The 56,894-nt window shown below is 63.8% G+C and carries 53 protein-coding genes and 1 pseudogene (2 of these 54 running past the window's edge); 36 read left to right on the plus strand and 18 right to left on the minus strand.

Translation table 11 applies throughout. The annotated features are described in order from the left end of the window. Positions 1 to 82, minus strand: partial view of a GlxA family transcriptional regulator gene (locus tag NKH54_RS16740; protein ID WP_027050697.1) — the 5' portion only. 866 nt of this gene lie to the left of the window's left edge; the window shows 82 of its 948 coding nt (coding positions 1-82); it begins with the start codon at positions 80 to 82; its stop codon lies beyond the left edge, outside the window. A gap of 88 nt (positions 83 to 170) precedes the next feature. Here NKH54_RS16740 and NKH54_RS16745 point away from each other — a divergent pair, with 88 nt between their 5' ends. From NKH54_RS16745 to NKH54_RS16775, 7 genes are all read left to right on the plus strand, one after another. Further along, positions 171 to 878: a DJ-1/PfpI family protein gene (locus NKH54_RS16745; protein ID WP_023668123.1), complete on the plus strand. Its 708-nt coding sequence runs from the start codon at positions 171 to 173 to the stop codon at positions 876 to 878. 121 nt (positions 879 to 999) lie between these two features. Next, a complete protein-coding gene (locus tag NKH54_RS16750; protein WP_023668124.1) occupies positions 1,000 to 1,734 on the plus strand; it encodes a FadR/GntR family transcriptional regulator in 735 nt (244 codons plus the stop codon). Then, positions 1,731 to 2,927 carry a PLP-dependent transferase gene (locus NKH54_RS16755; protein WP_353028585.1) on the plus strand — a complete coding sequence of 399 codons (1,197 nt, stop codon included), beginning with the start codon at positions 1,731 to 1,733 and terminating at the stop codon, positions 2,925 to 2,927. Before NKH54_RS16750 ends, NKH54_RS16755 begins: the two co-directional genes overlap by 4 nt. Positions 2,928 to 2,953: 26 nt before the next feature. Continuing rightward, the gene (locus tag NKH54_RS16760) at positions 2,954 to 4,231 is read left to right on the plus strand and encodes an ABC transporter substrate-binding protein (RefSeq protein WP_023685297.1); all 1,278 of its coding nucleotides are present in this window, start codon (positions 2,954 to 2,956) and stop codon (positions 4,229 to 4,231) included. Between the two features lie 231 nt (positions 4,232 to 4,462). Next, positions 4,463 to 5,386 carry a carbohydrate ABC transporter permease gene (locus NKH54_RS16765; RefSeq protein WP_023821844.1) on the plus strand — a complete coding sequence of 308 codons (924 nt, stop codon included), beginning with the start codon at positions 4,463 to 4,465 and terminating at the stop codon, positions 5,384 to 5,386. Next, positions 5,386 to 6,234, plus strand: coding sequence for a carbohydrate ABC transporter permease (locus tag NKH54_RS16770; protein ID WP_023691354.1), 849 nt, complete (start codon positions 5,386 to 5,388; stop codon positions 6,232 to 6,234). The genes NKH54_RS16765 and NKH54_RS16770 overlap by 1 nt, the downstream gene beginning before the upstream one ends. 3 nt (positions 6,235 to 6,237) lie before the next feature. Continuing rightward, positions 6,238 to 7,305 (plus strand): ABC transporter ATP-binding protein, encoded by a 1,068-nt coding sequence (locus NKH54_RS16775; RefSeq protein ID WP_023691353.1) that lies wholly within the window; start codon positions 6,238 to 6,240, stop codon positions 7,303 to 7,305. A 2-nt stretch (positions 7,306 to 7,307) separates the two neighbouring features. Here the strand turns inward: NKH54_RS16775 and NKH54_RS16780 are convergent, their stop codons facing one another. Then, positions 7,308 to 8,150 (minus strand): AraC family ligand binding domain-containing protein, encoded by an 843-nt coding sequence (locus tag NKH54_RS16780; RefSeq protein WP_081725414.1) that lies wholly within the window; start codon positions 8,148 to 8,150, stop codon positions 7,308 to 7,310. Between the two features lie 247 nt (positions 8,151 to 8,397). Between NKH54_RS16780 and NKH54_RS16785 the strand changes: the two genes are divergently transcribed. The 6 genes from NKH54_RS16785 to NKH54_RS16810 all read left to right on the plus strand — a co-directional run bounded on the left by NKH54_RS16785 (position 8,398) and on the right by NKH54_RS16810 (position 17,412). Further along, positions 8,398 to 9,864 (plus strand): alpha-glucosidase/alpha-galactosidase, encoded by a 1,467-nt coding sequence (locus tag NKH54_RS16785; RefSeq protein WP_023687911.1) that lies wholly within the window; start codon positions 8,398 to 8,400, stop codon positions 9,862 to 9,864. 98 nt (positions 9,865 to 9,962) lie between these two features. Then, entirely contained in the window at positions 9,963 to 12,098 is a 2,136-nt protein-coding gene (locus NKH54_RS16790; RefSeq protein WP_023696254.1) for an ABC transporter substrate-binding protein, read from the plus strand. 99 nt (positions 12,099 to 12,197) lie between these two features. Continuing rightward, a complete protein-coding gene (locus tag NKH54_RS16795) occupies positions 12,198 to 13,205 on the plus strand; it encodes an ABC transporter permease (protein ID WP_023696253.1) in 1,008 nt (335 codons plus the stop codon). Beyond that, positions 13,206 to 14,342, plus strand: a complete 1,137-nt coding sequence (locus tag NKH54_RS16800) for an ABC transporter permease (protein WP_023687914.1) — start codon at positions 13,206 to 13,208, stop codon at positions 14,340 to 14,342. A 10-nt stretch (positions 14,343 to 14,352) separates the two neighbouring features. Then, positions 14,353 to 16,020: an ABC transporter ATP-binding protein gene (locus NKH54_RS16805; protein WP_353028586.1), complete on the plus strand. Its 1,668-nt coding sequence runs from the start codon at positions 14,353 to 14,355 to the stop codon at positions 16,018 to 16,020. 21 nt (positions 16,021 to 16,041) lie between these two features. After that, positions 16,042 to 17,412: an alpha-glucosidase/alpha-galactosidase gene (locus NKH54_RS16810; RefSeq protein ID WP_023704664.1), complete on the plus strand. Its 1,371-nt coding sequence runs from the start codon at positions 16,042 to 16,044 to the stop codon at positions 17,410 to 17,412. A 29-nt stretch (positions 17,413 to 17,441) separates the two neighbouring features. Here NKH54_RS16810 and NKH54_RS16815 read toward each other — a convergent pair whose 3' ends face one another. After that, the gene (locus NKH54_RS16815; protein WP_353028587.1) at positions 17,442 to 19,088 is read right to left on the minus strand and encodes an acetolactate synthase large subunit; all 1,647 of its coding nucleotides are present in this window, start codon (positions 19,086 to 19,088) and stop codon (positions 17,442 to 17,444) included. A gap of 107 nt (positions 19,089 to 19,195) precedes the next feature. Next, a complete protein-coding gene (locus tag NKH54_RS16820) occupies positions 19,196 to 20,083 on the minus strand; it encodes an AraC family transcriptional regulator (protein WP_023739495.1) in 888 nt (295 codons plus the stop codon). A 147-nt stretch (positions 20,084 to 20,230) separates the two neighbouring features. Here NKH54_RS16820 and NKH54_RS16825 point away from each other — a divergent pair, with 147 nt between their 5' ends. Then, the gene (locus NKH54_RS16825) at positions 20,231 to 20,887 is read left to right on the plus strand and encodes a glutathione S-transferase family protein (RefSeq protein ID WP_023752109.1); all 657 of its coding nucleotides are present in this window, start codon (positions 20,231 to 20,233) and stop codon (positions 20,885 to 20,887) included. A gap of 125 nt (positions 20,888 to 21,012) precedes the next feature. Next, a pseudogene (gene msuE, locus NKH54_RS16830) lies at positions 21,013 to 21,573 on the plus strand (FMN reductase). Positions 21,574 to 21,737: 164 nt separating this feature from the next. Here msuE and NKH54_RS16835 read toward each other — a convergent pair. The 9 genes from NKH54_RS16835 to pcaQ all read right to left on the minus strand — a co-directional run bounded on the left by NKH54_RS16835 (position 21,738) and on the right by pcaQ (position 31,286). Beyond that, on the minus strand, positions 21,738 to 22,769 hold the full coding sequence (locus NKH54_RS16835; protein WP_023739492.1) for a hydroxyacid dehydrogenase: 1,032 nt from the start codon (positions 22,767 to 22,769) through the stop codon (positions 21,738 to 21,740). A gap of 253 nt (positions 22,770 to 23,022) precedes the next feature. Continuing rightward, a complete protein-coding gene (locus NKH54_RS16840; RefSeq protein ID WP_023739491.1) occupies positions 23,023 to 24,468 on the minus strand; it encodes an aldehyde dehydrogenase in 1,446 nt (481 codons plus the stop codon). Positions 24,469 to 24,562: 94 nt separating this feature from the next. Next, a complete protein-coding gene (locus NKH54_RS16845) occupies positions 24,563 to 25,348 on the minus strand; it encodes a coniferyl-alcohol dehydrogenase (RefSeq protein ID WP_023739490.1) in 786 nt (261 codons plus the stop codon). Between the two features lie 2 nt (positions 25,349 to 25,350). After that, on the minus strand, positions 25,351 to 26,415 hold the full coding sequence (locus tag NKH54_RS16850; RefSeq protein ID WP_023739489.1) for a branched-chain amino acid ABC transporter permease: 1,065 nt from the start codon (positions 26,413 to 26,415) through the stop codon (positions 25,351 to 25,353). Then, entirely contained in the window at positions 26,412 to 27,308 is an 897-nt protein-coding gene (locus NKH54_RS16855) for a branched-chain amino acid ABC transporter permease (RefSeq protein ID WP_023729446.1), read from the minus strand. Before NKH54_RS16855 ends, NKH54_RS16850 begins: the two co-directional genes overlap by 4 nt. Further along, entirely contained in the window at positions 27,305 to 28,033 is a 729-nt protein-coding gene (locus NKH54_RS16860; RefSeq protein ID WP_352858439.1) for an ABC transporter ATP-binding protein, read from the minus strand. The genes NKH54_RS16855 and NKH54_RS16860 overlap by 4 nt, the downstream gene beginning before the upstream one ends. Then, positions 28,030 to 28,770 carry an ABC transporter ATP-binding protein gene (locus NKH54_RS16865; RefSeq protein WP_023691339.1) on the minus strand — a complete coding sequence of 247 codons (741 nt, stop codon included), beginning with the start codon at positions 28,768 to 28,770 and terminating at the stop codon, positions 28,030 to 28,032. The genes NKH54_RS16860 and NKH54_RS16865 overlap by 4 nt, the downstream gene beginning before the upstream one ends. A 23-nt stretch (positions 28,771 to 28,793) precedes the next feature. Further along, positions 28,794 to 30,092, minus strand: a complete 1,299-nt coding sequence (locus tag NKH54_RS16870; protein ID WP_023821833.1) for an ABC transporter substrate-binding protein — start codon at positions 30,090 to 30,092, stop codon at positions 28,794 to 28,796. Positions 30,093 to 30,368: 276 nt separating this feature from the next. Then, complete coding sequence (gene pcaQ / locus NKH54_RS16875; protein ID WP_023685275.1) at positions 30,369 to 31,286, minus strand: pca operon transcription factor PcaQ; 918 nt, start codon at positions 31,284 to 31,286, stop codon at positions 30,369 to 30,371. 92 nt (positions 31,287 to 31,378) lie between these two features. On the opposite strand from pcaQ, the gene pcaD reads away from it, so the two are divergent. The 6 genes from pcaD to pobA are packed head-to-tail and all read left to right on the plus strand — an operon-like array spanning position 31,379 to position 36,197. Then, entirely contained in the window at positions 31,379 to 32,191 is an 813-nt protein-coding gene (gene pcaD, locus NKH54_RS16880; RefSeq protein WP_353028588.1) for a 3-oxoadipate enol-lactonase, read from the plus strand. Then, positions 32,184 to 32,597, plus strand: a complete 414-nt coding sequence (gene pcaC, locus NKH54_RS16885) for a 4-carboxymuconolactone decarboxylase (protein ID WP_023668153.1) — start codon at positions 32,184 to 32,186, stop codon at positions 32,595 to 32,597. The genes pcaD and pcaC overlap by 8 nt, the downstream gene beginning before the upstream one ends. Further along, a complete protein-coding gene (gene pcaH, locus NKH54_RS16890) occupies positions 32,587 to 33,342 on the plus strand; it encodes a protocatechuate 3,4-dioxygenase subunit beta (protein ID WP_023704676.1) in 756 nt (251 codons plus the stop codon). The genes pcaC and pcaH overlap by 11 nt, the downstream gene beginning before the upstream one ends. Continuing rightward, positions 33,342 to 33,956, plus strand: a complete 615-nt coding sequence (gene pcaG / locus NKH54_RS16895; RefSeq protein ID WP_023668155.1) for a protocatechuate 3,4-dioxygenase subunit alpha — start codon at positions 33,342 to 33,344, stop codon at positions 33,954 to 33,956. Before pcaH ends, pcaG begins: the two co-directional genes overlap by 1 nt. A 16-nt stretch (positions 33,957 to 33,972) precedes the next feature. Next, the gene (locus tag NKH54_RS16900; protein ID WP_023754410.1) at positions 33,973 to 35,025 is read left to right on the plus strand and encodes a 3-carboxy-cis,cis-muconate cycloisomerase; all 1,053 of its coding nucleotides are present in this window, start codon (positions 33,973 to 33,975) and stop codon (positions 35,023 to 35,025) included. Next, on the plus strand, positions 35,025 to 36,197 hold the full coding sequence (pobA, locus tag NKH54_RS16905; protein ID WP_023712110.1) for a 4-hydroxybenzoate 3-monooxygenase: 1,173 nt from the start codon (positions 35,025 to 35,027) through the stop codon (positions 36,195 to 36,197). Before NKH54_RS16900 ends, pobA begins: the two co-directional genes overlap by 1 nt. Before the next feature lie 13 nt (positions 36,198 to 36,210). On the opposite strand, the gene pcaF is transcribed toward pobA, so the two are convergent. Genes pcaF through NKH54_RS16920 form a run of 3 tightly spaced genes read right to left on the minus strand, consistent with a single transcriptional unit; the run spans position 36,211 to position 39,060 of the window. Continuing rightward, positions 36,211 to 37,416, minus strand: a complete 1,206-nt coding sequence (gene pcaF, locus NKH54_RS16910) for a 3-oxoadipyl-CoA thiolase (protein WP_023712109.1) — start codon at positions 37,414 to 37,416, stop codon at positions 36,211 to 36,213. Between the two features lies 1 nt (position 37,417). Further along, positions 37,418 to 38,206: a CoA-transferase subunit beta gene (locus NKH54_RS16915; RefSeq protein ID WP_353028589.1), complete on the minus strand. Its 789-nt coding sequence runs from the start codon at positions 38,204 to 38,206 to the stop codon at positions 37,418 to 37,420. After that, positions 38,203 to 39,060, minus strand: a complete 858-nt coding sequence (locus NKH54_RS16920) for a CoA transferase subunit A (protein ID WP_023685266.1) — start codon at positions 39,058 to 39,060, stop codon at positions 38,203 to 38,205. The genes NKH54_RS16915 and NKH54_RS16920 overlap by 4 nt, the downstream gene beginning before the upstream one ends. A 116-nt stretch (positions 39,061 to 39,176) precedes the next feature. Between NKH54_RS16920 and NKH54_RS16925 the strand changes: the two genes are divergently transcribed. From NKH54_RS16925 to NKH54_RS16980, 12 genes are all read left to right on the plus strand, one after another. Next, positions 39,177 to 39,947 carry an IclR family transcriptional regulator domain-containing protein gene (locus NKH54_RS16925; RefSeq protein WP_023714833.1) on the plus strand — a complete coding sequence of 257 codons (771 nt, stop codon included), beginning with the start codon at positions 39,177 to 39,179 and terminating at the stop codon, positions 39,945 to 39,947. 206 nt (positions 39,948 to 40,153) lie between these two features. After that, positions 40,154 to 40,879: a GntR family transcriptional regulator gene (locus NKH54_RS16930; protein ID WP_023687928.1), complete on the plus strand. Its 726-nt coding sequence runs from the start codon at positions 40,154 to 40,156 to the stop codon at positions 40,877 to 40,879. A gap of 3 nt (positions 40,880 to 40,882) precedes the next feature. Beyond that, entirely contained in the window at positions 40,883 to 41,917 is a 1,035-nt protein-coding gene (locus NKH54_RS16935; protein WP_023714832.1) for an ADP-ribosylglycohydrolase family protein, read from the plus strand. Beyond that, on the plus strand, positions 41,914 to 42,888 hold the full coding sequence (locus NKH54_RS16940) for a PfkB family carbohydrate kinase (protein ID WP_023714831.1): 975 nt from the start codon (positions 41,914 to 41,916) through the stop codon (positions 42,886 to 42,888). The genes NKH54_RS16935 and NKH54_RS16940 overlap by 4 nt, the downstream gene beginning before the upstream one ends. A 33-nt stretch (positions 42,889 to 42,921) precedes the next feature. Continuing rightward, entirely contained in the window at positions 42,922 to 43,983 is a 1,062-nt protein-coding gene (locus NKH54_RS16945) for an ABC transporter substrate-binding protein (protein WP_023668165.1), read from the plus strand. Positions 43,984 to 44,049: 66 nt separating this feature from the next. Next, complete coding sequence (locus NKH54_RS16950; protein WP_023712105.1) at positions 44,050 to 44,919, plus strand: ABC transporter permease; 870 nt, start codon at positions 44,050 to 44,052, stop codon at positions 44,917 to 44,919. Next, positions 44,919 to 45,707, plus strand: a complete 789-nt coding sequence (locus NKH54_RS16955) for an ABC transporter permease (protein WP_023712104.1) — start codon at positions 44,919 to 44,921, stop codon at positions 45,705 to 45,707. The genes NKH54_RS16950 and NKH54_RS16955 overlap by 1 nt, the downstream gene beginning before the upstream one ends. Further along, entirely contained in the window at positions 45,707 to 46,774 is a 1,068-nt protein-coding gene (locus NKH54_RS16960; protein ID WP_023712103.1) for an ABC transporter ATP-binding protein, read from the plus strand. The genes NKH54_RS16955 and NKH54_RS16960 overlap by 1 nt, the downstream gene beginning before the upstream one ends. Positions 46,775 to 46,877: 103 nt before the next feature. Beyond that, a complete protein-coding gene (locus NKH54_RS16965; RefSeq protein WP_023712102.1) occupies positions 46,878 to 47,966 on the plus strand; it encodes a Gfo/Idh/MocA family protein in 1,089 nt (362 codons plus the stop codon). A gap of 54 nt (positions 47,967 to 48,020) precedes the next feature. Next, entirely contained in the window at positions 48,021 to 48,935 is a 915-nt protein-coding gene (locus NKH54_RS16970) for a sugar phosphate isomerase/epimerase family protein (protein ID WP_023705643.1), read from the plus strand. Between the two features lie 18 nt (positions 48,936 to 48,953). Next, on the plus strand, positions 48,954 to 50,045 hold the full coding sequence (locus NKH54_RS16975) for a fatty acid desaturase family protein (RefSeq protein WP_023712101.1): 1,092 nt from the start codon (positions 48,954 to 48,956) through the stop codon (positions 50,043 to 50,045). 85 nt (positions 50,046 to 50,130) lie between these two features. Then, positions 50,131 to 50,934, plus strand: coding sequence for a 3-methyl-2-oxobutanoate hydroxymethyltransferase (locus NKH54_RS16980; protein WP_023682254.1), 804 nt, complete (start codon positions 50,131 to 50,133; stop codon positions 50,932 to 50,934). Here the strand turns inward: NKH54_RS16980 and NKH54_RS16985 are convergent, their stop codons facing one another. Then, complete coding sequence (locus NKH54_RS16985) at positions 50,935 to 52,443, minus strand: HAL/PAL/TAL family ammonia-lyase (RefSeq protein WP_023712100.1); 1,509 nt, start codon at positions 52,441 to 52,443, stop codon at positions 50,935 to 50,937. Continuing rightward, positions 52,440 to 53,441, minus strand: coding sequence for an ornithine cyclodeaminase family protein (locus NKH54_RS16990; RefSeq protein WP_023712099.1), 1,002 nt, complete (start codon positions 53,439 to 53,441; stop codon positions 52,440 to 52,442). Before NKH54_RS16990 ends, NKH54_RS16985 begins: the two co-directional genes overlap by 4 nt. 109 nt (positions 53,442 to 53,550) lie before the next feature. On the opposite strand from NKH54_RS16990, the gene NKH54_RS16995 reads away from it, so the two are divergent. The 3 genes from NKH54_RS16995 to NKH54_RS17005 all read left to right on the plus strand — a co-directional run. Next, positions 53,551 to 54,984 (plus strand): DHA2 family efflux MFS transporter permease subunit, encoded by a 1,434-nt coding sequence (locus NKH54_RS16995; protein WP_353028590.1) that lies wholly within the window; start codon positions 53,551 to 53,553, stop codon positions 54,982 to 54,984. Positions 54,985 to 55,256: 272 nt separating this feature from the next. Beyond that, entirely contained in the window at positions 55,257 to 56,243 is a 987-nt protein-coding gene (locus NKH54_RS17000) for an ABC transporter permease (RefSeq protein ID WP_023690774.1), read from the plus strand. A gap of 60 nt (positions 56,244 to 56,303) precedes the next feature. Beyond that, positions 56,304 to 56,894, plus strand: the 5' portion of a protein-coding gene (locus tag NKH54_RS17005; protein ID WP_023753584.1) for a sugar ABC transporter substrate-binding protein. 435 nt of this gene lie beyond the right edge of the window; the window shows 591 of its 1,026 coding nt (coding positions 1-591); the start codon lies at positions 56,304 to 56,306; its stop codon lies beyond the right edge, outside the window.

Below are 56,894 nucleotides of genomic sequence, written 5' to 3' on the forward strand. Positions count from 1 at the left end.
TGGCGCTGGCAAAGACCTGGAGCGGTCCGCTGACGTCGAGGAGCTGGATGTCGGGATAGGCAAGCACTTCGATACGGCGCATCGGGTTTTGGCCTGAAACGAGGGGTGAATGGCAATCGTGCCAAACCATGATGCCTTAGATTGCCCGAAGTCAACCCACGGAGATTTCCATGCCCCTTCGTTTCGGCATCCTCGTATTCCCCGACGTCCAACAACTCGACCTCACCGGCCCATACGAAGTCCTGGCATCGGCCAAGGATGCCGAGGTGGAACTGATCTGGAAGGATCGCAACCCGGTGATGTCGTCGACGCACCTCTCCCTCACCCCGACGGCGACCTTTGACGATTGCCGGCCCCTCGACGTGCTGTGCATTCCTGGCGGGGGCGGGGTCAACGCGCTGCTGGAGGACCAGACAGTCCTCGATTTCGTGTGGGAGCGCGCGGGGCAGGTGCGCTACATCACCTCCGTTTGCAGCGGTGCCCTGGTGCTTGGGGCGGCCGGACTGCTGAGGGGCAAGCGCGCGACCACGCACTGGTATGCGCATGATTTCCTTGAGGAGTTCGGAGCGATCCCGGTCGACGAGCGTATCGTCGAAGACGGCAAGCTCATCACCGCCGGCGGCGTCACTTCGGGGATCGACTTCGGCCTGGCGCTGGTTGCGAGGCTGCTTGGACAGGAGGAGGCCGAGATCGTGCAGCTCTCGCTCGAATACGCCCCGGCTCCTCCCTTTCGGTCCGGCACGCCCGCCGAGGCGTCGCCTGCGGTGCTGGCGCAGGCAAAAAAGCGCCTCTCTGGTTCGAGGCGGGTTCGCGAGGCAATCTTCGCTCGCTGGCGCGAGGCTCGCGCCGCCGCTGCGCCGGCGCGCATCCACGGCTGAAGCAGCAAGGCCGAAGGTGCATCCCCTGGCCCTTCGGCCTCGCTGCGTTTCCACTGTTGACAGGTCCCTTCGTCTGTGCAGAAATTGGTTGGACCATTGAACCACTTCGGTAATAGCCCCGGTGACCGAATTCAGCCTTCCGCCGATCCAGACGACGGCCCGCGACGACGCGGTGCTGAAGGCGTTGGCCGGCTTCGTCATGCGCGAGAAGCTGGAACCCGGTGAGAGGCTGCCGACCGAACGCATCCTCGCTGAGCGTCTGAAGGTCAGCCGCAACACGGTGCGCGAGGCGCTGACGCGCTGGGAAGGGCTTGGCCTGGTCGAGCGCCGGCAGGGCTCGGGCACCTATCTCAAGGCCGCCGTCTCGCTTGACATGCTGCACATGCCGCTGACGCTTGCCGGCGGCAATGATTTCACCGGCCTGATGCGCACGCTGGAAATCCGCCGCGCGCTGGAAGCGGAAGCCGCCGCCCTTTGCGCCATTCGTGCCGACAAGGACGACCTCGCCGAGATCGAGCGCAAGCTCGACATCATGGAGGAAGAGTTTCTCAGCCGCGCCGGCATGTCGTCGGAAGAGGACTGGGAATTCCATCAGGCGATCTACCGCGCCTGCGGCAATCCGCTGTTCGAGCAGATTATCGCCGCCATGCACGAACTGTTCCACCGCTTCTGGGAACATCCGCTCGGCGTGCGCGATTTCGGCCACGCAAGCTTTCCCTACCACCGCACCATGTTCGACTGCATCGCCGCGCACGATCCGGAAGGCGCCCGGGCCGAAGCGCTGAAGCTGATCGCCACGGTCGAGGACGATTTGAAGCGCGGCGCCGCCAACCTCAAACTTTCGGTCCGCACATGAACGAGCACAGCTTCGACCCAGGCATTTCCGGCAGCGACTATCTCGCCGAGGCGGCGACGCTTCTGGCGCATGACGACCCGTTCCCCGGCAATGCGGTGGTGCCGCCGATCTACCAGACCTCGCTGTTCACCTTCGCCAGCTATGCCGACATGGCCGACACCTTTGCCGGGCGCAGGAAACAGCCGATCTATTCGCGCGGCGACAATCCGACGGTGATGGAATTCGAGTCGCGCGTCGCAGCGCTTGAAGGTGCTGAAGCCGCACGTGGTTTTTCGAGCGGCATGGCTGCGATCAGCGCGACGTTGCTGGCTTTCGTCGGCGCAGGCGAACGCATCCTTGCGGTGCGCAATTGCTATGGCGACGCCTACCGACTGTTCGAGCGGCTGTTTCCGCGCCTGCATATCAAGGTCGACTATGTCGACGGCTCTGATCCGGATGCGGTGGCGGCGGCACTTCCCGGTGCGAAATTGCTCTATCTGGAAAGCCCGACCTCGATGATGTTCGAGCTGCAGGATCTCGAGCATCTGACGCGGCTGGCGAAAGAGCAGGGCGTCGTCACCACCATCGACAATTCCTGGGCGACGCCGGTGTTCCAGAAGCCAATCCTGCACGGCGTCGATCTGGTGCTGCATTCCGCCTCGAAATATCTCGGCGGTCACAGCGACACCGTCGCCGGCGTGGTGGCCGGCTCGGCCGCTCACATCAAGCATATTAACGACCAGACCTACTCGCAGCTTGGCGCAAAGCTGTCGCCCTTCGAGGGCTGGCTGCTGTTGCGCGGCCTGCGCACGCTGCCGCTGAGACTGCCGCATCACATGAAGAGCGGGCTCACCATCACCGAGCGCTTGAAGGCGCATGACAAGGTCGAGCGGGTCAATCATCCTGCCTATTCCAATCATCCCGGCAAGAAGACGCTTGCCGGCTATGCCGGGCTGTTCTCCTTCGAGGTGACGGAGGATGTCGACATTCCCGCTTTCGTCAATGCGCTGAAATTTTTCCGCATTGGCGTCAGCTGGGGTGGTCATGAAAGCCTGGTCGTGCCGGCAAAGGCGTCGCTCGAGCAGACGCCGGGTCTCAATTCGATGGCGCGCTTCGGCGTCAGCCCCCGAACCATCCGCTTCAATGTCGGATTGGAAAGCGTCGAGGACCTCTGGGCCGACATCGGCCAGGCCTTCGACAAAGCAAAAAAATGACTGGGTTCAAAATGGGAGTTCTGAACATGAAAAGACTGAGCATCATGCTTGCCACCGCTGCCGGCCTGGCGATGTCCGCCAGTGGCGCATTGGCCGACACCACCCTCAAGCTGGTCGAGGTCATCACCAGCCCGCAGCGCACCGAATTCCTGAAGAAGCAGATCGCCGAGTTCGAGGCCGCCAATGCCGGCGTCAAGGTCGAGGTGGTCTCGCTGCCTTGGGGTCAGGCCTTCGAGAAATTCCTGACCATGGTGCAGGCCGGCGATACGCCCGACATCGTCGAGATGCCGGAGCGCTGGATGGGCCTCTACGCCACCAACGGCCAGCTCGAGGATCTCGGTCCCTACATGGCCAAATGGGATGATGCCAAAACGCTCGGCGACCGCGCCAAGCAGTTCGGCTCGACCGTCAACAACACCCAGTTCATGATCCCGTACGGCTACTATGTGAATGCGCTGTTCTGGAACAAGAAGCTGTTCAAGGAAGCCGGTCTCGACGGTCCGCCGGCGACGCTCGACGACTTCATCGCCGACTCCAAGAAGATCTCGGCCATTCCAGGCAAGTACGGCTATTGCTTGCGCGGTGGGCCGGGCGCCTTCAACGGCATGCACATGTTCATGAACATCGCCGCCGGCAAGGGCGGCTACTTCAACGAGGACGGCACCTCGACAATCAACGAGGAGGGCTCGGTCAAGGGCCTGCAGATGCTGGCCGACATGTACAAGGACGGGCTGGCGCCCAAGGATGCGGTGAGCTGGGGCTTTAACGAGACCGTCACCGGCTTCTATTCCGGCACCTGCGCCATGCTCAACCAGGATCCGGATGCGCTGATCGGCATTGCCGACAAGATGAGTGCCGACGATTTTGCCGTGGCGCCGCTGCCTGTGGGGCCAAGCGGCAAATCCTATCCGACGCTGGGCTATGCCGGCTGGGCGATGTTCGCCAATTCGCAGCACAAGGACGATGCCTGGAAGCTGATGGCGACGCTGTTGTCGCCCAAGGACAATCTCGAATGGGCCAAGGAAGTCGGCGTCGTGCCGATCCACAATGGCGCCGACCAGGATGCCCACTTCAAGACCGAGCAGTTCAAAGGCTGGTTCACCGAACTCAGCGACACTTCCAAATATGAAATGGTGACGCCGCCGACACATCTGGAGAACCTCGGCAATTTCGTCGACCAGGTGGCGATCAAGAATTTCCAGGAAGTGCTGCTCGGCCAGAAGTCGGCCAAGGACGTTGCCGATCAATGGGCCGCGTTCCTGACCAAGGAACAGCAGGACTGGCTGGCCAAGAACAAGAAGTAGTTCTTCCACCTTCTCCCCGTTTACGGGGAGAAGGTGGCCCGAATGCATGTCGCCCAAAAGTGCGTAGCGGTTTTGGGACAACGACATGCATAGACAGGCCCGGATGAGGGGCAGCGCGAGCACCCCAAGGCTGGCGCCGCCCCTCATCTGCCTGCCGGCATCTTCTCCCCGTGAACGGGGAGAAGGGTGCTGTTGCCGCTGTCGGCACCCACCCATGATTGTTGAGCGCTAATGACTTATGCCGTGTCCGAAATACGATCCGCCGGCCGGCCGCGAAAGAAGCGGCTGACGCATGCGGCCATCGAGCCGTGGCTTTATCTTTCGCCGGCGATCGTTCTGCTGGTCGTGGTGCTGTTGGTGCCGTTGATCATCGGCATCAGCTATTCCTTCCGCAAATTCTCCGCCTTCAAATCCGAATATGTCGGCCTTGGCCAATATCAGGCGATGCTGACCGACCAGGTGCTCGGGCAGGCGCTGGTCAACACGATGTGGTGGACCGTCGCCAGCCTGTTCTTCCAGTTCTTCCTCGGCCTGGGCCTGGCGCTGCTGCTCGACAAACCGTTTGTCGGGCGCAAGTTCGTGCAGGCGGTGGTGTTCCTGCCCTGGGCGGTGCCATCTTTCCTGTCGGGCCTGACCTGGGCGTGGCTGTTCAATCCGATCATCGGACCACTGCCGCATTGGCTCTTCACGCTCGGGCTGAAGGCCGAGCCGACCAATGTGCTGTCCGATCCGGCGACCGCCATGTGGGGGCCGATCATCGCCAACATCTGGTTCGGCATTCCGTTCTTCGCCATCACGCTGCTGGCGGCGCTGAAGTCGATCCCGTCGGAACTGCATGAGGCGGCCGCAATCGACGGCGCTTCGCCTTGGCAGCGCTTCACCAAGGTGACGCTGCCGTTCCTGGCGCCGACCATCGTCATCACCGTCATGCTGCGTACGATCTGGATCGCGACCTTCGCCGATCTGATCTTCGTCATGACCGAGGGCGGGCCGGCCGGCTCGACCAGCACGGTGCCGGTCTACATCTATGTCAGCGCCTTCAAGTCGCTGGACAAGGGCTATGCCTCCGCGGTGGCGGTGCTGCTACTGGTACTGCTCATCGCCTATGCGATCGCGCTGATCGCCATCCGCCGGTTGCTGGTGAGGCACGTCTGATGATTGCCGGACGCTCTACCTCCTCGCGCATCTTCAGCGGCGTCGGCCTCTACGCGGCGATTGCCGCCTATATGATCTTCGCCCTGTTCCCGATCTTCTGGACGCTGAAGATTTCGGTGACGCCGGAGCGGCTGCTCTATTCCGAGGGCATCACGCTGTGGCCGTCGCAGACGACCTTCCGCAACTTCATCACTGTCCTGGAAGCCTCTGACTTCCCTCGCTATTTCCTCAACAGCGTTATCGTCTCGGTGTCGACGGCGGCCCTGGTGACAGTCATCGCCACGCTCGCCGGCTACGCCATGTCGCGCTTCACCTTTCGCGGCAAGGCGACACTGGCGATCATGCTTTTGCTCACGCAAACCTTTCCGCTGGTGATGGTCATTCCGCCGATCTACCGCGTCATGGGCGAGCTTGGCCTGACCAACAGCCTGGTCGGTCTGATCATCATCTACACGGCCTTCAACACCGCCTTCGCCACCTTCCTGATGCAGTCCTTCTTCGACGGCATTCCGAAGGATCTGGAGGAAGCGGCGATGATCGACGGCTGCACGCGGGCGCAGGCGATGCGCAAGGTGATCGTGCCGCTGACCTTGCCCGGCATGGGCGCCACGCTTGGCTTCGTCTTCACCGCCGCCTGGAGCGAATTGCTGTTCGCGCTGATGCTCATTTCCAGCGACGACCAGAAGACGTTTGCCGTCGGCCTGCTCACCTATATCGGCAAGTTCGCCGTCGACTGGGGGCAGATGATGGCGGCGTCGATCCTGGCGCTGATCCCGGTCTGCATCTTCTTCGCCTTCCTGCAACGCTATCTCGTCACCGGCCTCACCGCCGGCGCGGTCAAAGGATAATCGATGGCTTCCGTCACGCTGCAAAACGTCGAGAAGGACTACGGTTCGCTGCGCATCCTGCACGGCGTCGACCTCGAGATCGCCGATGGCGAGTTCGTCGTGCTGGTCGGCCCGTCCGGCTGTGGCAAGTCGACCCTTTTGCGCATGATTGCCGGGCTGGAGGAGGTGTCGGGCGGCGAGATCCACATCGGCGATCGGCTGGTCAACGATGTCGCGCCGAAGGACCGCGATATTGCCATGGTGTTCCAGTCCTACGCGCTCTATCCGCACATGGATGTGTCGTCGAATATGGGCTTCAGCCTGCTGTTGAAGAAGGCGGAGAAGACGAGGATCGACGGCAGGGTAGGGGCGGCGGCAAAGCGGCTCGGCCTCGACAGTTTCCTCGGACGTCTGCCCAGGCAACTGTCCGGCGGCCAACGCCAGCGCGTCGCCATGGGCCGGGCCATCGTGCGTGATCCCAAAGTGTTCCTGTTCGACGAACCGCTCAGCAATCTCGACGCCAAATTGCGCGTGCATATGCGCGCCGAGATCAAGGCGCTGCACCAGCAGCTCAAGACCACATCAGTCTATGTCACCCACGACCAGATCGAAGCCATGACTATGGCCGACCGCATCGTCGTCATGCATGACGGTTACGTCCAGCAGGTCGGCCATCCGCTCGAACTCTACGATCGGCCGATCAACACCTTCGTCGCCGGCTTCATCGGCTCGCCCGGCATGAACTTTTTTCCGGCGACAGTGGCCAAGGGCGGCAAGGTGGACGCGGTGCTGGCCGACGGCCAGAAGCTGAGATTGCCTGATGGCTTGCCATTGAAGGATGGCGATGTGCTCACCGTCGGGCTACGGCCGGAGCACATCCAGCTTGCCGACGATGGTCCGCTCAGGGCAGAGGTCGAGGTGGTCGAGCCGCTCGGCCTGTCGACGCAGTTCTATGTCCGGCTCGCCAACCAGCTGGTTTGTGTCTTCGTCATGGGACGCAGCACTATCCGGCCTGGCGATAAGGTGCGGCTGTCTGCCGATCCGGCGGCGCTGCATCTGTTCGATCCCGCAAGCGGCAACCGCATCGGGTAATCCTATCGAAGGCTGCCCAGGCTGGCATACATGCCGGTGGTGCGGAACTGCGTCGGGTTGATGCCGTAGAGCCGGCGGAAGACTTTCGAGAAATAGTTGGCGTCCTCGAAGCCGCACAGGATGGCGACCTCCTTGACCGGCAGGAAATCGGCTTTGGTTAGCAGCTTCGCCGCCCGCTGCAGCCGCTGCTGCAGCACGAACTCGGCCGGCGGAACGCCTTCGCTCTCGGCGAAGCAGCGCGAGAAATGGGCGCGGCTGAGGCCGCTGATCTGGACGAGCTCGGCCACGGGCAAGGGCTTGTCGAGATTGGCGTTGATATGATCGATGACCGGCTGCATGACGCTCTGTTTCTCAGTGAAGGCGTGCGAGCCGAAGACATCGTCGTAAAGCGCCATCGCCGCCTCATAGGCGATTGCCGAAGCAGCGCCAGGCGAAGCGCCGCCCTTGATCAGGCGCAGGCTGCAATCGGCGAGATGATCGATCGTCTCCGGCTGCAGCCGAAACACCGGGCCGGAGACGCTGAGTATGGATTTGTGGACGCGCAGCGCCTCCTCGCCATTCATCGAGATCCAGAAATATTCCCAGCGGTCGCCCTTCTCCAGCCAGTAGCGATGGTTGTGTGGCACCAGCACCAGCAGCGTGTCGTTGGCCTGCAGGCGGTAGTTGCGGTTCTCGTAGCGCAGCTGGCCGGTGCCGCTGATCGTGTGCTGCAGCACGGTGAACGGCGTCTGGCCGCGCTTGCGCCCATCCCAGTCGTAAGTCACGCCCTCGCGTACTTCATAGCCGGTGCTGGTCGGCATGGCATGCAGGCGCTGGCGGCCGCGCGGCAGCGAAATGGTGCGCATCAACTGTCCGTTGGCGATCAGATCATGCAGCACAAAATTACCCTCGAAAGCATAATCGTTCTCTGGCCGCGCCCTGGAATAACGGCATAATCCAAATCCTGAGAACGCGAAAGACCCGCGGTCGAGGAGCGGGCGGGGAGGAGAACGAGCCGGAATTCCGGCTCGAATGGCATGCGCGCCAAGGCGGGCCGCCATTCCCTTTCCTGTTGCTCCTTACCCGGCATTCGAATGGATCGAGGTGAAGGTGATGAGTTTCAAAATCGCTATTATCGGCGCGGGCAGCGTCGGCTTCACCAAGAAGCTGTTCACCGACATTTTGTGCGTCCCGGAATTCAGCGACATCGAATTCGCGCTGACCGATCTCAGCGAACACAATCTGCAAATGATCAAGGCGATCCTCGACCGCATCGTCGAGGCCAACAAGCTGCCGACCAGGGTGACGGCGACGACCGACCGCCGCAAGGCGCTCGAAGGCGCGCGCTACGTCATCAGCTGCGTGCGGGTGGGCGGGCTCGAAGCCTATGCCGACGATATCCGCATTCCCTTGAAATACGGCATCGACCAGTGCGTCGGTGACACGATTTGCGCCGGGGGCATCCTCTACGGCCAGCGCAACATCCCGGTCATCCTCGACTTCTGCAAGGACATATTGGAGGTCGCCGAGCCAGGCGCCAAATTCCTCAACTATGCCAACCCGATGGCGATGAACACCTGGGCGGCGATCGAATATGGCAAGGTCGATACGGTCGGCCTCTGCCACGGTGTCCAGCACGGCGCCGAACAGATCGCCGAAGTGCTCGGCGCCAAGTCGCACAGCGAACTCGATTATGTCTGCTCCGGTATCAACCACCAGACCTGGTTCATCGATTTGCGGCTCAACGGCCGCAAGATCGGCAAGGACGAACTGGTGGCTGCCTTCGAGGCGCATCCGGTCTATTCGCAGCAGGAAAAGCTGCGCATCGACGTGCTGAAGCGCTTCGGCGTCTACTCCACCGAAAGCAACGGTCATCTCTCCGAATATCTGCCCTGGTATCGCAAGCGGCCGGACGAAATCACCCGCTGGATCGACATGTCCGACTGGATCCATGGCGAGACCGGCGGCTATCTTCGCTACTCCACGGAAACCCGCAACTGGTTCGAGACGGAATATCCGCAATTCCTCGAAGCGGCGTCGAAGCCGCTCGACGTATCGAAGCGCTCGAACGAGCATGCCAGCCATATTCTCGAAGCGCTGGAGACGAACCGCGTCTATCGCGGCCACTTCAACGTCAAGAACACCGGCATCATCACCAATCTGCCGCAGGACGCGATCATCGAATCACCCGGTTTCGTCGATCGCTTCGGCATCAACATGGCGTCAGGCATCACGCTGCCGGAAGCCTGCGCGGCCACCTGCATGGCTTCGATCAACGTTCAGCGCATGTCGGTGCATGCGGCTGTTACGGGCGACATTGACCTGCTCAAGCTCGCGGTGCTGCACGATCCGCTGGTGGGTGCGGTGTCGACGCCGGAAGAGGTCTGGCAGATGGTCGACGAGATGGTCGTCGCCCAGGCGCGTTGGCTGCCGCAATACGCCGATGCCGTGCCGGCCGCCAAGGAGCGGCTTTCGAAATCGATGGTGAAAACCCGCGACTGGGCGGGTGCGGCGCGGCGCAAAGTGCGCTCGATCGAGGAACTGCGCGCCGAAAAAACGGCTCTGAAACAGGCCGGCTGAGAATGCTGGCAGGCGGACAGCGGGAGGCCGGTTCGCCAATCAGCCGTCATGAATAGATGCGGGCAGCAGCAGACGTCGAAACATCTGGGAGGAACACAATGAGGAACTTTCGTGGAATTGGCATTCTCGCCGGGCGAAGAATTGGCATTCTCGCCGGGCGAAGAATTGGCATTCTCGCCGGGCTGGCGCTGAGCGTCTCGGCATCGGCGCTTGGCAGTGCATACGCGTCCGAGCCGACCACGCCGCCGGCGCCGGCGGCGTTTCCCGCCGAGGGCAAGATCAAATACGTCGCCCGCGATTCCATCCTGGAGTTCAAGGCGCTGCCCGAATATCACGAGCCCGAGTGGGTCACCGAGAAATACGTCAAGACTGGCAAGCTGCCGCCGGTCAAGGATCGCCTGCCGAAGGAGCCGCTGGTGTTCAAGACCGGCAACATGCCGGACGGCATCGGCGTTTATGGCGACACCATGCGCCACGTCATTGGCGGCCGGCCGGAAGGCTGGAATTATGGCGCCGGCCAGACCCAAGGATGGGGCGGCATCGACATCGGCCTTTCGGAATGCCTGACGCGCACCGCGCCTTTGTTCCAGGTCGAGGCCAAGGACACCGAGCCGCTGCCCAACCTCGCCAGGAGCTGGGACTGGTCGAAGGATGGCCACACGCTGACCATGCACCTGGTCGAAGGCGCCAAATGGTCTGACGGCGTTGCCTTCAATGCCGACGATGTCATGTTCTACTGGGACGATGAGGTCGTCGACCCCAATGTCTCGCCGTTGAACGGCGCCACAGCGGAAACCTTCGGTGTCGGCACGACGCTGAAGAAGGTCGACGATTACACCGTCGAGTGGACCTTCAAGGACGCTTTCCCCAAACAGTATCTCTACGCCATGGCCTATGGCACCTTCTGCCCCGGCCCAGCGCATATCCTCAAGCCGCAGCATCCGAAGTACTCGAAGAATACCTACGAGCAGTTCAAGAACGCGTTCCCGCCGGAATATATGAACATTCCGGTGATGGGCGCCTGGGTGCCGGTGGAGTATAGGCCTGACGACATCATCGTCTTGCGCCGCAATCCCTACTACTGGAAGGTCGACGAGAAGGGCAACCAGCTGCCCTATCTCAACGAACTGCACTACAAGCTGTCGACCTGGGCCGACCGCGACGTGCAGGCGGTGGCAGGGGCCGCCGACTTCTCCAACCTCGAGCAGCCGGAGAATTTCGTCGCTTCGCTGAAGCGAGCGGCGGACAAGGACGCGCCGGCCCGGCTCGCCTTTGGCCCGCGCCTGATCGGCTACAATCTGCGCATGAATTTTTCCGCCAATGGCTGGGGCAATCCCGACGAACGCGGCCAGGCGATCCGCGAGCTCAACCGCAATGAGGACTTCCGCAAGGGCATCACCATGGCGCTCGACCGCAAGGCGCTCGGCGACTCGCTGGTCAAGGGGCCGTTCACCGCCATCTACCCCGGTGGCTTTTCCTCGGGCACCAGCTTCTATGACCGCAACTCGACCGTCTACTATCCCTTCGACATCGAGGGCGCCAAGGCGGAACTGGCCAAGGCTGGTCTCAAGGATACGGATGGCGACGGCTTCGTGAACTTCCCGGCCGGGACCGCCGGCGGCAAGAATGTCGAGATCGTGATGCTGGTCAACAATGACTACGGCACTGACAAGAGCCTCGCCGAAGGCGTCGTCGGCCAGATGGAAAAGCTTGGCATCAGGGTCGTGCTCAACGGCCTCAACGGCACCCAGCGTGATGCCTCGCAATATTCCGGCCGCTTCGACTGGCTGATCAGGCGCAACGAGCAGGAGCTGACTTCCGTCGTGCAGAATACCGTGCAACTCGCGCCCGTCGGACCCAAGACCAGCTGGGATCACCGCGCGCCCGAAAGCGGCGTGGTCGACCTGATGCCGTTCGAAAAGGAGCTTGTCGACATCGTCAACAAGTTCGTCTCCTCGTCAGACAATGACGAGCGCGCCAGCCTGATGAAGACGTTCCAGAAGATCTCGACGGAGCATGTCTACAATATCGGACTGACCGAATATCCCGGCGCCCTGATCATCAACAAGCGCTTCTCCAACATCCCGCAGGGAACGCCGATCTTCATGTTCAACTGGGCCGAGGATTCGATCGTGCGCGAACGCGTCTTCGTCGCCGCCGACAAGCAGCAGAAATACGAACTCTTTCCCGACCAGCTTCCCGGCAAGCCCGGCGACAAGGGGCCGACGAACTGAGTTTCCTCCCCTGGCTGACGCCCGGCCGCGCTACGCGCGCGGCCGGGACGGAGTAAGGTCAGCGGCAACAGATTAGATCCAAGGAGGAGAAACGGTCCGATGCTGCGATTCCTGGCCATGCGCATAGCATCGGCGGTGCCGGTCATGGTCATCCTGAGCCTGGTCACCTTTGCCATCATCCAGGCGCCGCCGGGCGACTATGCCGACTATATCCGTTCGCAGCTCATCAACCAGGGCGGGGCGTCTTTTGCCGAAGCCGACGCGCAGGCGCAGGCCTATCGGGTCGAGCACGGCCTCGATAAACCGCTGCCCGTCCAGTACCTGAACTGGGTCGCCGGCATCATCACCCGCGGCGATTTCGGCTACAGCCTCTATTACAACAAGCCGGTCGCCGCCGTGGTCGGCGAGCGGCTGCCGCGCACGCTGCTGCTGGCATTGGTCTGCCATCTGCTGGCGTCGGTGCTCGGCATCACCTTCGGCATCTGGGCGGCGACCAGGCAATACACCTGGATTGACTCGGCGCTGTCGGCAATCTCCTTCCTCGGCATGACGGTGCCGCGCTTCCTGATGGCGCTGATCATCGTCTATCTCCTGGTCTTCCAGTTCAACGTGTCGGAGATCGGCAGCTTCTTCTCGCCGCAATATGGCGGCGCGCCGTGGTCGTGGGCGAAATTCGCCGACCTCGTCAAGCATGTCTGGCCGGTGGTGGCGATCGCCACCTTCGGCGGGCTCGCCTACAATATGCGCGTCATGCGCGGCAATCTGCTCGATACGCTGAACGCGCAATATGTCGAGACGGCCAAGGCCAAGGGCCTGACCGGCAGCGCCGTCGTCATGCGCCATGCCGTGCCCAACGCGCTGCACCCGCTCATCATGTATCAGGGCGTGGTGCTGCCCTACATGCTGACCGGCGAGATCGAGACGGCGATCATCTTTGCGCTGCCGACGGTCGGGCCGGCCATTGTCGGCTCGATGGCGGTCGGCGACGTCTATGTCACGGCGACCTTCATGATGGTGCTGTCGGCAACGCTGATCGTCGGCAACATCATCGCCGACATGCTGCTCGCGCTGCTCGATCCGCGCGTGCGCCAGTTCAGGGAGAGCTAGATGCTGGCGCGCGACCCATCCCCGCCGCCGCCACCGGCTGAAGCAACCGCGATTGCGACCCCGCGCGGCAATGAGAGCTATATGGCGCTGGTCTGGCGCCGGCTGAGGCGCTCCTGGACCGGCATGGCCGGGCTGATCCTGGTGGTGCTTCTGGTGCTGATGGCGCTGTTCGCCGATTTCTTCGCGCCGATGGACCCCAAGGTGACCGATGTCGCTTTCGCCCCGCCGCAAGTGATGAGTTTTCACGACAGAGACGGGAATTTCGTGCTCCAGCCGCGGGTCTATGCGCTGGCGGATTCTGCTGACCTCGACCCGGTCACCTTCCAGCCGGTCGTCGGGCCGGATTACGAGCATCCGCGCCTGCTCGGCTTCTTCGTCAAGGGCGCCGACTACCGGCTGCTTGGACTGATCCCCGCCAACCGGCATTTCTTCGCTTCGGCCGACGGCCAGCCGGTGCATTTTCTCGGCACCGACAAATTCGGCCGGGATGTGTTGTCGCGCGCCATCCAGGGCTCGCGCGTCTCGCTGATGATAGCGCTGACGGTGGTGTTCATCATCACCGTCATCGGCACCACGGTCGGCATGGTCTCGGGCTATTTCGGCGGCCGCTTCGACGTCTGGATGCAGCGCTTTGTCGAGCTGGTGCTCGCCTTCCCGCAATTGCCGCTCTATCTTGCGCTGACGACGCTGATCCCGGTGACCGCGCCGACCAACGTCTTCCTCGCCTTCGTCATCATCGTCATGTCGGCGCTGGGCTGGGCGCAGATGTCGCGCGAGGTGCGCGGCAAGACGCTGGCGCTGGCGCGGATCGACTATGTGCGCGCCGCCATGGCGGTCGGCGCCACCGACATGCGCATCATCATGCAGCACATTTTCCCCAATGTGATGAGCCACGTCATCGTCGCCGTGACGATCGCCATCCCGACGGTGGTGCTGCTCGAAGCCTTTCTCGGCTTCCTCGGCTTCGCGGTGAAGCCGCCGCTGATCTCGTGGGGGCTGATGCTGCAGGACACGGCTACCTATTCGGTCATCGGCACCTATCCGTGGATCCTGTCGCCGGTCGGCTTCGTGCTGATCACCGTCTTTGCCTTCAACGCGCTGGGCGACGGCCTGCGCGATGCCGTCGATCCTTATTGAGGTGGCCGGGATGACTGTAGCGCTCGCAGCCACCTTCGCACCAGCCGTCCGGTTCGACCATGCCGGCCGCCACGACCAACCCATCATCGATGCCCGCAACATCGAGGTCGCCTTCAAGGTCGAGCACGGCGTCGTCGACGCGGTGAAGGATGTCTCGTTCCAGCTCTATCGCGGGGAGACGATCGCCATCGTCGGCGAGTCCGGTTCCGGCAAGTCGGTGACGGCGCGCGCTGTCATGGGGCTCTTGTCGAAGCGGGCCACCGTGTCGCCGAACTCGACCATCGACTATTGCGAGCAGGACATACTGAAATTCCCCGAGAGCGCCCGGCGCAAGCTGCGCGGCAATCGCATCTCGATGATCTTCCAGGAGCCGATGAGCTCGCTCAACCCGATCTATACGGTCGGCAGTCAGATCGTCGAGGCGATCAGAGTGCATCGAAAGGTCAGCCGCAAGCAAGCCTGGGCGCGGGCGCTCGAGCTTTTGCGGCATGTCCAGATCCCCGAGCCGGAAGCGCGCATCAAACAGTATCCGCACCAGATGTCGGGCGGGCAGCGCCAGCGCGTGATGATCGCCATGGCGCTCGCCAACGACCCCGATGTGCTGATCGCCGACGAGCCGACGACGGCGCTCGACGTCACGGTGCAGGCGCAGATCCTCAATTTGATCCGCAATCTGCAAAAAGAACTCAGGATGGCGGTCATCCTGATCACCCACGACCTCACCGTGGTGCGGAAATTCTCGGACTATGTCTATGTCATGCAGCATGGCGAGATGTGCGAGCACAACGTTACCGAGCGGCTGTTCGCCGACCCGCAGCATGCCTATACCAAGCGGCTGCTCGCGTCCGAGCCGCACGGCAAGCCGCAGCCGCTGCCGGAAAACAGCGGCACCATCCTCGAGGCCCGCGATATGCGCGTCTGCTTCATGCTGCGCCATGGCAGCTTCCTGAAGCCGGACTGGCGCGAGCTGGTCGCCGTCGACGATCTTGGCCTGAAGCTTTGCCGCCACGAGACACTGGGGCTGGTCGGCGAATCCGGCTCCGGCAAGACCACCTTCGGTCTCGCCTTGCTCAAGCTCACCGAGGCCAAGCGCGGCGAGGTCAGCTTCGACGGCCAGCCGATCCACGGCCTGTCGCGCGCCGGGATGCGGCCGCTGCGCTCGCGCATGCAGGTCGTCTTCCAGGATCCGTTCTCCTCGCTCAACCCGCGCATGACGATCGGCCAGATCATCGAGGAAGGGCTGGTCGTCAACAGGATCGGCGCGACACGGCGCGAGCGGGTCGATCGGGTTCGCGACGCCCTGGTCAGCGCCGGCATGCCCGGCGATATCCTGTCGCGGTTCCCGCACGAATTTTCCGGCGGCCAGCGGCAGCGCATCGCCATTGCCCGAGCCATCGCGCTGGAGCCCGAATTCATCCTGCTCGATGAACCGACATCGGCGCTCGACCTTTCGGTGCAGGCGCAGATCATCGACTTGTTGCGCAAGCTGCAGGACGAACGCGGCCTTAGCTATCTCTTCATTTCGCACGACCTCAAGGTGGTGCGCGCGCTCTGCCATCGCGTCATCGTCATGCAGAACGGCAAGATCGTCGAACAGGGACCCGTCGACGAGGTCCTCACCCATCCCAAGACCGCCTACACCGAACGGCTCGTCAGGGCCGCCTTCGACGTGGCGTAGCAAAGTGCCGGAGGTTTAATAGTGGCAAGACATCCCAGGATCACCTTCATTGGCGCGGGTTCGACCGTGTTCATGAAGAACATTGTCGGTGACGTGCTGCAGCGGCCATCGCTGTCAGGCGCGACGATCGCGCTGATGGACATCAATCCGCAGCGGCTGGAAGAGAGCGCCATCGTCGTCAACAAGCTGATCGCGACGCTGGGCGTGAAGGCGAAGGCCGAGACCTATTCCGATCAACGCAAGGCGCTCGCCGGTGCCGACTTCGTCGTCGTCGCCTTCCAGATCGGCGGCTTTGAGCCCTGCACCGTCACCGATTTCGAGGTGCCGAAGAAATACGGCCTGCGCCAGACCATTGCCGACACGCTCGGCGTCGGCGGCATCATGCGCGGCCTCCGGACCGTGCCGCATCTGTGGAAGATCTGCGAGGACATGCTGGCCGTCTGCCCCGACGCGATCATGCTGCAATATGTCAACCCGATGGCGATCAACACCTGGGCGATCTCAGAGAAATACCCTGAGATCAAACAGGTAGGCCTCTGCCACTCGGTGCAGGGCACGGCGATGGAACTGGCGCACGATCTCGACATTCCCTACGACGAGATACGCTACCGCTCGGCCGGCATCAACCACATGGCCTTCTACCTGAAGTTCGAGCACCGGCAGCCGGATGGCTCTTACCGCAACCTCTATCCGGACCTGGTCCGCGCCTATCGCGAAGGCAGGGCGCCGAAGCCGGGCTGGAACCCGCGCTGCCCCAACAAGGTGCGCTACGAGATGCTGACGCGGCTCGGCTATTTCGTCACCGAAAGCTCCGAGCATTTCGCCGAATACACGCCCTATTTCATCAAGGAAGGCCGCCCCGACCTGATCGACAAGTTCGGCATTCCGCTCGACGAATATCCCAAGCGCTGCATCGAACAGATCGAGCGCTGGAAGGGCCAGGCCGAGGCCTATCGCTCGGCCGACCGCATCGAGGTCGAGCAATCGAAGGAATACGCGTCCTCGATCATGAACTCGGTGTGGACCGGGGAGCCTTCGGTGATCTACGGCAATGTCCGCAACAATGGCTGCATCACCTCGCTGCCGGACAATTGCGCCGCCGAGGTGCCGTGCCTGGTCGACGGCTCCGGCATCCAGCCGACCTATATTGGCGAGCTGCCGCCGCAACTCACCGCGTTGATACGCACCAACATCAATGTGCAGGAATTGACGGTGCAGGCGCTGATGACCGAAAACCGCGAGCACATCTACCACGCGGCGATGATGGATCCGCATACGGCCGCCGAACTCGATCTCGACCAGATCTGGGCGCTGGTCGATGAGTTGCTGGCGACACATGGCGACTGGCTGCCGGCCTGGGCGCGCGGGAGCGCCAAGGTCCGGGCCGCCTGAGCGCTGCTGCGGCGGTATCTACTCCACCGTCAGGCCTCCGGTGGCGCCGGCAACCGGTGGCGCAGTTCCTCGACCAGCACGCGCTCGTTCTCCGAATAGTCGATCGGAACGGCGACGAGATGGACGCCACCGCCGGCAAAAGCCTGTTCAAGCGTCGATTGTATTTCTGAGACGGCGCCGACCCTGGTTCCCTTGGCGCCATAGGCCTCGGCATATCTGACGAAATCGGGATTGCCGAAGGTCATGCCGAAATCGGGGAACTGGTCGACCGCCTGCTTCCAGCGGATCATGCCGAAAGCATTGTCCTCGATGATCAGCACGACGAGGTTGAGTTTCAGCCTGACGGCGGTTTCCAGTTCCTGGCTGTTCATCATGAAGCCGCCATCGCCGCAGATCGCCATGACGCGGCGGCCGGGATAGAGCATCGCGGCCGTCATCGCCGAGGGCAGGCCGGCGCCCATCGTGGCCAGGGCGTTGTCGAGCAGCAAAGTGTTGGCGACGCGCGTGCGGTAGTTGCGCGCAAACCAGATCTTGTACATGCCGTTGTCGAGCGCCAGGATGCCATCGGCCGGCATCACCGCGCGCACGTCATGCACCAGACGCTGCGGCGTGAAACGGTCTTCGGTGGCGCGGGCGGCAATGCGGCTCAAAATCCCTTCGCGCAGCGGCAGTAGCGCCTGCGCGTTGGGGATCTTGCCCTCGATCCGGTCGGCAAGCAGCCTGAGCGAAGCGCCGATGTCGCCGACCACTTCGGTCTGCGGGAAATAGACCTGCTCGACATTGGCCGGCTGGTAGCCGACATGGATCACCTTCGGTCCCTTGTCGCCCATAATGAAGGGCGGCTTCTCGATCGTGTCGTGGCCGATGGTGATGATGAGGTCGGCCTGCTCTATCGCCTCATGGACATAGTCGCGCTCGGACAGCGCGGCGGTGCCCATATAGAGCTCGGTTCCGCCGGGCACCGTGCCCTTGCCCATCTGCGTGGTGAAATAGGGGATGCCGGTTCTGATAACGAACTGGGCGAGGTCGGAGGTCGAGCGCGGCCGCGACGCGGCGGCGCCCAGCATCGCCAGCGGACGCTGCGCCTTGATGATCATCTCAGCGGCACGGTCGAGCGCCAGCGGGCTGGCCAGCGGAAGCTCGACCGGATGCGGCGGGATCAGCGCGACATCGTCGCACTCCTCGGCCGCGATGTCTTCGGGCAGTTCCAGATGCACCGGCCCCGGACGCTCCTCCTCGGCAATCCGAAACGCTTCGCGCACCACGGCGGGAATGGTCTTCGCCGAGATGATCTGACGTGACAGCTTGGTCAACGGCTTCATCGCGGCGACGATGTCGACGATCTGGAAGCGGGCCTGGCGCGACGAGCGGATGCCCTTCTGCCCGGTGATCATGATCATCGGCATGGCGCCGAGCAGCGCATAGGCGGCACCCGTCGTCAGGTTCAGGGCGCCGGGTCCCAGCGTGGTGATGCACACACCTGGCTTGCCGGTGAGCCTGCCATGGGTGGCGGCCATAAAGGCGGCTGCCTGCTCATGGCGGGTCAAAATCAGCTGGATCGACGATTTGCGGATAGATTCGACGACGTCCAGGTTTTCTTCGCCGGGAATGCCGAAGATGCGATCGACGCCCTCATTCTCGAGGGCGGCAACAAGCAGGTCAGAACCTTTGGGCACGAAGCATCTCCTGGGCAAAGCGGCGGCGAACCGCGTCGGGATATGATCAGACATAGTGCTGGCAAAGCCCTAGCGCGAGGCGCGGCCGCCGCCAATATCGCTCTGCCTTACAGATCCTTCCGTTTCCTGAATTGGCCGGGCGAGACGCCGGCGTGGCGGCTGAAGGCGGTGGAGAAGGCGGCTTCCGAGCTGTAGCCGACCGCCTCGGCGACTTGGCCCAGGCTCTTGCCCTCGTGCAGCAGCCGGCTGGCCTGCCGCATGCGGCAGCCGAAGAGATAGGCCATGGGCGCTTCGCCGACGAGATCGCGAAAGCGGGCGGCAAAGGTTGCCCTGGAGAGCCCGACCGCGCGTGCCAGGGTCTCGATCGTCCAGTCGTGGTCATAGGCTTCATGCAGGGTCGCGAGCGCTCTGGCGATCGCGGGGTCCTGCAATCCCCTCAGCCAACCTGGATTGTCCATGCTTTCCAGACCGGAGCGCAAGGCGCGCGTGACGATGGCCCCAGACAGGCGAGCCATGACTACGTCGCTGCCGGGACCTTCGTCGGTCGCTTCCACCAGCAAGGCCTCGACATAGCCACGCAGCCATTTGGGCAGACGGCCATTCGATCCCCGGATGTGAACGATGCGCGGCAGGCCGGCAAGTGCCGGATGGTCGGCGTCGCGAAAGGCGAAGGCGCCGCACAGGATGACGGTCTTTTCGCCCTCGCCGCCGCTGCGAATACGCCCGGCTGCGGTTTGGGTCGCCAGTTCGGCGGCGGGGACGTTCGCGCTTTTGAGCGCGCCGGGCGACCGCAGCACATGCGGATCGGCGCGCGGTGCAATGATCAGGTCGCCGGCATCGAGAGGCTCGACATCTTCCTCACCGAACACCGCCTCGCATCGCCCCTTGATGACGACGTGAATGCCGCGAAGCCCAGCCTGGCTGAACGAGATCGCCCAGGGCGCGGCCAGTTCGAGGCGCCGGTACCCGGCGGCTGCGAAGTGCAATTCGCGCATGAGGGTAGCCAGGAGGTCCACGCTTCGCTCCAGAAACAGACGATCGATATATCAATCCAGACGCTGTCGAATAGCGCGCCGGCCTTACTGGACCTAGCTATGCCCGACAGGCCGCTTGTCGGCGATAACGAAACTCAGGAGTTATTCATGCCGCCAATCGAGCTTTTTGTCGCGCAGCTTTGTCCCTATGCGCACCGTGTCAGGCTCGCCCTTGCCGAGAAAGGCCTGCAGGCGACGGAAATCGAAATCGATCTGCGCAACAAGCCGGCGTGGTTCCTGAAACTCACGCCGACGGGAAAGGTGCCGCTGCTGCGCCATCAGGGGCAATATGTCAGGGAGTCGTCGATCATCTGCGAATATCTCGATGATGCATTCCCCGAACGGCCGATTTTCCCCAGGGATGCTCAGGCCCGCGCTGAGGCGCGCATCTGGATCAGCTTCGCCGACACGCAGCTTTACGCCCGGACGGCAACCATGATGCACAGTTCCGACGCTATGGTTCATAAGCGGATCAAGGCCCAGCTTGCCGACGATCTGCGCTTTGTGGAACAGCATGCCTTCGCCCTGCGAGGGGCGGACGAACGGTTTTTGCTGGGCTCGGAATTCAGCGCCGCCGACATCGCCTTCTATCCCTGGTTCGAACAGCTGTGCGTGCTTGAGAAATATCTGGGCTTCGTCATGCCGACCGAATGCGAGCGCCTGCTGCGGTGGCAGGAAACGGTTGCCGCCAGGGAGGCGGTGCGGACCTGCGCCAGGTCGCCCGGCTTCTACCTGGAATCCTATGGCCCGCTTCTCGCGGCCTGAGACGAGCGGGCAAACGGAAAAAAATTCCTCACTATGGTGCTGCAAGGTCAGTCATTTGCTTCTTGCGGCAGGCGCAAGCCTGTAAATATGCGGTATGAAACCCCGCCGCGAGAGGTGAGAGAAACATGCCCAATCCAACCGTCGTCGGGTTTTCCGGCAATTTCACCAGGCCGTCCAAGACGCGTGGTTTTGTCGACCAGGTTGTCAGGGATATTGCGCGCCAGCATGGCCTGTCGGCGAGCACCTATGACATCGAAGACCTCGGCCCGTCGCTCGGCGCTGCCAAATGGGCGCGCGATCTCGACGGCCAGTCCCGGGCAGTCTTCGACAGCGTCGTCAATGCCGATGTGCTGGTGGTGGGGTCACCGACCTAAAAGGGCAGCTACACCGGCCTGTTCAAGCACTTCTTCGACCTCTTCGATCCCGCTTCCTTGCGCGGCAAGCCGGTGGTGCTGCTTGCCACCGGCGGCAACGATCGCCACGCGTTGATCGTCGAGCACCAGTTGCGGCCGCTGTTCGGCTTCTTCGAGGCGCTGACGCTGCCGACAGGGGTCTATGCCACGGACAAGGACTTTTCCGACGGCGTGCTGCGGGCCGAACCCATCCTGAAGCGCGTCGATCAGGTTGTCGGCGAGGTCGGGCTGGTGCTGGCCAATCGCTCGGCAGCCGGCGTTGCTGCCGGATAGAGCGAGGCGAGCGGGCCGCCTCCGGCTTTGCTCGGAGTGAATAAAATGGGAGCGATCCGGCTGAAAAACGCCAATGCCGGAAGGTTCCCGGTCATCCTGAGCGGCGATGACAAAGGGGTTTTGGCCAACTGCGAAATCCATCTCAGGCGGATTTCTCGCGACAACTAGTTCCTGTCCGCCGGCTTCGAACGCATCCTTGACACCGTCTCGCGCTCGGCGCGCTTGGAGCGCAGAGGCGGCAGGCCGCGGTCGATCAGGTCCATGTCCTCCAGCACCATGTCGCCCATGCGCTTGAAGGCGATGTCGAGCGCACCGGCGCGGTGGGCGGAGCGCAGGAAGCCGGGGATCGTGCGGACCGGATGGTCCTGCGCTAGCGGTTCTTCTGGGAAGACATCGCTGGCGGCGACGATGTGGCCGCTTTTCACCGCCGCCATCAGGGCAGGGAAGTCGACGACGCCGGCGCGGCTGAGCAGGATGAAGGCGGCGCCCTTGCGCATACTTGCAAAGGCCTCAGCGCCGAGGAAACCCTGGTTCTCCGAGGTCACCGAAGCGACGACGAAGACGAAATCGCTTGATGTCAGCACCTCGTCCAGCGAGGCCGGCTTGACCCCATTGTCGATCAGGATCGACGGCGGCAGCCAAGGGTCGAAGACCTTGGTGCGGGTGCGAAAACCCGACAGCAGCCGGTTCAGCGCACGGCCGAGATCGCCGAAGCCGATGATGCCGACATCGGCGCCGGACAGAAGCCGCGCCGTCAAATTGCCGTCACCGCCCCACAGCTCCTCGCCTTTGCGGAAGGCGAGGTCAGCATCGACGATGTTGCGGGCGAGGTTGAGCGCCATGGCGAGGCCAAGCTCGGCCACCGGCTCGGCGAAGACGAGGCCGGTGGTGACGACATGGATGCCGCGCACAAACAGCGTCTCATAGGGCATGTTGTTGATGAGGTTGGTCTCGACATTGAAGACGCAACGCAGCGCCTGCATCTGGTCCAAAGTCTCGGGCGAGATCGGCGGCTGGCCGATAATATAGCGGGCTTCGGCCAGCACGTCGGCGGGCAAGTTCGCCACGCCCTCGGCCGTCGTCTCGACGACGCGGTAATGCGCCTTGAGGCGCGCCAGCTGCGGTGGGGTGAAGATCAGGTCGAGCGTGCGTGGTTCCGGCGCGCTGATGACCAGCGGCAAGGCCTTGTTTGGCATGACGATTCCTCCCCGGCGCGATCCGCATCGCGTATTTTGCTTTGCACTTGTGGTAGTCCCAAAACCACTTGCCGCTTTCCGGCGGCATGTGCTTGAGGGGTAAAATACCCACCATCAAACGATTTACAACTCCGGGAGGGGCCGCCGATCGCGCGGCTCGAGCCTTGCCGGGTTTTGATGCGGGAATCCGTTGGCTCGCCAGGCAACGGCCCTGAGGGCTCCTTTCCTTCTCCCCCTGTGAGAGAAGGTGCAGTCAAAACGGATAGTGCTGCCCCGGATCCTCGATCGTCAGCCAGCGCAGGTCGGTGAACTCGGCGATCGAGGCCTTGCCGCCGAAGCGGCCGTAGCCTGAACCCTTGACGCCGCCGAACGGCATTTGCGCCTCGTCGCCGACGGTCGGGCCGTTGATGTGGCAGATACCGGCTTCGATGCGCGCGGCAACCGCCATGGCACGGCGGATGTCGCGGCTGAACACGGCCGAGGACAGGCCGTATTCGGTATCGTTGGCGACACATACCGCTTCGTCCTCGCCCTTGACGCGGATCACCGGCTTGACCGGGCCGAAGGATTCTTCCGAATAGACGCGCATCGCCGGCGTCACGTGGTCGAGCAATGTCGCCTCGACCACGGTTCCGGTGCGCTTGCCGCCGGCCACAAGCCTGGCGCCCTTGGCGACGGCGTCGGCAACCAGTTCTTCCATCTTGTCGGCGGCCTGGCTGCTGATCAGCGAACCGAGCACGACATGGCCGCGCGGGTCACCGGCAGGCAGCTGCGCCGCGCGGGCGGCGAGCTTGGCGACGAACTCGTCGGCGACCTTTTCATCGACGACCAGACGCTCGGTCGACATGCAGATCTGGCCCTGATGCATGTAGGCGCCGAAGGTCGCCGCATTGACCGCCGCATCGATGTCGGCATCGTCGAGCACGACCAGCGGCGCCTTGCCGCCGAGTTCGAGCAGCGCCGGCTTCAAGTGACGGCCGGCGAGTTCGGCAATGATTCTGCCGACCTTGGTCGAGCCGGTGAAGTTGACACGCCTGACTGCAGGGTGCGCGACCAGTGCCTCGACGATTGCCGCTGCGTCCTTGGGGTCATTGGTGACGACATTGATGACGCCCTTGGGCAGGCCGGCCTCGACCAGCACCTGGCCGATCAGCCGGTGTGTGCCTGGGCACATTTCCGAAGCTTTCAGCACAACCGTGTTGCCGCAGGCGATCGGCATGGCGATGGCACGGGTTCCGAGGATGACCGGTGCATTCCACGGCGCGATGCCGAGGCAGACGCCGGCCGGCTGGCGGATCGCCATGGCCAGCGTGCCGGGCTTGTCGGAGGGAATGACCTCGCCCGAAATCTGCGTCGTCATGGCGGCTGCCTCGCGCAGCATTTTGGCGGCGAGCATGACGTTGAAGCCGGCCCAGGGGCCGGTGGCGCCGGTTTCTTCCATCATCAATCTGGTGAATTCGCCGACCTTGGAGTCCATGACATCGGCCGCCTTGGACAGAAAAGCGCGGCGCTCGCCCGGTCCGGTCTTCGACCAGCTCTTGAAGGCGAGGGCCGCGGCTTCCACCGCGGCATTGGCGTCGGCGATGCTGGCTGCGGCAGCGCGGGTGGCCAGCTTGCCGGTGAACGGGTCCATGCGCTCGTAAGAGGCGGAGCCTGACGCATCCCTTTTGTCGCCGTCGATCAGAAGTCCGATGTCCATTGTTCTCTCCCTCGCTCGCCGTCGAGCGTCTTTTCTATCTATTATCGACCACGATCTGATCCGAACACCGGCTCCCACTTTTCGGGATCATGGTCTAGAAGCCGAGCACCTCGGCATTGATCGATGCTTCAAGCCCACCGTCAACCGGCACATTGGCGCCGTTGACCCAGCGTGCGCCGTCCGAGCACAGGAACAGCACGACAGGCGCGATGTCGCCCGAGGTTCCGGCGCGCCCGACCCTGGCGATGTCGCTGTCGACGCGGGCGTCACCCAGCACATTGCGGAACTGTTTGAGGATCGGCGTCTCGACCGGGCCGGGGCTCACTGCATTGACGCGGATGCCGCGGCTCCTGAACAGGTCCTGATGTGCGGCGCGCTGCGTCCACAACAGCAGCAGTTCCTTGGAAACGGAATAGCCTTCCTCGTTCTTCACCTGATGGTCGGCGACCACCTCCGCCACATCGGGAAAGCCTTCGATGCCGATCATCGATGCCGCGCGGTTGAGATTGGCGCGCCAGCCATAGCCGGCGATCGAGGCGACGTTGACCACGGCGCCGCCTTCACGAAGTCTTGGTGCGAGGCCTTCCGAGAGCGCGCGCAGGCCGTAGAAGTTGACGGTCAGTGTCGACACCGCACCGGTGTTGCCGGGGAGGCCGGCGACATTGCAGAGCGCATCGATGCGCTCCGGCAGGCGCCCGATGAGATCGACGACGCCGGCCTTGAACGAGATGTCGGCCTTGACGAAGAAGCCGACCGGTGCGGCAGGTTCACGCACGTCGACGCCGATCACGTCAGCGCCCAGTTGGCCGGCAAGTTCCGCGGTGCGGGCGCCGATACCGGACGCGACACCGGTGATGAGGATGGTCTTGCCGAACAGCATGGTCACGCCTTTTCACTATGTGTTGCGGTCTGTTGCGGCGAAGGCGTGGCGTCGCCATCTGCGGCGTTTGGCGGGAGCCTGACACGGTAGCCGACCGGCAGCAGGCGCAGGCCAAAGCGCTCCTCCAGCGTTCCCCACAGGCCGCGCGGCAGGAAGAGCGAGAACAGCACCGCCGTGGCGCCAAGGCCGATCAGATACCAGACGCCGGTGCCGCCGAACCAGGTCTCGATGAGGAAGAACAGCAGCGCACCCAGAATGGCGCCCTCGAAGGTGCCGATGCCGCCGACCAGCACCATGAAGATCATGTAGGCGGTCCACTGGACGTTGAAGTAGGTTTTCGGCTGGAAGGTGATCGACGTGGCCAACCACAGCGCGCCGGCCATGCCGATGCCGAAGGCGGCGAGCACGAAGAGCAGCCGCTTGGTTCCGGTGACGCGCACGCCGACCGATGCCGCGGCCTCCTCATTGTCCCTGATGGCGCGGATGGCCGCACCTGTGCTGCCACGCAGCAGGCTAAACAGGGTGGCGAGCAGCGCCGTCATCGCGGCCAACGCCAGCCAGTAGATCGTCGCCCGCCTGACGCCGGCGTCATAGACGTTGAGCGAGATCAGCGACGTCCCGGTCTCGCCTTGCACCAGCCGGTCGAGATTGACCAGGAGATGGGTGAGCGCCGCGATCACCCACATGCCGATGGCGAACTCGCCGTTCCTGAGCCGCAGCATGAACAGCGACATCGGCCAGGAGATCGCGCCGACAATGATCGCGGAGACGAACAGCGAAGCGAACGGGTTGAGGCCGGCATCGGCCAGGCGGATGGTGAAATAGGCGCCGAGGCCGAAGAACACTTGCTGTCCCACCGAAACCAGCCCGCCGAAGCCGGCCAGCGCGTTCCACATCGCCGCCAGGATCACATAGATGAACAAGGCGGTCACGCGGTCGACGGCGCCGGCCGAAAGGAAATGCGGCGCGACGCCAAGTAGCGCGATGATGACGACGACCGCAATCGCCGAGATGCGCGAGGCGGAGGTGCCGCGCTCGATAACGGGGGCGTTTAAAACCGCGCTCATGATGCTTTCCTCGCGGGCAGGCGCAGCAGGCCGCGCAGGCCGAGGCCGGAGGTGGAGAGCCGGATGAACAGCACGATCAGGAAGGCGACATGGCCGCCGATCAGAAAACCTTGCGGATGGATCTGCGCGCCGAGCGTCTGGGCGAGCGCCAGAACGATGCCGCCGACCAGCGTGCCCCATAGCGAACCGGCGCCGCCGATCACCGCCGCCTCGAAAGCGAACAGCAATTGAGGTGCGCCGGTATAGGGATCGAAGGTGGCGCGCATGCCGAGGAAGGCACCGGCAAGACCGACCGTGACCATGGCGATGGCGGCGGCGAGGGCGTTGGCGCGGCGCGCATCGACGCCGACGAGACCGGCCGTGTCGGGATCTTCCGACGTGGCGCGGATCGAGCGGCCAAGCCTGGTGTTGGTAAGGAACAGCTGCAGTCCGCCAAGCAATATGACGGCGGCGGCGAACATGATCACGGCAAGCTTGCCGACATAGATGCTGCCCGGCCATTCCCAGGAATCGTAGGAGAGGCTGCCGATATAGGGCGCCAGCGAACGTGTGTCGGCGCCGAACTGCTCGAACAGCGCATTGTCGATGACGATGGCGAGGCCGAACGTGGTCAGGATCGGCAGCAGCGCGCCTCCACGGGCGCTGCGCTCGAGCAGGAAGCGTTGCAGCGCCCAGCCGATGGCCGCCATCAGCGGCAGCACGATGAGCAGGCCGACGAAGGGCGAGATATGGAATTGCGAGGCGAGCCACCACAGCGCGTAGGCGGAAAACACGGCCAGGCTGCCATGCGCGAGGTTGATGATGCGCATCACCGAAAACATGAAGGAGAGGCCGCAGGCGATCAGCGCGTAGTAGCCGCCGAGCAGGATGCCCTGGACGATCTGGTTGCTCATGCCGGCACACTCCCGGCGCTTTTTCTGTGCAGGCCGAAATAGGCTTTCGTCACTTCATCGCGGGACATGCCCTTGCTCGGGCCTTCCAGCGCGACGCGTCCTTCGAGCATGCAGATGACCTTGTCCGAGACCGAGAGCGCGCGATTGAGGTCCTGTTCGACCAGGATGATCGTCGTGCCGGAGCTGATCAGCCCTTGCAGCGAAGCGTATACGCGATCGACCACCAGCGGCGACAGGCCGAGCGAGACCTCGTCGAGCAGCAGCAGCTCCGGATTGCTCATCAAAGCGCGGCCGATGGCGGTGGCCTGCTGCTCGCCACCGGAGAGATGCCCGGTCTTGGCGTGGCGGCGCGGCTTCAGATTGGGGAACGTGTCGAGCACTCGTTCCACGCTCCAGTCGCCGGGACGGCCGGCGGTTCTGCCAAGCAGGAGGTTCTCCTCGACCGTCATCTGCACGAACAGTTTTCGACCTTCCGGCACCAGCGCGACGCCCATGCCGACGCGCTTGTGCGAGGGAACGCCGGTGATATCGGCGCCATTCAGCAGCACGCGGCCGGCCGTCGGCTGGTGCGCGCCGGCGATCGCCCGCAGCAGCGTCGTCTTGCCGGCGCCGTTGGCGCCGACCAGCGCCAGCGTTTCGCCGCGCTCGATCGTAAAGCTCACACCGCGCACCGCCTGCAACAGGCCATGTCGGACGACCAGATTCTCGATTGCGAGCAGGCTCATTTCGGGCCTCCGCCGAGATAGGCGCGCACGACTTCCGGGTCGGCCATCACCGCTTGCGGCTCGCCATCGGCGATGATCTTGCCGGCGTCCATACAGATCAGCCGCTCTGCCACCTGCAGCAGGATGTGGACGATGTGCTCGATCCAGACGATGCCGATCTTGCGGCGGCGCAATTCCTTGATGGTATCGACAAGTTCGCTCGCCTCGCCATCGGTCAGTCCGCCGCCGATCTCGTCGAGCAGAAGCAGCGTAGGCCTTGCCGCGAGCGCGCGGGCAAGTTCCAGCCGCTTGCGGTCGAGCAGGCCGAGCGTTTCGGCGCGCCGGTTGGCCACGCCCATCATGCCGCACAGTTTCAGCGACTCCAGCGCCTCTTCATAGGCCTCGTCGCGGGCGAGACCGGCGCCATGCGACGCGGCAACAAAAACGTTCTCGAAGGTGGTCATGCCGCTGAACGGCTTGGGCACCTGGTGCGTGCGCACCAGGCCGAGACGACAGCGCGCTGTAGCCGGCATCGCGGTCACATCGCCACCCTTGAAGGCGACCGTGCCGGCGCTCGGCGGGAAGGCGCCTGATAAGATGCTGAGCAGCGTCGTCTTGCCGGCGCCGTTCGGGCCGACGATGCCGACGGCCTCATCGGCATTCATGGCGAAGTCGACATCGTCGAGCACCACCAGCGCGCCGAAGCGTTTCTGGATGCCGGCAGCGCGGAGGATCGCGGCGTTTGCTGAACCGTTCACGATGCGATCCCCGTAGCCGACCGTCAGCCGTTATACGGCTGGAGCTTGGCCTCGACCGGAACCTTCGGGTCGGTGGCGTTCTCGGTCACGACGTAGTCGAGCGGGAATTTGCCGCCTTCCTTGGCCGCCACCCATTGGGTGCCGATGATCGGGCCGGGAGAGACATTGGCGACCGGGCCGCTGGTGAAGTCGACCTTGCCGATCATGGTCTCGGTGTTGAGCGTGCTCAGCGCCTTGGCGACGGCCGCCTTGTCCTTGGCGTCGGTGCTTGCCTTCAGCGCCTCGAAGCCGGCGTCGAGCAGCGACATCGAGGCGCCGAGCTGCTGCGTCCATTGCTTGCCGCTGGCGGCCTCATAACCGTCGGCCAGTTCGGTCCCCGAAACGCCGGTCAGCGGCGACTTGTAGGGGAAGGCCTTGTGCCAGTACGCGGCGCTCGAAATCTTGTTGCCGAGATCGCCGAGCGCCTCGATGTCGGACGGGAACAGCCCGGTCTTGGCGACCTGGCAGATCTTGATCTGCTTGATCAGGCCTTGCTGCGCGGCCTGGCGCCAGAAGGCGGCGAAGTCCGGCGGGATCGGGAAGGAGTTGAAGATCTCGACGCCTTCCTGTTTGAACAGTGCGATCTGCGAGGAATAGTCGGTGGTGCCGGTCTCGTAGGCGCCGGGATCGACGATGGTGAAACCCTGCTTTGCCAGCAACGGCGCCAGATGGGTGCGGATGGCATTGCCGTCGGCGTCGTTGGGATACATGACGCCGACCTTCTTGTTGGTCTCGATCAGGCTCCATTGCGAGATGTAGGTCCGGAAGAACTCGTCGACGCCGAAGCCGAAATGATAGGTCCATTTGAACGGCGAGGGTTCGCCGGGCTTGGCGCCGCGGCCGAAATACCAGGCCTCCCACGGCATGACGGTGGAGAGGCAAGGCACGCCGGCGGCTTCGCAGGCGTCGGCGACCGGGTTGATCACCTCCGGCGTCGACACCGCCAGCATCAGGTCGACGGCCTGGTTGTTGATGAGGTCCTTGGCGAGCTGGCCGGCGCGCGACGGGTCGGATTGCGTGTCCTGGTCGATGATCTCGACACTGTATTTCTTGCCGCCGATGTCGAGGCCGTTGGCGAGCGCCTTGCGGGCGAGATCGAGCACATAGCCGTCGGTCTGGCCGAAGCCGGCGAGCGGCCCGGTGCGCGGGCTGACAAAGCCGACCTTCAGCGTGTCGGCGGCCTGCGCGAATGCCTGGCCGCGGCTGAGCGCAAGTGCCGCGCCGCCGGCGAGCGATGTGGCGATGAACTGGCGCCGCGAGACGCCGGATTTGCTTGAGGTCATGCTGGTATTCCTCCCTTTCCTGACGGCACCTGGAGGTCACCGCCGGCCTGCTCAAAATCGATGCCGCCCGTTCTTAAGATCGGAGATCGCCCCGGCATGCCTTGAGGCGGCAGCGGAACGCCGCCAATGCCGATAACGGCACGATTTCGATCCTCCCATCGTCACAGTGCCCTAGGTGTTTGGTTTGGTAAAATGATATTTTGCGGTGTTTCGTTAACCAACAGGTTATGGAAATACGGCTGAAGGCCCGCTCTGCGCCAGATTGGCGAAAGGTGCTCAGGCGTTCTGGCTGGCCGCCTCGCGAATGGTCTGCAGCAGGATGGTGAAGGCCGGCGAAGGCGCAGTGTCGGTCCGCATCGTCAGGCCGACGGGCCCTTTGGTTTCCTCGGTGTTGACGGGCAAGGCGACGAAGGCGCCGCTGGAGAGTTCGTTGGCGACGACGCCTGTCGATATGATCCAGACCGCATTGCTTTGGCGCAGGAAGGCACGGCCGAAGGAATCCGAGACGGTCTCGATCTCGGTCGCAGGCGCCGTCATGCCGTTGGTGATGAACAGGCGGTCGACGAACGGGCGGATGACCGACTCCCGCGTCGGCATCAGCACCGGGAATTCATCGAGCCGGGCGAAGATGTCCTGGCCCGGCTGCAGCAGCGGATGGCCGGCCCTCACCACGAACAGCACCGGTTCGGAATAGAGATGCTCGAAGAAGAAGCCGGTCATGTTTTCCGGCGCCGCAAGCCGGCCGACGACGAGATCGAGCGCACCGACGCGCAACTGTTCCAGCAGGACCGCGTTCTCGCCGGTGACGATCTTGATCGCAGCACCGGTATTTTCACTCAGGAACAGGCTTATGGCGCGTGGCATCACCTTGGCCGACACTGTCGGGAGCGCGCCGATGCGGATCGGATGCCGGTTGATGGCGCCGTCCTGGCGGACGGAATCGACGCCGCGCTTCAGTGCCGTGATCGCCGTGCCGGCATGGCCGAGAAAGATTTCGCCAAGCCGCGTCACCCTGATGCCGCGGCCGTCGCGTTCGACGACAGCGATGCCAAGCGCCTCCTCCAATTCGCGCAACGTCTTGGTCACGGCCGGTGGGCTGACATGGAGAAAGTCGGCCGCCCTCGCCACGCTGCCTTGCCGCGCTACCTCAAGGAATGCCTGCAGGTGACGGAACCTTATGCGGCTTTCGGACATGTTCTCATAACCTAGCAGTTAATGAAACGGCGTAAAATATCATTTTACCAAACCAAATGCCTTGTGCAATGTGAACACGGAGGATCGAAATCGTGCCATTCGTCAACATTGGCGGCATCACGCTGCACCATCGCCATATCAAGGCGAAGGGAAATGCGCGGCCGATCGTGTTCATCAATTCGCTGGGCACCGACTTCCGCATCTGGGACGAGGTGTTGTCCGAACTGGGTGGCGAAATGCCTGTGTTGGTCTACGACAAGCGCGGCCATGGCCTGTCCGACATTGGTGGCGTCAGCTCGATCGACGAGCATGTCGATGATCTGTCGGGTCTGATCGATCATTTCGAACTGAACAATGCGGTGTTGCTGTGCGGCCTGTCGGTGGGCGGCCTGATTGCGCAAGGGTTTTATGCCCGGCGCCCCGAAATCGTCGACGGCCTCATCCTGTGCGACACCGCCCACAAGATCGGCACGGCCGACAGCTGGAACACCCGCATCGAAACGGTCGAAAGCAAAGGCATCCAGGCCATCGCCGATGCCGTGCTCAAAATGTGGTTTACGCCTGCCTTCCACGCGGACCGTGTCGCCGAGCTCGACGGCTACTGGAACATGATGACCCGGCAAGCCGTCGCCGGCTATGTCGGCACCTGCGCCGCGGTGCGCGATGCCGATTTTACCGAGGCTGCGCAGGCGATCGCGGTGCCCACGCTTTGCGTCGTTGGCGACCAGGACGGCTCGACGCCGCCGGATCTCGTCCGCTGGCTGGCCGATCTGATCCCAGGCGCACATTTCGAAATCATTCGTGACGCCGCGCACATCCCTTGCGTCGAACAGCCCGAGGCGCTGACCACCCTGATCCGCGATTTCGTCGCGGCGCTTCCCCTGAGAAAGCAGACCCATGGATGAACTGCCCAAAAACGAAACCAGATACCGAACCGGGCTGACCGTCAGGCGCTCGGTGCTCGGCGACCCTCATGTCGATCGCAGCGAGGATGCCGTCACCGATTTCGACCGGCCGTTCCAGGAGCTGATCACCGAGGCAGCATGGGGCACTGTGTGGGCGCGTCCGGGCTTCAGCAGGCGCGAACGCTCGATCGTGACGCTGGCACTGCTGGCCGCCCTTGGCCATGATGAAGAGGTCGCCATGCATGTGCGCGCCACCGCCAACACCGGTGCGTCGCGCGACGATATCTGCGAAGCGTTCCTGCATGTCGCGATCTATGCCGGCGTGCCGGCGGCCAACCGCGCCTTCAGGATCGCCAAGGAGGTGTTTTCGGAAATGGACGGAAGCAGGGCTGGCCATGCCAGCTGATGCCGGCTCGAACCGCAGGCCCGAGACCGGCGCCTTCTTCCAGCGCGACCGCGGCTGGCACCCGCCGGCGCTGACGCCCGACTACAAGACTTCGGTGCTGCGCTCGCCGCAGAAGGCGCTGCTGGCCTTCGACAACACGGCGTCGGAGATCACCGGTCCGGTGTTCGGCCACGCCGTGCTGGGCGAACTCGACAATGACCTGATCCACAATTTTGCAAAGTCCGGCGAGAGCGCCATCGGCGAGCGTATCATCGTCTATGGCCGCGTGCTCGACGAGCGCGGCCAGGGCGTCTCCGGCGCGCTGCTCGAATTCTGGCAGGCCAATGCGGGCGGCCGCTACCGCCACAAGAAGGACGGCTATCTGGCGCCGCTCGATCCGAATTTCGGCGGCTGCGGCCGCACCATCACCGATGCCGATGGCGGCTATGCCTTTCGCACGGTGAAGCCAGGTCCCTATCCCTGGCCGAACGGGCCCAATGACTGGCGGCCGTCGCACATCCATTTCTCGGTGTTCGGCCACGGCTTCGCACAGCGGCTGATCACCCAGATGTATTTCGAGGGCGACCCGCTGATCTGGCGGTGCCCGATCGTGCGCGGTATCCGCGACAAGGCGGCGATTGAGACGCTGGTCGCCGCGCTCGACATGCAGGCGACGATCCCGTTCGACGCGCGCGCCTACAAGTTCGACATCGTGTTGCGCGGACGCCGCGCCTCGCTGTTCGAAAACCGTCCGGAGGGCAATTGATGGCGCAATCGCTGACCCGGCTGAAGGAGAGCCCGTCGCAGACCGCCGGGCCCTACGTGCATATCGGGCTGACGCCGAATTTCGGCGGTATCGGCGGCGTCTACCCGACAGACCTGGGCGCCACGATGCTCAACGACAACGCCAAGGGCGACCGCATCGGTTTGCGCATTCGCGTGCTCGACGGCACCGGCACGCCGCTCAGGGATGCGTTGATCGAGATCTGGCAAGCGGATGCCAATGGCTTCTACAATTCGCCGGCCGAATTGCGCGGCGATGCCGATCCGGATTTTCAGGGCTGGGGCCGTCAGCCGACCGACATGGAAACCGGCCTGTGCAGTTTTCAGACGATCAAGCCGGGACGCGTGCCGTATGGCGACGGCCGGCTGATGGCGCCGCATATCAGCCTGTGGATCGTCGCCCGCGGCATCAATATCGGCCTCCACACGCGGCTCTATTTCTCCGACGAGGCCAAGGCCAATGCCGAGGATCCGATCCTGGCCCGCATCGAGCACAAGGTGCGCGTGCCGACGCTGATCGCCGAGCGGCAAGGCGACGACTATATTTTCGACGTCCATCTCCAGGGGGAGAAGGAAACGGTCTTCTTCGACAGCTGACGGAGGAAACCAGCACATGACCGTATCGCCCTTCGACCATCCGCTGCTTTCCGGCCTGCTCGGCGACGAGGAGGCGGCTCGGCATTTTTCGGTGGATGGGGAAATCGCCGCCATGCTCGATTTCGAGCGCGCGCTGGCGCAAGCGGAAGCCGAAAGCGGGATTATCGGCACGGATGCCGCCGCGGCGATTATACCTGTCCTGTTGTCATACAAGCCGGACACCGCGCGGCTGCGGGCCGGTGTGGCGAAGGATGGCGTGATCGTGCCCGAACTGGTGCGCCAGTTGAAGGCAGCGGTCGGGGCGCCGCACGACGCCGGCGTGCATTTCGGCGCAACCAGCCAGGACGTCATCGACACTGGCCTGGTGCTTCGGCTGCGCCGGCTCATTGAACATCTCGACCTGCTGCTGACTGAAAACATTCTGCGGCTGGTGGGGCTGGAAGAACGTTTTGGCAGCCGTGCATTGACAGCGATGACGCGCATGCAGCCGGCGATCCCAATTCAGGCGTCGGACCGCGTGGCGGTGTGGCGCACGCCGCTGCAACGGCATCAGCAGAGATTGTCGGAGCAATCCAAGCGTCTGATCGTGGTGCAGTTTGGCGGCGCCGCCGGCACGCTGGAGAAGCTGGGCGACAAAGGACCTGCCGTGCGCGCGGCCCTTGCCGCAAAGCTCGGCCTTGGCGACGCGCCGCAATGGCACAGCCAGCGGGATGCGCTGGCCGAATTCGCCGGGCTGCTATCGCTCATCACCGGCAGTCTCGGCAAGTTCGGCCAGGACGTTGCGCTGATGGCGCAAGGTGGAACCGACATCAAGCTGTCCGGCGGCGGCGGCTCGTCGGCCATGCCGCACAAGCAGAACCCGGTGAAGGCGGAAGTGCTGGTGACGCTGGCGCGCTTCAACGCCACCCAGCTTTCCGGCATGCACCAGGCGCTGGTGCATGAGCAGGAGCGCTCCGGTGCTGCCTGGACGCTGGAATGGCTGCTCTTGCCGCAAATGGCGATAGCGACCGCGGCTGCGCTACGGCTCGCCGCCGAACTCGCCGGACAGATCGAAAGCCTGGGACACTGATGCGCACAAAGATCGTCATTGTCGGCTCCGGACCGTCCGGGCTGCTGCTTGGCCAGCTTCTCGGCACCATTGGCGTCGAGACGGTGATCCTCGAACGTTCGAGCCGGCAGCATGTGCTTGGCCGGGTGCGGGCAGGGGTGCTCGAACAAGGCACCGTCGAGTTGCTCGAAGAGGCGGGCGCAGCTGTAAGGCTGCATGCCGAGGGCCTGCTGCATGCCGGCATCTCGCTTGCGTTCGGCGGCGGCCTGCACCGGCTCGACCTCACGGCACTGACCGGCGGCAAGCATGTCACCGTCTATGGTCAGACCGAAGTGACGCACGATCTGATGGACAAGCGCGAGGCGGCCGGGCTGACCACCGTCTATGAGGCGGCCAACGTCGCGCTGCATGGTTTCGATGGCGAAGCGCCCTACGTCACCTACGACAAGGACGGCGTCAGCCATTGCATCGACTGCGACTTCATCGCCGGCTGCGACGGCTATCACGGCGTTAGCCGCAAATCGGCGCCTGGGCGGGCGCTGAAAACCTTCGAGCGGACCTATCCCTTCGGCTGGCTCGGCGTGCTGGCCGAAGTGCCGCCGGCCGATCACGAACTGGTCTACGCCAACCATGAGCGGGGCTTTGCGCTGTGCTCGATGCGGTCGACGCATCGCAGCCGCTACTATGTGCAGGTCCCGGCTGATGAACAGGTCGACGCCTGGAGCGACGGTCGCTTCTGGGACGAATTGCGCAGTCGCCTGCCGGAACAGACCGCAGCCGCGGTCGTTACCGGCCCGTCCTTCGAAAAATCAATCGCGCCGCTGCGCTCCTTCGTCGCCGAGCCGATGCGCTTCGGCCGGCTGTTCCTGGTCGGCGACGCCGCCCATATCGTGCCGCCGACGGGCGCCAAGGGGCTCAACCTCGCCGCCAGCGATGTGCGCTATCTCTTTGCTGGGCTTCGCGAATTCTATCTGGACAAATCACCAAGCGGGCTCGACGCTTATTCAGCCAAGGCGCTGGCCAGAGTGTGGAAGGCGGTGCGCTTCTCCTGGTGGATGACGACGATGCTGCACCGCTTTCCCGATACGGGCGAGTTCGGCCAGCGCATCCAGGAAGCCGAGCTCGACTATCTCGTGCATTCGCAAGCGGCGTCGACCGCGCTGGCTGAAAACTATGTCGGTTTGCCCTATTAAGGGCGGTGCAAACTCAAACCCGTTCGAGCGCCACGGCGATGCCCTGGCCGACGCCGATGCACATGGTGGCCAGCGCATAGCGGGCGCTGCGCTCGCGCAGTTCCAGTGCCGCGGTGCCAGTGATACGCGCGCCCGACATGCCCAAGGGATGACCAAGCGCGATGGCGCCGCCATTCGGATTAACGTGCTCCGCGTCCTCGGAGATGCCGAGTTGGCGGAGCACGGCGATGCCTTGGGAGGCGAAAGCTTCGTTGAGCTCGATGACATCGAATTGCTGCGGTGTCAGGCCGAGGCGGGCGCAGAGCTTTTGTGTCGCCGGGGCAGGGCCGATGCCCATGATGCGTGGCGCCACGCCGGCAGCAGCGCCGCCGAGGACGCGGGCGATCGGCGTCAGGCCGTATTTTTTCACAGCCGCTTCGGAGGCGATGATCAGCGCTGCCGCGCCGTCATTGACGCCGGACGCGTTGCCGGCGGTGACGGTGCCGCCCTGGCGGAACGGCGTCGGCAATTTGGCTAGCGACTCGACCGTGGTGCCGGCGCGGGGATGCTCATCCTTCGATACGATAATCGCATCGCCCTTTTTCTGTGGGATCGTCACCGGGGTAATCTCCTTCGCCAGCCGGCCATTGGCCTGTGCCGCGACGGCCTTGTCCTGGCTGCGCACGGCAAAGGCGTCCTGGTCGGCGCGCGACACTGAAAAATCCTCGGCGACGTTCTCGCCGGTCTCCGGCATGGAATCGACGCCATACTGTTTCTTCATCAGCGGGTTGATGAAACGCCAGCCGATGGTGGTGTCGTGGATCTCGGCATGGCGCGAAAAGGCGGTCTCGGCCTTGGGCATGACGAAGGGGGCGCGGCTCATCGATTCGACGCCGCCGGCGATCATCAACTCGGCTTCGCCCGCCTTGATGGCGCGGGCGGCGATGGTGAGCGCGTCCATGCCGGACCCGCAGAGGCGATTGACGGTCGAGCCTGACACTTCCTGCGGCAATCCGGCGAGCAGGAGCGACATGCGCGCGACATTGCGATTGTCCTCGCCGGCCTGGTTGGCGCAGCCATAGACGACGTCGTCGATGGCCTGCCAGTCGATGCCGGAATTGCGCTCGACCAGCGCCTTCAGCGGAATGGCGCCGAGATCGTCGGCCCGCACCGACGACAGCGAGCCGCCGAAACGGCCGATCGGGGTGCGGATGTAATCGCAGATGAATGCCTCGGTCATGTCATGCAGCCTTTTCTTTTCCGCTTCCCTCATGCGCCGCCTTGGTGCGGGCCTGCAGGTCACGCAATGTCGTCAGCTCGAGTTCCGTCGGCGCCGGCGTTTCGTCAAGCGCCTCGGCGAACTTTACGATCCAGCCGCAGCTGTCCTGCACCTGCTGCCGCGTCACGCCGGGATGCAGCGACACCACGGTGAATTCCTTGCTCATCGGGTCGGGCTTCCAGATGGCGAGGTCGGTGATCAGCAGCGTCGGTCCTGATGTCTCGATGCCTAGGCGCTGGCGGTGATCGCCCCCATCGCCATGGCCGAAGGAGGTGAAGAAGTCGATCTTCTCGACCATGCCGCGCTTGGACTGCGCCATGGTGATGTAGATCTCCTTCGACGAGGTGGCGATCTCCGGCGCGCCGCCGCCGCCGGGCAGGCGGGTCTTGGGATGCGCATAGTCGCCGATGATGGTGGTGTTGATGTTGCCGAACTTGTCGAGCTGGGCGGCACCGAGGAAACCGATCGAAATGCGGCCGCCCTGCAGCCAGTAACGAAACATCTCCGGCACCGAGACGGTCGTGACGGCGGTATCGCAAAGTTCGCCGTCACCGATCGACAGCGGCAAAACATCGGGCGCGGTGCCGATGGTGCCGCTTTCATAGATCAGCGTGATGTCGGGCGCATGCGTCAGTCGCGCGACGTTGCAGGCGGCCGACGGCGCGCCAATGCCGACGAAGCAGACATCGTCGTTTTTCAGGGCTCGGCTGGCGGCAATCGTCATCATCTCATTGGGAGTAAAGCCGCTCATGCCGCGCTCCTCAGATGCTTTACGCGGCCGGCGAAATCGTCCGCCGTGCGCTCAAGGACATTGGCCTGCATCCAGGTCTGGAATTTTTCACGGTCGGCGGCGATGTCGTCCCATTCGAGATAGGCGGCGTTGTCCCTGGCATAGTAGCCGTGCGTGTAGGAGGGATGCGAACCGCCTGATACCACCGAGATCGCAGCGATGGTCCAGCGCGGCAGCACGGTGAGGTTGGGATGCAGGTCGTCGAAATTGTCGACGACTTCCTCTACCGTCACCACGGCGCGCTTGGCCGCGAGCACCGCTTCCTTCTGGATGCCGATAATGCCTTCGACCAGCACATTGCCTTTTTTGTCGGCCTTCTGAGCGTGGATGAAGGTCACGTCCGGTCGGATGGAAGGAACGGCGGCAAGCACCTCGCCGGTGAACGGGCAGGTGACCGAGCGGATGTTGGGATTGACTGCCGCCAGCCCGGCGCCGCGATAGCCGCGGAACACCGCGCAAGGCAGGCCGGCAGCTCCCGCCTCGTAGGCGTTGGCCATGCCGGCATGGCTGTGCTCCTCGATCTCGATCGACCGGGGGAAGCCGTTCTCGATGGCGTCGCGGGCGCGGCGCAGCAGGCCGACGCCGGGATTGCCGACATAGGAGAAGATGATCTTCTTGGCCATGCCCATGCCGATCATCTGGTCGTAGATCAGGTCGGGGGTCATGCGGATGAGCGTCAGGTCGCGAAAGCCCTGGCGGATGGCCTCATGCGCCGCCGCCGTCGGGATCAGATGCGTGAAGCCTTCGAAGGCGACCGTATCGCCATCATGCAGGTTCTCAGCCACGGCCTGTTTGAGCGGCAGGAAATTGACCATCGCCAAGAACTCCGAAGTTCAAAAAGTTCGTATTGCGAACATTTGTTTTGTATGAGATATTTTTACATCGCGCCGCCGAGACGAGTCAAGGCGGCGCATTGTCTTGCGGAGGCCGCATGGAGGACGAGGCAACGACACGCGACCATGTCGGCTCGCTGGAGCGCGGCCTTGCAGTCATGGAGATACTGGCCCGGCATCCGGCCGGGATGACGCTGACCGAAATGGCGGAGGAGGCGGGGCTGACCCGCGCCGGCGCGCGTCGCTTCCTGCTGACGCTAACCGCGACCGGCTATGCCACGCAATCCGGCCGGCAGTTTTCGCTATCGCCGCGCCTGCTCACCATCGTGCGCTCCTGGCTCGGCGGCGCCTCGCTGTGGACATTCGCCGCACCCATCATGCGCGACGTGGCCGCCCAGTTCGACGAGGCCTGTAACGCGGCGGTGCTGTCGGGCGAGGAAGTCGTCTATGTCGCGCGCATTCCTGGCCGCCGCATCCTCAGCGTTTCGCTCGATGTCGGCACCAGGCTGCCGGCGCATTGCACCTCGATGGGGCGCGTCCTGCTTGCGGGGCTGGGCGCGGATGAGCTGAAGGCCTTGCTTGCAGAGGCGAGGATCGAACGGCGCACGCCGAAGACGATCACCAGCCGCGCCGCGCTGGCCAAGGCCATCGACGCGGCGAGGGCGGATGGCTTTGCCGTCGTCGATGAAGAGCTGGAACTTGGCCTGCGCTCGATAGCGGTGCCGATCTATGACCGCGCCGGCAAGACCGTGGCGGCGATCAACGTCTCGACGCAGTCGGCGCGGTTCTCCGTCGAGGCGATGGAGCGGGATATCCTGCCAGCGCTGCGGACGGCCAAGCAACGGATTGAGGAATTTTTCTTCGTGTGAGCGCAAGGCTAATCGCCTGAGGGAAGCGCTGCCCCCGCTCTGTCTCGGAGACGCGACGCCCTGCGCGGTTAGCGTCGCCATGCGAACAAACGATGCCCGGGGCACCTGAGCACAACGCATATGCGTGAATCCAAATATATCGTTGACGCCGCCCTTCAACTCCAATATCGAACAGGACTATACAGGTTTACTGAACAGGTACCCATATGAAGCGGCGCGCGGTTCAACTTTCTCCCGGCACGGGCAAGCCCGAGCAGATCGCCACCGTTCTCGAACATGAGATCCGCTCCGGCGTGCTTGGCTTCGGCGACCGCCTGCAAAGCGAGAACGAACTCGTCCAGCGCTTTTCCGTCAGCCGCAACACGGTCCGCAAGGGCCTCGAGGAGTTGTCCAGCCGTGGGCTGATCACGACCAAGGTCGGCATCGGCTCCTTCGTCACTTTCGACGGCAAGCCGGTCGATGACAGCATTGGCTGGTCGCGGGCGCTGGCCAATGCCGGCGCCAATGCCGAGACGCGGACGCTGCGGCTTGAAGTGATCGAGGATGCCGATCTTGCCGCGCTGCTTGGCATCGAAAGCCCGTTTTTCATCGCCGTCGACCGGGTGCGCACCAATGCCAGCGACGGCCATGCGATCTCCATCGAACGCAGCCGCCTGCCGCTGTCGCCCGAACTGGAGGACGTGCCGCTGCGCGGTCTGCGCGAAGGCTCGCTGCACCAGACGCTGCGCGGCGCCGGCCTCATCCCAGACCATGGCGAGGAATGGGTCGGCATCGAGATGCTGAATGCCGAAGACGCCGCCATTCTCGGCTGCCCGCAAGGCACGCCGTTCCTGCGCGGACGCCGGCTGACGCGTGCGGCTGACGACCGGCCGATCGAATATGTAACCAGCCTGCTCAACCCGGCGCATTTCGCGCTGCATATGAGGTTTTGAGCGATGCCGGACAGAACCAACGACACGCTCGATCGCGCCATGGGCGCGCTTGTCGGTGGGGCGCTCGGTGATGCGCTGGGCATGCCGACGCAGCTTCTGTCGCCGGCGCGGATCGCCGAGCTATACGGCCATGTCGAGGATTTCGTGGCGCCGTTTGCCGATCATCCGGTGTCGAAGGGGCTCGTTGCCGGCACCATCACCGACGATACCGAACAGGCGCTGCTGCTTGGTCGCATTCTCGTCGAGTCCGGCGACCGCTTCGATCATGCGCGCTGGGTGAACGCACTGCTCGACTGGGAGCGCGAGGTCAAGGCGCGCGGCAGCTATGACCTGCTGGGACCATCGACCAAGCGCGCCATCGACGCCATCAATGACGGCGTGCCGGCGGAAGAGGCGGGAAGCCGGGGCGACACCAATGGCGCGGCCATGCGCATCGCGCCGGTCGGCATCATGATGCCGCTGGAACCGCTCGACGCTTTTATCGCCAAGGTGGCGGAGACCTGCCGCGCGACGCACAACACCTCGATCGCCATTGCCACGGCTGCCGCCGTCGCCGCCGCCGTCAGCCGTGGCGTCGCCGGCGGCGACTGGCGTGCCGCTTCCGACAGCGCGGTAGCAGCCGCGCGGCGAGGCGCCAGGCTCGGACATTGGGTGACTGGTGGCGATATCGCCGCGCGTATCGCCTGGGCGCAGGAGCTCGTGCGCGGCAAGACCACGCGGGATGCGATCGGGCTCATCACCGATCTCGTCGGCACCGGTGTGGCCAGCCAGGAGTCCGTGCCGGCAGCTTTCGCCGTGCTTGAAGTCGCGCAGGGCGATCCCTGGCAAGCGGCAATCATCAGCGCCAATCTCGGCGGCGACACCGACACGATCGGCGCGATTGCCTCAGGCATGGCCGGCGCCTGCGTCGGCTTTTCGCAACTGCCGCAACAACACATTGCCGGGCTCGTCGGCATAGATATGGGGGAGGTGCGCTCGCTTGCCGAAGACCTCGTCGCGGCGCGCACGGCAAAGGCCAGCAAGGATGCCGCGGCATGAGTGGGCGTCTGGTCCATATCGGCAGCGCCGTCGTCGACTATGTCTACCGCATCGACGCCTTGCCGGCGCCGGGCTGCGAGAAGACCGCGTCGAGCTTTGCGCAGGTCGCCGGCGGCGGCTTCAACATGATGGTCGCGGCCAGCCGCACCGGCATGACGGTTGTGTTCGGCGGCCAGCTCGGCAGCGGACCGAATGGCGATTTCTTGCGCGCCGCGTTTGCGGCCGAAGGCATCATAACGCTGACGTCGCCATCGCCGGTCATGGACAGCGGCAATTGCGTCGCCATGATCTCCGGGGATGCCGAGCGCACCTTCGTGTCGTGGCCCGGTGCGGAGAGCTTTCTCAGCCTCGAGATGATGAGGCCCGTGGTGGTCGCGCCTGATGATTGGGTGTTCACGTCGGGCTATACGCTGAGCTATTCCGGCAGCCGCGACGCGCTGACCGACTGGATCGAGGCGCTGCCAGAAAACATTCCCTTCGTTTTCGATCCAACGCCGGTCATCGCGGATATCCCACGTCCCATCCTTTCGCGGGTGCTTGCCCGTACGACATGGCTGAGCTGCAACATGACGGAAGCGGTCGAGATCGCTGGGCAAGGCGATGTCGAGGCACTCGCCGCCCGGCTGCTCGCCGACCACTGCCCAAAGGCCGAAGGCGTCGTTATCCGCGCCGGCGCCAAGGGCTGTTTCGTGAGGTTGGTCAATGGCGAGACGCAGACCATTGCCGGCTTCAAGGTCGATGCCATCGACACCAATGGCGCCGGCGACACCCATATCGGCGGTTTCGTCAGTGCACTCTCGCGCGGCGTGCATCCCTTCGAGGCGGCGCGCTATGCCAATGCGGCGGCAGCACTTTCCGTCACCCGCCATGGCGGCTCATCGGCGCCGACCGACAGCGAGATCCAGACTTTCCTGAGCCAGGCCGCCACGGGCGAGCCGGGCCAGAACCAGAAGGCCCATCAGACAGCCTGACCCGCCAAGCGGGCAAACAAGAGAGGAACGAACATGCGCATGCCAAGACTGACTGCCCTGCTGACGGCGACCGCCGTCATCACCTCCGCGCTCACGCTGGCCGCCAGTGCCGCCGAAGTGCATGTGCTCAACTGGAAGGGCTACGGCGCTGACGAGCCGTGGGCGATCGAAGCCTTCGAAAAGGCGACCAGCAACAAGGTCGTCAACGACTTCTTCAATTCCGAACAGGAAATGCTGACCAAGATCCGCACCAATCCGGGCCTCTATGACGTGGTCATGATCAACGCCGCCTTCAACGATCAGGCGATGGCGGAAAAGCTGATCCAGCCGATCGATGTCTCGAAGCTGCCGAACTATGCCGACATCAGCAAGGACAAGGCGCAATCGCCGATGCTCGACCATGACGGCAAGGTCTATGGCGTGCCGTGGGTGTGGGGCCTGACGGCGCTGGCAATCAACGAAAAGTCCTTCGACAAGCCACCGACCTCGATCGCCGAAATGTGGGACCCAGCGCATAAGGGCCGGGTCGTCATTCGCGACGACGCTGTCGAAGCGGTGCAGTTCGGCGCCATCGCCACCGGTCAGAATATCAACGACATCAAGGATATGGAAGCGGTCAAGGCGAAGCTGACCTCGCTGATGCCGCAGATCAAGACGTTCTGGAGTTCGGAGAACGACTGGAACCAGATGGTCGCCTCCAACCAGATCGACATCGGCACCTATTGGAGCGGCTCGGCCGATCGCGCCAAGACCCACTTCAAGCTGCCGGTCTCGCTGGTCGTTCCGCAGGAAGGCGCCGTCGCCTGGCTCGACGCGTTCTCGATCCCGGTGGGCTCGAAGAATGTCGAAGGTGCGCAGGCCTTCATCAACTGGATGATCGATCCGAAATTCTATGTCGAATGGGTCACCAAGGTCGGCGCTCCGGTGTCGGCCAACACCAAGGCGGTGGAAGCGCTGCCTGAAGACTCCTTCAACCGCAAGGTGATGGGCGATCCCGAGGTGGCCAAGCGCATCCAGTTCCAGGCGCCGATCACCGACGCGCAGCGCGAGGCCTATCTGGCGCTGTGGCAGCAGCTCAAAGTCGACGTGAAGTAACGCTCACATCCGGACCAGCCGGCGGTTGGCGCCGGCTGGCCCTTCAATCCTGGGGAGGAGGGTATCATGGCGGTACAGGGTGCGGTCGCGTCGCGCAGCGGGCTGAGATCGGCCCTGCCGCTGCTGGCGCCGGCCTATCTCTGGCTGACGGTGGCGATCTTCCTGCCGCTCTCGGCCATGGTGTTCTTCTCCTTCATGACCGACCTGCCGCTGTCGGGAAAGCCGTGGGCCTTGACCCTTGGCAATTACGCCGCCTTCTTCTCGCAGAGCCTGTACCTGACGCTGCTGCTCGCTTCGCTGCGGCTCGGCCTCGAAGTGACTTTGTGGTGCGTCGTCATCGGTTATCCCGCAGCCTATGTGTTGGCCAAGGTGCTGAAGGGGCGCAGCCGCGAGGCGATCTTCCTGCTGGTCATCCTGCCGTTCTGGTCGAACGGGCTGGTGCGCATCTTCTCCTGGGCGATGGTGCTGCGCGAGGGCGGCATCCTCGACACGGCGCTCAACGCCGTGCTGCCGTTCAATATCAACATCGACCTGATGTATTCCTACCCCGCAGTCATCATCGGCCTGGTGCACTCCTACGTGCCCTACATGGTGCTGACCTGTTACCTCACTTTGCAGGCCATCGACGACTCGCTGATCGAGGCCGGACGTTCGCTGGGCGCCTCGCGGCTGCAGGTGCTGAAGCGGGTGATCATCCCGCTGTCTATGCCCGGCCTGGTGGCAGGTGCGGCACTGATCTTCGTGCCGGTCGTCGGCTCGTTCATGGAGCCGCGCATTCTCGGCGGCCGCACCGGCACGTTCTATGGCACGGTGATCGAGGACCAGTTCGTCGCCGTCTTCAACTGGCCGCTGGGGGCGGCGCTTTCCTTCATCCTGCTGGCGGTGGTGCTGGTGATCCTGGCGGTTGCCTCGCCGGTGCTGCGGAGGGCTGCTTGATGATGACGACCCGCATAATCGAAGGACTAGGCCGCTTCTACATCGGACTGCTGCTCGTCTTCCTCTATCTGCCGATCATCATCATGGCGCTGATGTCGTTCAACGTCTCGCCCTTCTACCAATTGCCGTTCGAATGGACGACGGAATGGTATGCCTCGCTCTGGCAGAACGACCAGCTGATCGCGGCGACCTGGAACAGCCTCGAGATCGCGGTCATCACCACGCTCATCTCAGTGGTGCTTGGCTCGGCCGCTTCGCTGGCGCTCTTCCGCTACGACTTCCGCGGCAAGAAAGTGCTGCAGGCGCTGCTGTTTCCGCCGATCGCCATTCCGTGGCTGATCACCGGCACGGCGATGCTGATCTTCTTCTTCGGCGTCGGCATTGGCCGCGGCCTGTTAGCCATCCTGCTCGGCCATGTGGCGCTGGCGCTGCCCTATGTCATCGTCGTCGTCTCGGCCCGGCTGCAGACTTTTGCACCGGAGCTGGAAGAGGCGGCGCGCTCGCTCGGCGCCAACCAGTGGCAGGTGACCGCGCGTGTGACGCTGCCGTGGATCATGCCCGGCGTCATTGCCGGCGGCTTGTTCGCATTTGCCGTGTCGTTCGACCAGTTTGTCGTCTCCTACTTCCTGGCGACGCCGGGGCAGACGACGCTGCCGGTCGAAATCTACGCCGCGATCCGCAAGGGGTTCACGCCCGAGATCAACGCGGTCTCGACCATCATCATTGTCGTGTCGATGGCGCTGATGCTGTTCACGGCGCGCTTCTTCAAATTCGGCGGAGAGAAATAATGGCCGGCGTGCAGGTATCGAACGTCTCCCGCAGTTTTGGCGCGCACAAGGCGCTGGACCACGTCTCCATCGATTTCGCCGATGGCGGTTTCTATGGGCTGCTTGGCCCCTCGGGCAGCGGCAAGACCACGCTGCTCAGGCAAATCGCCGGCTTCGACTTTCCCGACTCCGGCCGCATCGCCATTGGCGGCGAGAGCGTCGAACGGGTGCCGGTCGAAAAGCGGCGCATCGGCATGGTGTTCCAGAACTATGCGCTGTTTCCCAATATGAGCGTCGCCGATAATGTCGCCTTCGGCCTGTCGGTGCGCGGCGAAACGAAAGCGACGATCGCCACCGAAGTGCAGCGCGCGCTCGATCTGGTTCAGCTCGGCAAGCTCGGCGAGCGCCGGCCGCACCAGCTCTCCGGCGGCCAACGCCAGCGTGTGGCGCTGGCGCGCGCCATCGTCACCAAGCCGCGCGTGCTGTTGCTCGACGAGCCGCTCGGCGCGCTCGACAAGGCGCTGCGCGTCGACATGCAGATCGAGCTGAAGCGCATCCAGCGCGAGATCGGCATCACCACCATCTTCGTCACCCACGACCAGGAAGAGGCGCTGACGATGAGCGACCGCATCGGCATATTGCGGGACGGCAGGCTCGTGCAGGAAGGGCCGCCGGAGGAAATCTACGACCGGCCGAAGAGCGAATTCGCCGCCACCTTCCTTGGCGACGCAAACATTTTTCGCGGCGATGCGACCGGCAACGGCATCCGGCTGCCTGACGGCACGGCGATCGCCGCCGGGGTGGGTGATCGGCTTGCCGCCGGTACGAAGGCCAGCTGCGCCGTGCGTCCCGAACGCATTCGCATCGCCACCGATGCCGGGGTTGCGGATGCGGCCAATGCCAACGCTCTGAAGGGCCAGATCTCCAAGCGCATTTTCGCCGGCAACAACAGCACCTATTTCGTCGAGCGTGCCGGCCAGACGTTGAAAGTCATCGTCCAGAATACCGGCAGTGACCGGCTGGCCGAGGGCCAGAATGTAATGCTCAGCTGGTCGCCGGAAAGCACCGTGCTGATTGCCGCAAACTAGTTCGCACCGTCACCCCGGCATGGTTCTGATGGGAATTGATGGAGCGGACCTTGGCTGATGGGCCGGCCATGGCGTTATATCCTGTCGTCCAAGGGAGGAATGGATGGCAGGCCAGGGTTTCGAGCCGGATGTGAGGGTTCGCACCAGCGAATACCGGATCGGTTGCATCGGCGCCGGCATGATCATGGCCGAATGCCATCTTGCCGCCTATGCGCAGGCCGGTTTCCCAGTCGTCGCCATCGCCTCGCGCACCAAGACCAGCGCCGAGAAGGTGGCGAAGCGCTGGAGCATTGCGACCGTCCACGACACACCGGAACAGCTGATCGAGGATTCTGAGGTCGAGATCGTCGACCTTGCCTTTCCGCCCGACCAGCAGCCGGCGCTGATCCGCCATGCGCTGAAGCAGCCTCACATCAAGGCGATCCTGGCGCAGAAGCCACTGGCGCTGTCGGTCGATGAAGCCGTGAAGCTGCGCGACGAGGCAGCCAAGTCAGGCAAGATCCTCTCGGTCAACCAGAACATGCGCTACGACCAGTCGATGCGCGTCCTGAAGCAGATCATCGACAGCGGCGCGCTGGGCGACATCGTCTTTGCGCAGATCGACATGCATGCGATCCCGCACTGGCAGACTTTCCTTCAGGACTACGACCGGCTGACGCTCGCCAATATGAGCGTGCATCATCTGGACGTGCTGCGCTTCCTGTTCGGCGATCCCTCGGAAATCACCACGCTGACGCGCAAGGATCCGCGCACGACATTCGACCATTCAGACGGCATCACCGTCTCGACGCTGCGCTTTCCCTCCGGCGTGCTCGCCGTGTCGCTGGAGGATGTCTGGTCCGGACCGCGCCAGGAGGGCTATGAGGACGACCAGCACATCAACTGGCGCGTCGACGGCACCAAGGGTGTCGCCAAAGGCACGATCGGCTGGCCGAAAGGCGTGGCCTCGACGCTGACCTATGCGTCGACCAAGACGACCGGCGGCGAATGGGTCAGCCCGAGCTGGGACACGATGTGGTTCCCGCATGCCTTCATCGGCGTGATGGAGCAATTGCAGCATGCGGTGAAGACAGGCGCGCCGCCGGCGCTCTCCGTCGCCGATAACGTCAAGACAATGGCACTGGTCGAGGCGGGCTACCGCTCGATGGCGCAAGGCCGCACCGTCAAACTGTCCGAGATATCGATCGACTGAACATGCCGCCGAATAGTGTGGCGGCTGAATCGCTTACCGGGAGGAGTTCACATCATGATGCAGGCAGGTATCTTCACCGGCTATTTCCCCTATGAGCTGGCGGAGGCCGCCCGCCGCATCCGTGCACTCGGCTTCAACACAGTGCAGCTCGACATGCATTTCAGGGATGTCGATCTCACGGCCGGGCAGATCACCGGGGACAAGGCGAGGACAGTGCGCGACACGTTTCGCGACCACAATCTGCCGGTCTGCTGCATCTCGGGCTACACCAACATCATCCATCCCGACAAATCCGAGCGCGAGAAGCGCGTCGGCTATCTCAAGGAAATCATCCGCAATGCGCGCGACTTCGGCTCGCCCTACGTGATCTCGGAGACCGGCACCTACAACACCGAATCCGACTGGGTGCATCATCCCAAAAACAAGACCGAGGAAGGCTTCGAGGAATGCCGCAAGGTGATCTCGGATCTTGCCCAGACGGCTTACGACCATGGCGCGGTGTTCCTGCTCGAAACCTATGTCAACAATGTCGTCGGTTCGGTCGAGGAGACGGTCAAAATGTTCGCGCAGGTCGACCATCCGGGCCTCGGCCTGCTGATGGATCCGACCAATTATTTCGAGGCGCACAATATCGACCGCATGGACCAGGTGCTGAACCAGGTGTTCGACACGCTGGCCGACAAGATCCGCATCGCGCACGCCAAGGACGTCAAGCGCTCAGGCAGCGACAAGACCGAGAAGCATGCCGATATCGGCGACGCGGACGCGCATGAGGGGCTGACCTTCCGCGGCGTCGGCGAGATCGAGCTGCCGGCGCCCGGGCTGGGATCGCTGAATTACGATCTCTATCTGCAGCGGCTCAGTGAGAAGCACCCGAACATCCCTGTTATCATCGAGCATCTGACCGAGGACGACGTGCCGCGCGCAAAGACATTCCTCGACGGGAAATTCCGCGCCAACGGTCTCTAAGGGCAGGGCGAGACGGTGATGGCGACGGCCAAGACAAAGCGCGATTACGGCCTGGTCGGCGAAAGCACCCGCCGGGCGATCGAGACCGGGCTGGCCTCGGCCGAGTGGTATCACACCGACGTGCCGCGCAAGGCAATGAAGGAAATGATGCAGCGCTCCGACGGGCCGGCGATCCGCGATACGGTGATCTGGATCGCAGCCATCCTGGGCTCGGCCGCCGGCATCGTGTGGTTCTGGGGCACGTGGTGGGTGGTGCCGTTCCTGCTCGTCTATGGCGTGCTCTATGGATCGTCGAGCGATTCGCGCTGGCACGAATGCGGCCATGGCACCGCCTTCCGCACACGCTGGATGAACGATGCGATCTACGAAATCGCCAGCTTCATGGTGGTGCGCAATCCGGTGCAATGGCGCTGGAGCCATGCGCGGCATCACACCGACACGATCATCGTCGGCCGTGACGCCGAGATCGCGGTAATGCGGCCGCCAAATCTGGTCAAGGCGGCGCTTGCCTTCACCGGCATTCTCGATTTCCGTTATTCGCTGCCGATCCTGGCGCGCCAGGCGTTGGGCAAGCTGTCGGACGACGAAAAGAGCTACATTCCTGAGACCGAACAGGGCAAGGCCATCACGGCGGCGCGCTGGCATGTCGCCGTGTACGTTGCGACGATCGCCCTCGCGATCGCGCTGGGTTCATGGCTGCCGCTGGTGCTGATCGGCCTGCCGCGTTTTTATGGCAGCTGGCACATGGTTCTGACCGGCCTGCTGCAGCATATCGGGTTGGCCGACAATGTCGTCGACCACCGGCTGAACACGCGCACCGTCTACATGAACCCGGTCAGCCGCTTCATCTACTGGAACATGAATTACCACGTCGAGCATCACATGTTTCCGATGGTGCCCTACCATGCGCTGCCGAGGCTGCACGAGCTGGTCAAGCACGACCTGCCGGCGGCGAACCCGTCCATGTGGCATGCCTATCGCGAGGTCTGGCCGGTGCTGCTGAAGCAGCTGCGGTACGAGGATTATTTCCTCAAGCGCGAATTGCCGCCGACGGCGCGGCCCTATCGCGGTGAATTTCACGAGCTCGATATGTCGGCGGCGGCCGAGTAGCGAATAAACCACCCGCCTTCTATCCGGCCTGTTACGGGGCCGGTAAGGTGACCGGGAAAAGCAACCAGCCAACAGGGACATCCCGATGAGCCGAAAGAGACCGACCGTCGCCGATCTGCGCGCCATGAAGGGCAAGCGCCAGCTGACCATGCTGCGCGTCCTGACCATGGACGAGGCCGAGGCTGCCGAGCGGGCAGGGGTCGATATCGTCTCGGTGCCGCCCGAGCTGGTGCTCAACCCTGAGTATCGCGATGCGGCGCCCAGCCTGTTCACCATGCCGGGCGAGAATTTTTATGAGATCGGCACGGCGGACGATTTCCTGCGCTGGGCGTTCCGGCTCTACAAGGCCGGCGCCGACGCCGTTTATTGCAGCGCCGGTTTCGCCACCGTGAAGCGGCTCGCCGACGACGCGATCCCCGTCATCGGCCATGTCGGCCTCATTCCGTCCCGCGCCACCTGGACCGGCGGCTTCAAGGCCGTCGGCAAGACCGCCGACACCGCCATGCAGATTTTTGAGGCGGTCAAGCAGTATGAGGCCGTTGGAGCTCTCGGCGCCGAGATCGAAGTGGTGCCGATCGAGGTGGCGAAGGCGATCTCGGAACGGACCTCGCTGATCATGCTGTCGATGGGTGCGGGCACCGGCTGCGACGCGCAATATCTGTTTGCCGACGATATTCTTGGCCAGAACCGGGGCCACATGCCGCGCCATTCCAAGGTCTACCGCAACTTCGCCGCCGAGTACGATCGTCTGCAGGCGGAACGCGTCGCGGCGTTTTCCGAGTACGTTGCCGACGTCGATAGCGGCGCCTATCCGGAAGACAGGCATGTCGTGCGCATGGATCCGGCCGAGCTCAGCCTGTTCATGAAACGGGTGGACGCAAAGGGCTGACTACTCGGCCTCCTTGCCGATCATCGCTGCACCTTGCCATGTTCCGTCGGCGAGCATGGCATGGAGCACCTCGGCATCCGTTCCCAGCGGCCGGTCCTCTCTCAGCATCGCTACATGCGCGCGCACCGCGGTATGGACCGCTGCTGTGCCGGGCGCCAGCTTGAGACCGTCGCGCAGGTCCACGGCTTGCGCGGCGGCCATCAGTTCGAAGGCGATCAGCCGGCGCCACAGCGCGATCATCCCAGCGCATTTCGACACGGCAAGCGGCGTCTGCGTGGCGTGGTCCTCTACGCCTTCGGACACGGCCAGGAAATCCAGCATCACCGGATTGGCCTTGTGGCGGATGCTGGCCAGGATTGCCGTTGCCGTCTTTTGCAGCGGCACGAAACCGGCCGAGGCGCCGCCAACCGGCGACAGATATCTGGGCAGACCGTTGCGGCCGGAGCCGGCGAGCTGGATGAAGCGGGCAACGCTTGCCGCGGCACATTGCGCGATCGCCAGGCCGAGCGTCTCGAAGGCAAGCGCCAGCGATGCGGTGTGGAAATTGCCGGTCGACAGAACCAGCCCGTCATCGCCCAGCACCAGTGGATTGTCGGCGGCGGCATTGAGTTCGATCTCCAGCGCCAGCCGCGCCTGGTCGATCGCCTGGATCAATGCACCATGGATCGACGGCATGCAGCGGATCGACAGCGGGTCCTGCAGGGTGGTCGGCGCCGGCTCTTCGTCGCGGGCAAGCAGGTAGCGCAAGCCCTTGGCCGCGAGTTGCTGGCAGGCTGCCGGCCGCGCCAGATGCAGGCGCGGATCGAGGATGGTGCGGTTGGCGCCAAACCCTTCCATGGTCAGCGCGCCGGCCTGCTGCTGTTGCGCAAAGGCCGACAGCGCGTCGGCCAGTACCAACGCGCCAGTGCCGGCTGATACCGCCGAGGCGTTGATCAGCGACAGGCCGTCTTTCGGCGCCAGGCTGATCGGAGCCAACCGCGCCATCATCAACGCCTTGGCCGCCGGCATGCGCCGACCCTGATAGTCAGCTTCGCCGTCGCCGGTCAGCAGACGGGCGAGCGCCGCCATCAGCACGAGATCGCCGGCGCCGATCGAGCCCAACTGCGGCATTACCGGATGCACGCCTGCATTGAGCGCATCGACAAGGGCGGTGAAAGCCGCCGGCGAAATGCCGGAGCCGCCGACTGCCAGCATCGCTGCGCGCGCAAGCATGGTCGCCCGCACCGCCTCTTGGGGCAACGGTTCGCCGACAGCGCCGCTTCGCCCTTCCAGCAACTGGCGCTGGAAGGCGCTGGCATCGCCCTCGACCGATGTGCCGAGATTGGCGCCGAGCCCGGTGTTGAGCCCATAGATTTGCTGACCGGACGCGGCGACCTGATCGAGCACTTTTCGCGCTTTGTCGAGCCTCTCGATGACTGTCGGTTCAACCTCGACCTTGCGGCCGCCGCGGGCGACCGCCGCAACGTCCTCGACGCTGACGCCGGCGCCGGTGAGGACGAGCGCGCTCATGCGAAGCGCAGCCTCTGGCCGATGCCTTTATCAGCAGCCTTGGCCAGCATCGCCTTGCCCAGCGCAATGTCGGACAGCGACAGGCCGCGATGCCAGAACAGGATCGTCTCGTCGTCGCTCTGGCGTCCCGGCTTGAGACCGGCAGCGATCTGGCCGAGCTCGGCGTGCAGCGTCGCTTCGCTCAGCCGCCCGGTCTCGACATGGGCGCGCAGCGAGCCGAACTTGCCGCCTTTGCACTGGCCCCAGTCGTCGACGACCATTTTCTGCATGATGTCGGTCAATGACAGCTCCACCGCGCTCATCGTACCATAGGGCACGACCAGCGCACCGGGCTTGATCCATTCGGTCTTGAGCAGCGGCTGCGGCTCCGGCAGCCGCGAGGCCTCGACGACGATGTCGGCGCCCTTGATGCAGCTTTCCCAGTCGGCAACCGCGGTAACTTTCTTGCCGAGATCGGCCGAGAGTTTGGCGGCGAAGCCGTCGCGGCTTTCCGGGCGGCGCGAATGGACGCGGATCTCGTCGAAGTCGAAGAGATGGTCGAGCAGGCGCACATTCCAATAGGCGGTGCCGCGCGCGCCGATATGGGCCAGCACCTTGGAGTTCTTGCGCGCCAGATGTTTGGCGCCAATGGCGGTGACGGCGCCGGTGCGCATGTCGGTGATGACGGTGGCGTCGAGAATGGCGCGCGGCGTGCCGGTGCGCGGATCGAACAGATTGAGGATGCCGAATTCCGAGGGCAGGCCGTGCAGATAATTGTCGACATAATCGCCGACGATCTTCACGCCGGCCGTATCGAGCGGCGCGACGTAGCCGCGCAGCACATTGAAGTGGCCGTGGAAGGAGGGATCGGGCTCGAGATGGACGCGGGGCTCTATCACCGTCTGGCCATTGCCTTGCGCGATAAGCCCGGCTTCGACAGCGGCAATGATTTCGCCGTCGGTCATCTCCAGGGCTTCGATATCGAGGCCATTGAGGTAGTCGATATAGATAGGCTTCATGCAATGTCCTTGGCCGCCCGCCCATCCATAACAGGCTGCGAGCCGACACGGAAGTTTGTTGGATAAGCTCTGGACGGGGCCAGCCATATGCTGTTCAACGCGGTTCGCCATGACTGCCGTTCCCGACACCGAGGCCTCCGCCGTAACCGCCAGCAATGCGCGGCGCGTGGCGTTGATCGTTGCCATCGCCTTTTTCATGCAGCTGCTGGATTCGACGATCATCTCGACCTCGCTGCCGCAGATGGGACAATCCTTCGGCGTGCCGGCGGTGGCGATGAGCATCGGCATCACCGCCTATATGCTGACCATGGCAGTGTTCGTGCCGCTGTCGGGCTGGCTTGCCGACCGCTTCGGCGCGCGCAACATCTTCCTGCTGGCGATCGTACTGTTCACGCTGGCCTCGCTGGCCTGCGGCTTCTCGCAAAGTCTGCCTCAGTTCGTTGCCGCTCGCGTCGTGCAAGGCCTTGGCAGCGCGCTGATGACGCCGGTCGGGCGAATTCTGGTGCTGCGCAATGCGTCGAAATCGGAGCTGCTCAACGCCACGGCGCTGATCACCTGGCCGGCGTTGTTTGCGCCCGTGGTCGGGCCGGTGCTTGGCGGCTTCATCACAACCTATCTCTCCTGGCACTGGAATTTCTTCATCAACATCCCGCTTGGGCTCGTCGGGCTGGCGCTGGTCGCGCGCTTCATTCCGGGCGACCGCGCGGCCGATCCCAAGCCGCTGGATTGGCCGGGGTTTTTCCTCACGTCGCTGGGGCTCGCGCTGCTGCTCTACGGCCTTGAGCGCATCGCACATCCGGAAGACGGCGCCTTGCCCGCCGTGCTGCTGGTTGCCGCCGGCATCGTCATCGGCTGGCTGGCGGTGCGGCATCTCCGGCGCGCGCCGCATCCGCTGCTCGATCTCAGCGCGTTCAGGGTGCAGACCTTCGCCATCTCTACGCTTGCCGCCGGCACCATTTTTCGCGTGGCGATCAACGCCACGCCGTTCCTTTTGCCGCTGCTGTTTCAGGTCGGCTTTGGCCTTTCGCCGGTCGATGCCGGCTTGATGATCCTGGCCTACTTCCTCGGCAATCTCGGCATGAAGACGGTGACGACGCCGACGCTGCGACGCTTTGGTTTTCGCACGGTCATGGTCGTCAACGGCCTGATCGCCTCGGCCTCGATCATGGCCTGCGCGGCGATCTCGCCTGAAACGCCGCAGGCGCCAGTAGTGATGCTGATGCTGATCGCCGGCCTGACGCGCTCGATGCAGTTCACAGCGCTGAATACTCTGGCCTTCGCCGACATCGATGCCGCGCAGCGCAACTCGGCGGCGACTTTGTCGTCCATGCTGCAGCAGATATCGATGCTGTTCGGCGTGGCGGTGGCGGCTGCCATCCTCAACCTGTCGCAGATCGTCAGGGACCGGCCGGCGCTCGACCTCGTCGATTTTCGCATCGCCTTCCTGGTCATCGGCGCCATCGGGCTGGTGGCGGCGTTGCGGTTCCTCGTGCTGCCGCCCGGTGCAGGCGCCGAAGTTTCAGGCCACATGACCAGGACCTGAATTCGCGATTTTCGCCGCTCAGGCGGCAATTAATTCCGCCTTGTGCTTTCGCCTCAGAACGGCACCTTCGCGCATACACGCAATGGCGCAACGGAATGCCAAAAGCGCAGCCTTTTCCTAGGATTGCGCCAGTTCTAGCAATCGGTGCGTCCACTGGAAGATTATCACTGCCAACGGGCGTTCCGAGCGCGGATTCATTTGACGAAGCGGCGCCGAGCCGATTAGCTTTCTTCGGAAGGGGTGGCAGAGCTGCCATCGGGGCGAATGCAGACATGAACACGATTGGCTGGCCAAATGTCAGGAGCCTGAATCAGGAAGGCATTGTCTTTGCCATCGCCGTGGTGCTGTTCGTCGCCGCTGCCATTGGGCTGCCTGGTTTCATCGCTGCCAACAATCTCGTTGCCATCGTCCGCTCGGTGTCGGTGCTGGGCATTTTGGCGCTCGGCATGGCGGTCGTCATAATCGGCAGGGGCATCGACCTGTCGGCGGTGGCGATCATGGCGATGTCGGTCGCCTGGTATCTGCAATTGCTCAACGCCGGAACGCCTGATGGGCTCGCCTTCGCCTATGTGCTGGCAGGCGTGCTCGCCATCGGCCTGCTCAACGGTTTTCTCGTCGCCTATGCCGACGTGCCGGCGATCTTCGTGACGCTGGCGACCGGCTCCTTCGTCTTCGGCTATGTCCGCTCGCAACTGATCACACAGGATGCGGTGCCGGTGCCTCAGGGCCATTGGGTGGAGCTGCTCGGCGGCCTGCGTTTCCTCGACATTCCGATCGAAGTGTTCGTCTTCGCCGGGCTCGCCTTCCTGTTCTTCCTGTTCCTGCGCTACACCAAATGGGGCCGCTACATCTATTTCGCCGGCGACAATCCGGTCGCCGCGCGCAACATCGGCATTCCGGTGCGGCCAATGCTGGTGCTGCGTTATGTGGTTTCGGCCTTTGTCGCGCTGATCGCCGGCCTGCTCACGGCGGCAAGCCTGCATTCGATCAACACCCGCGTCGTCAACTCGACGCTGCTCTATGACATCGTGCTGGTGGCGGTGATCGGCGGCATCGGCCTTTCCGGCGGGCGGGGCGGGGTGCGCAATGTGCTGGTGGGCGCTGCACTGATCGGCATCCTGTCGAACGCGATGACCATCATCGACATTCCGCTGCTCTATCAAAACCTGATCAAGGCGGCGATCCTGCTCGGAGCCATCATCGTCGACGGCATCATCAATCCGCGTGACGAACAGACCGCGCAGCAGGGCGACATCTAAGGGGTACCCGACCGGGTCATGCCGACCGGCCGGCAATAAGTGAAAAACAGAGGATGTGACATGAAACTGATCAGAACACTGATGGCGGCCGCCACGGCGCTTGCCGCTACCGCCTTCGTCGCGCCGACCTTCGCCGCCGACGATCCGGGCCCGGCCGCATACGCGCAGGCGCTCAAGGGCAAGCGCGTCATGCTGGTGCCGCTGGCGATGGGCTTCGACCTTGCGCAGGGCTGGTCGCACTATCTGAAGACGGAAGTCGAGGCCTGGGGCGGCACCTTCGAAACACGCGATCCGAACTGGGTCGTCGATGCCGGTGCACAGGCGATCACCGACGCGATCTCGTCCGACACAAGGCCGGACGTGTTGATCATCCATGCGCCGGACCTCAACTCCTATTCCAAGCTGATGAAGAAGGCGCAGGCCGCCGGCACCTACGTCATACTGGTCGACAATCCCGCCAACTTCCCGGCCGACGCCTTTGTCGGCAGCGACTGGGACCGGCTCGGCCAACTCGAGGCCGAAGCGGCGATCAAGGGCTGCGGCGAGAATTCGTCGAAGAAGATCGGCCTTGTGCAGGGTGATCAGGCCAACTCGTCCAGTCTCTACCAGTATGCCGGCATCATGAAGGTGCTGGAGAAGCACCCCGACTTC

The sequence above is a fragment of the Mesorhizobium sp. M1004 genome (genome assembly GCF_040318795.1).
In the GTDB taxonomy this organism is placed as follows: domain Bacteria; phylum Pseudomonadota; class Alphaproteobacteria; order Rhizobiales; family Rhizobiaceae; genus Mesorhizobium.

Excerpts from the sequence above, each read along its gene's own strand:
- pcaG (WP_023668155.1), top strand. The coding sequence starts at position 33,342 with ATGGCGCAATCGCTGACCCGGCTGAAGGAGAGCCCGTCGCAGACCGCC.
- NKH54_RS16850 (WP_023739489.1), bottom strand. The coding sequence starts at position 26,415 with ATGAGCGCGGTTTTAAACGCCCCCGTTATCGAGCGCGGCACCTCCGCC.
- NKH54_RS16960 (WP_023712103.1), top strand. The coding sequence starts at position 45,707 with ATGGCCGGCGTGCAGGTATCGAACGTCTCCCGCAGTTTTGGCGCGCAC.
- NKH54_RS16760 (WP_023685297.1), top strand. The coding sequence starts at position 2,954 with ATGAAAAGACTGAGCATCATGCTTGCCACCGCTGCCGGCCTGGCGATG.
- NKH54_RS16800 (WP_023687914.1), top strand. The coding sequence starts at position 13,206 with ATGCTGGCGCGCGACCCATCCCCGCCGCCGCCACCGGCTGAAGCAACC.
- NKH54_RS16915 (WP_353028589.1), bottom strand. The coding sequence starts at position 38,206 with ATGAGCGGCTTTACTCCCAATGAGATGATGACGATTGCCGCCAGCCGA.
- NKH54_RS16900 (WP_023754410.1), top strand. The coding sequence starts at position 33,973 with ATGACCGTATCGCCCTTCGACCATCCGCTGCTTTCCGGCCTGCTCGGC.
- pcaH (WP_023704676.1), top strand. The coding sequence starts at position 32,587 with ATGCCAGCTGATGCCGGCTCGAACCGCAGGCCCGAGACCGGCGCCTTC.
- NKH54_RS16870 (WP_023821833.1), bottom strand. The coding sequence starts at position 30,092 with ATGACCTCAAGCAAATCCGGCGTCTCGCGGCGCCAGTTCATCGCCACA.
- NKH54_RS16860 (WP_352858439.1), bottom strand. The coding sequence starts at position 28,033 with ATGAGCCTGCTCGCAATCGAGAATCTGGTCGTCCGACATGGCCTGTTG.
- NKH54_RS16780 (WP_081725414.1), bottom strand. The coding sequence starts at position 8,150 with ATGCGCACCATTTCGCTGCCGCGCGGCCGCCAGCGCCTGCATGCCATG.
- pcaF (WP_023712109.1), bottom strand. The coding sequence starts at position 37,416 with ATGACCGAGGCATTCATCTGCGATTACATCCGCACCCCGATCGGCCGT.
- NKH54_RS16975 (WP_023712101.1), top strand. The coding sequence starts at position 48,954 with ATGGCGACGGCCAAGACAAAGCGCGATTACGGCCTGGTCGGCGAAAGC.
- NKH54_RS16980 (WP_023682254.1), top strand. The coding sequence starts at position 50,131 with ATGAGCCGAAAGAGACCGACCGTCGCCGATCTGCGCGCCATGAAGGGC.
- NKH54_RS16770 (WP_023691354.1), top strand. The coding sequence starts at position 5,386 with ATGATTGCCGGACGCTCTACCTCCTCGCGCATCTTCAGCGGCGTCGGC.
- NKH54_RS16835 (WP_023739492.1), bottom strand. The coding sequence starts at position 22,769 with ATGCCAAACAAGGCCTTGCCGCTGGTCATCAGCGCGCCGGAACCACGC.
- NKH54_RS16990 (WP_023712099.1), bottom strand. The coding sequence starts at position 53,441 with ATGAAGCCTATCTATATCGACTACCTCAATGGCCTCGATATCGAAGCC.
- NKH54_RS16855 (WP_023729446.1), bottom strand. The coding sequence starts at position 27,308 with ATGAGCAACCAGATCGTCCAGGGCATCCTGCTCGGCGGCTACTACGCG.
- NKH54_RS17000 (WP_023690774.1), top strand. The coding sequence starts at position 55,257 with ATGAACACGATTGGCTGGCCAAATGTCAGGAGCCTGAATCAGGAAGGC.
- NKH54_RS16845 (WP_023739490.1), bottom strand. The coding sequence starts at position 25,348 with ATGCTGTTCGGCAAGACCATCCTCATCACCGGTGTCGCGTCCGGTATC.
- NKH54_RS16950 (WP_023712105.1), top strand. The coding sequence starts at position 44,050 with ATGGCGGTACAGGGTGCGGTCGCGTCGCGCAGCGGGCTGAGATCGGCC.
- NKH54_RS16775 (WP_023691353.1), top strand. The coding sequence starts at position 6,238 with ATGGCTTCCGTCACGCTGCAAAACGTCGAGAAGGACTACGGTTCGCTG.
- NKH54_RS16755 (WP_353028585.1), top strand. The coding sequence starts at position 1,731 with ATGAACGAGCACAGCTTCGACCCAGGCATTTCCGGCAGCGACTATCTC.
- NKH54_RS16965 (WP_023712102.1), top strand. The coding sequence starts at position 46,878 with ATGGCAGGCCAGGGTTTCGAGCCGGATGTGAGGGTTCGCACCAGCGAA.
- NKH54_RS16940 (WP_023714831.1), top strand. The coding sequence starts at position 41,914 with ATGAGTGGGCGTCTGGTCCATATCGGCAGCGCCGTCGTCGACTATGTC.
- NKH54_RS16805 (WP_353028586.1), top strand. The coding sequence starts at position 14,353 with ATGACTGTAGCGCTCGCAGCCACCTTCGCACCAGCCGTCCGGTTCGAC.
- pcaQ (WP_023685275.1), bottom strand. The coding sequence starts at position 31,286 with ATGTCCGAAAGCCGCATAAGGTTCCGTCACCTGCAGGCATTCCTTGAG.
- NKH54_RS16985 (WP_023712100.1), bottom strand. The coding sequence starts at position 52,443 with ATGAGCGCGCTCGTCCTCACCGGCGCCGGCGTCAGCGTCGAGGACGTT.
- NKH54_RS16955 (WP_023712104.1), top strand. The coding sequence starts at position 44,919 with ATGATGACGACCCGCATAATCGAAGGACTAGGCCGCTTCTACATCGGA.
- NKH54_RS16995 (WP_353028590.1), top strand. The coding sequence starts at position 53,551 with ATGACTGCCGTTCCCGACACCGAGGCCTCCGCCGTAACCGCCAGCAAT.
- NKH54_RS16925 (WP_023714833.1), top strand. The coding sequence starts at position 39,177 with ATGGAGGACGAGGCAACGACACGCGACCATGTCGGCTCGCTGGAGCGC.
- pobA (WP_023712110.1), top strand. The coding sequence starts at position 35,025 with ATGCGCACAAAGATCGTCATTGTCGGCTCCGGACCGTCCGGGCTGCTG.
- NKH54_RS16790 (WP_023696254.1), top strand. The coding sequence starts at position 9,963 with ATGAGGAACTTTCGTGGAATTGGCATTCTCGCCGGGCGAAGAATTGGC.
- NKH54_RS16935 (WP_023714832.1), top strand. The coding sequence starts at position 40,883 with ATGCCGGACAGAACCAACGACACGCTCGATCGCGCCATGGGCGCGCTT.
- NKH54_RS16945 (WP_023668165.1), top strand. The coding sequence starts at position 42,922 with ATGCGCATGCCAAGACTGACTGCCCTGCTGACGGCGACCGCCGTCATC.
- NKH54_RS16795 (WP_023696253.1), top strand. The coding sequence starts at position 12,198 with ATGCTGCGATTCCTGGCCATGCGCATAGCATCGGCGGTGCCGGTCATG.
- NKH54_RS16785 (WP_023687911.1), top strand. The coding sequence starts at position 8,398 with ATGAGTTTCAAAATCGCTATTATCGGCGCGGGCAGCGTCGGCTTCACC.
- NKH54_RS16825 (WP_023752109.1), top strand. The coding sequence starts at position 20,231 with ATGCCGCCAATCGAGCTTTTTGTCGCGCAGCTTTGTCCCTATGCGCAC.
- NKH54_RS16840 (WP_023739491.1), bottom strand. The coding sequence starts at position 24,468 with ATGGACATCGGACTTCTGATCGACGGCGACAAAAGGGATGCGTCAGGC.
- NKH54_RS16820 (WP_023739495.1), bottom strand. The coding sequence starts at position 20,083 with ATGCGCGAATTGCACTTCGCAGCCGCCGGGTACCGGCGCCTCGAACTG.
- NKH54_RS16765 (WP_023821844.1), top strand. The coding sequence starts at position 4,463 with ATGACTTATGCCGTGTCCGAAATACGATCCGCCGGCCGGCCGCGAAAG.
- pcaC (WP_023668153.1), top strand. The coding sequence starts at position 32,184 with ATGGATGAACTGCCCAAAAACGAAACCAGATACCGAACCGGGCTGACC.
- NKH54_RS16920 (WP_023685266.1), bottom strand. The coding sequence starts at position 39,060 with ATGGTCAATTTCCTGCCGCTCAAACAGGCCGTGGCTGAGAACCTGCAT.
- NKH54_RS16745 (WP_023668123.1), top strand. The coding sequence starts at position 171 with ATGCCCCTTCGTTTCGGCATCCTCGTATTCCCCGACGTCCAACAACTC.
- NKH54_RS16930 (WP_023687928.1), top strand. The coding sequence starts at position 40,154 with ATGAAGCGGCGCGCGGTTCAACTTTCTCCCGGCACGGGCAAGCCCGAG.
- NKH54_RS16970 (WP_023705643.1), top strand. The coding sequence starts at position 48,021 with ATGATGCAGGCAGGTATCTTCACCGGCTATTTCCCCTATGAGCTGGCG.